General features: G+C 62.7%; 58 protein-coding genes (1 of these 58 cut by a window edge). 44 read left to right on the top strand and 14 right to left on the bottom strand.

Annotation, left to right across the window (positions count from 1 at the left end; genetic code table 11):
- The 3 genes from ACXAHG_RS09595 to ACXAHG_RS09585 all read left to right on the top strand — a co-directional run.
- Positions 1–326, top strand: the end of a protein-coding gene (locus ACXAHG_RS09595; protein ID WP_475044099.1) for an HAD-IA family hydrolase. 337 nt of this gene lie to the left of the window's left edge; only the last 326 of its 663 coding nucleotides appear in the window; its start codon lies off the left edge, out of view; it ends in the stop codon at positions 324–326.
- 79 nt (positions 327–405) lie between these two features.
- Positions 406–1,599: a DegT/DnrJ/EryC1/StrS family aminotransferase gene (locus tag ACXAHG_RS09590; RefSeq protein ID WP_475057004.1), complete on the top strand. Its 1,194-nt coding sequence runs from the start codon at positions 406–408 to the stop codon at positions 1,597–1,599.
- 227 nt (positions 1,600–1,826) lie between these two features.
- Positions 1,827–2,987 carry an isovaleryl-CoA dehydrogenase gene (locus tag ACXAHG_RS09585; protein WP_475057003.1) on the top strand — a complete coding sequence of 387 codons (1,161 nt, stop codon included), beginning with the start codon at positions 1,827–1,829 and terminating at the stop codon, positions 2,985–2,987.
- 97 nt (positions 2,988–3,084) lie between these two features.
- On the opposite strand, the gene ACXAHG_RS09580 is transcribed toward ACXAHG_RS09585, so the two are convergent.
- Entirely contained in the window at positions 3,085–3,687 is a 603-nt protein-coding gene (locus tag ACXAHG_RS09580) for an OmpW/AlkL family protein (protein WP_475044093.1), read from the bottom strand.
- Between the two features lie 149 nt (positions 3,688–3,836).
- Here ACXAHG_RS09580 and ACXAHG_RS09575 point away from each other — a divergent pair, with 149 nt between their 5' ends.
- The 29 genes from ACXAHG_RS09575 to ACXAHG_RS09435 all read left to right on the top strand — a co-directional run bounded on the left by ACXAHG_RS09575 (position 3,837) and on the right by ACXAHG_RS09435 (position 31,891).
- Positions 3,837–5,363, top strand: a complete 1,527-nt coding sequence (locus ACXAHG_RS09575; protein WP_475057002.1) for an AMP-binding protein — start codon at positions 3,837–3,839, stop codon at positions 5,361–5,363.
- Positions 5,363–5,866, top strand: a complete 504-nt coding sequence (locus tag ACXAHG_RS09570; RefSeq protein WP_475044090.1) for a hypothetical protein — start codon at positions 5,363–5,365, stop codon at positions 5,864–5,866. The genes ACXAHG_RS09575 and ACXAHG_RS09570 overlap by 1 nt, the downstream gene beginning before the upstream one ends.
- Positions 5,867–5,966: 100 nt before the next feature.
- Positions 5,967–7,571: a carboxyl transferase domain-containing protein gene (locus ACXAHG_RS09565; protein ID WP_475057000.1), complete on the top strand. Its 1,605-nt coding sequence runs from the start codon at positions 5,967–5,969 to the stop codon at positions 7,569–7,571.
- Between the two features lie 9 nt (positions 7,572–7,580).
- On the top strand, positions 7,581–9,518 hold the full coding sequence (locus ACXAHG_RS09560; RefSeq protein WP_475056999.1) for an ATP-binding protein: 1,938 nt from the start codon (positions 7,581–7,583) through the stop codon (positions 9,516–9,518).
- Positions 9,519–9,584: 66 nt separating this feature from the next.
- Positions 9,585–10,442: a hydroxymethylglutaryl-CoA lyase gene (locus tag ACXAHG_RS09555; protein ID WP_475056998.1), complete on the top strand. Its 858-nt coding sequence runs from the start codon at positions 9,585–9,587 to the stop codon at positions 10,440–10,442.
- 20 nt (positions 10,443–10,462) lie between these two features.
- The gene (locus ACXAHG_RS09550) at positions 10,463–11,245 is read left to right on the top strand and encodes a crotonase/enoyl-CoA hydratase family protein (RefSeq protein WP_475056997.1); all 783 of its coding nucleotides are present in this window, start codon (positions 10,463–10,465) and stop codon (positions 11,243–11,245) included.
- A 235-nt stretch (positions 11,246–11,480) separates the two neighbouring features.
- Positions 11,481–11,846, top strand: a complete 366-nt coding sequence (locus ACXAHG_RS09545; protein WP_019295998.1) for an NADH-quinone oxidoreductase subunit A — start codon at positions 11,481–11,483, stop codon at positions 11,844–11,846.
- Complete coding sequence (locus ACXAHG_RS09540; protein WP_475044082.1) at positions 11,837–12,370, top strand: NuoB/complex I 20 kDa subunit family protein; 534 nt, start codon at positions 11,837–11,839, stop codon at positions 12,368–12,370. Before ACXAHG_RS09545 ends, ACXAHG_RS09540 begins: the two co-directional genes overlap by 10 nt.
- A 17-nt stretch (positions 12,371–12,387) precedes the next feature.
- Positions 12,388–12,993, top strand: a complete 606-nt coding sequence (locus ACXAHG_RS09535; protein ID WP_475056996.1) for an NADH-quinone oxidoreductase subunit C — start codon at positions 12,388–12,390, stop codon at positions 12,991–12,993.
- Positions 12,993–14,228 (top strand): NADH-quinone oxidoreductase subunit D, encoded by a 1,236-nt coding sequence (locus tag ACXAHG_RS09530; protein ID WP_475057062.1) that lies wholly within the window; start codon positions 12,993–12,995, stop codon positions 14,226–14,228. The genes ACXAHG_RS09535 and ACXAHG_RS09530 overlap by 1 nt, the downstream gene beginning before the upstream one ends.
- Positions 14,228–15,352: an NADH-quinone oxidoreductase subunit NuoE gene (gene nuoE / locus ACXAHG_RS09525; protein WP_475056995.1), complete on the top strand. Its 1,125-nt coding sequence runs from the start codon at positions 14,228–14,230 to the stop codon at positions 15,350–15,352. The genes ACXAHG_RS09530 and nuoE overlap by 1 nt, the downstream gene beginning before the upstream one ends.
- A gap of 44 nt (positions 15,353–15,396) precedes the next feature.
- Positions 15,397–15,624, top strand: a complete 228-nt coding sequence (locus ACXAHG_RS09520; RefSeq protein WP_475044077.1) for a DUF5337 domain-containing protein — start codon at positions 15,397–15,399, stop codon at positions 15,622–15,624.
- Between the two features lie 6 nt (positions 15,625–15,630).
- On the top strand, positions 15,631–16,929 hold the full coding sequence (nuoF, locus tag ACXAHG_RS09515) for an NADH-quinone oxidoreductase subunit NuoF (RefSeq protein ID WP_475044075.1): 1,299 nt from the start codon (positions 15,631–15,633) through the stop codon (positions 16,927–16,929).
- Between the two features lie 3 nt (positions 16,930–16,932).
- On the top strand, positions 16,933–17,349 hold the full coding sequence (locus tag ACXAHG_RS09510) for an MAPEG family protein (protein ID WP_475044073.1): 417 nt from the start codon (positions 16,933–16,935) through the stop codon (positions 17,347–17,349).
- A gap of 26 nt (positions 17,350–17,375) precedes the next feature.
- The gene (locus tag ACXAHG_RS09505) at positions 17,376–17,705 is read left to right on the top strand and encodes a hypothetical protein (protein ID WP_475056993.1); all 330 of its coding nucleotides are present in this window, start codon (positions 17,376–17,378) and stop codon (positions 17,703–17,705) included.
- A 101-nt stretch (positions 17,706–17,806) separates the two neighbouring features.
- The gene (locus ACXAHG_RS09500) at positions 17,807–18,211 is read left to right on the top strand and encodes a DUF5333 domain-containing protein (protein WP_475045308.1); all 405 of its coding nucleotides are present in this window, start codon (positions 17,807–17,809) and stop codon (positions 18,209–18,211) included.
- Positions 18,212–18,214: 3 nt separating this feature from the next.
- Positions 18,215–20,239 (top strand): NADH-quinone oxidoreductase subunit NuoG, encoded by a 2,025-nt coding sequence (gene nuoG, locus ACXAHG_RS09495; protein ID WP_475056991.1) that lies wholly within the window; start codon positions 18,215–18,217, stop codon positions 20,237–20,239.
- Positions 20,236–20,622: a hypothetical protein gene (locus ACXAHG_RS09490; RefSeq protein ID WP_475056990.1), complete on the top strand. Its 387-nt coding sequence runs from the start codon at positions 20,236–20,238 to the stop codon at positions 20,620–20,622. Before nuoG ends, ACXAHG_RS09490 begins: the two co-directional genes overlap by 4 nt.
- Before the next feature lie 6 nt (positions 20,623–20,628).
- Positions 20,629–21,666 (top strand): NADH-quinone oxidoreductase subunit NuoH, encoded by a 1,038-nt coding sequence (gene nuoH / locus ACXAHG_RS09485; protein WP_039145417.1) that lies wholly within the window; start codon positions 20,629–20,631, stop codon positions 21,664–21,666.
- A 3-nt stretch (positions 21,667–21,669) separates the two neighbouring features.
- On the top strand, positions 21,670–22,164 hold the full coding sequence (gene nuoI / locus ACXAHG_RS09480) for an NADH-quinone oxidoreductase subunit NuoI (protein ID WP_019295985.1): 495 nt from the start codon (positions 21,670–21,672) through the stop codon (positions 22,162–22,164).
- Positions 22,161–22,592, top strand: coding sequence for a carboxymuconolactone decarboxylase family protein (locus tag ACXAHG_RS09475; protein ID WP_475056989.1), 432 nt, complete (start codon positions 22,161–22,163; stop codon positions 22,590–22,592). Before nuoI ends, ACXAHG_RS09475 begins: the two co-directional genes overlap by 4 nt.
- Complete coding sequence (locus tag ACXAHG_RS09470; RefSeq protein ID WP_039145419.1) at positions 22,589–23,191, top strand: NADH-quinone oxidoreductase subunit J; 603 nt, start codon at positions 22,589–22,591, stop codon at positions 23,189–23,191. Before ACXAHG_RS09475 ends, ACXAHG_RS09470 begins: the two co-directional genes overlap by 4 nt.
- Before the next feature lie 4 nt (positions 23,192–23,195).
- The gene (nuoK, locus tag ACXAHG_RS09465; RefSeq protein WP_008553673.1) at positions 23,196–23,501 is read left to right on the top strand and encodes an NADH-quinone oxidoreductase subunit NuoK; all 306 of its coding nucleotides are present in this window, start codon (positions 23,196–23,198) and stop codon (positions 23,499–23,501) included.
- Positions 23,502–23,507: 6 nt separating this feature from the next.
- Positions 23,508–25,610 (top strand): NADH-quinone oxidoreductase subunit L, encoded by a 2,103-nt coding sequence (gene nuoL, locus ACXAHG_RS09460; protein ID WP_475056987.1) that lies wholly within the window; start codon positions 23,508–23,510, stop codon positions 25,608–25,610.
- Positions 25,610–27,160 (top strand): NADH-quinone oxidoreductase subunit M, encoded by a 1,551-nt coding sequence (locus ACXAHG_RS09455; protein ID WP_475056986.1) that lies wholly within the window; start codon positions 25,610–25,612, stop codon positions 27,158–27,160. Before nuoL ends, ACXAHG_RS09455 begins: the two co-directional genes overlap by 1 nt.
- 15 nt (positions 27,161–27,175) lie before the next feature.
- Positions 27,176–28,615, top strand: coding sequence for an NADH-quinone oxidoreductase subunit NuoN (gene nuoN, locus ACXAHG_RS09450; protein WP_475056985.1), 1,440 nt, complete (start codon positions 27,176–27,178; stop codon positions 28,613–28,615).
- 70 nt (positions 28,616–28,685) lie between these two features.
- Complete coding sequence (locus ACXAHG_RS09445; protein ID WP_475056984.1) at positions 28,686–29,432, top strand: biotin--[acetyl-CoA-carboxylase] ligase; 747 nt, start codon at positions 28,686–28,688, stop codon at positions 29,430–29,432.
- Positions 29,433–29,444: 12 nt separating this feature from the next.
- Positions 29,445–30,227: a type III pantothenate kinase gene (locus ACXAHG_RS09440; protein WP_475044054.1), complete on the top strand. Its 783-nt coding sequence runs from the start codon at positions 29,445–29,447 to the stop codon at positions 30,225–30,227.
- Positions 30,224–31,891 carry a ribonuclease J gene (locus tag ACXAHG_RS09435; protein ID WP_475056982.1) on the top strand — a complete coding sequence of 556 codons (1,668 nt, stop codon included), beginning with the start codon at positions 30,224–30,226 and terminating at the stop codon, positions 31,889–31,891. The genes ACXAHG_RS09440 and ACXAHG_RS09435 overlap by 4 nt, the downstream gene beginning before the upstream one ends.
- A gap of 211 nt (positions 31,892–32,102) precedes the next feature.
- On the opposite strand, the gene ACXAHG_RS09430 is transcribed toward ACXAHG_RS09435, so the two are convergent.
- The 5 genes from ACXAHG_RS09430 to ACXAHG_RS09410 form a co-directional block, all read right to left on the bottom strand.
- Positions 32,103–32,294 (bottom strand): RSP_7527 family protein, encoded by a 192-nt coding sequence (locus ACXAHG_RS09430; protein ID WP_475056981.1) that lies wholly within the window; start codon positions 32,292–32,294, stop codon positions 32,103–32,105.
- Between the two features lie 199 nt (positions 32,295–32,493).
- On the bottom strand, positions 32,494–33,885 hold the full coding sequence (locus tag ACXAHG_RS09425; protein WP_475056980.1) for a DEAD/DEAH box helicase: 1,392 nt from the start codon (positions 33,883–33,885) through the stop codon (positions 32,494–32,496).
- A gap of 182 nt (positions 33,886–34,067) precedes the next feature.
- Positions 34,068–35,015: a glycosyltransferase family 2 protein gene (locus ACXAHG_RS09420; RefSeq protein WP_475056978.1), complete on the bottom strand. Its 948-nt coding sequence runs from the start codon at positions 35,013–35,015 to the stop codon at positions 34,068–34,070.
- Entirely contained in the window at positions 34,960–35,853 is an 894-nt protein-coding gene (locus tag ACXAHG_RS09415; RefSeq protein WP_475056977.1) for a hypothetical protein, read from the bottom strand. Before ACXAHG_RS09415 ends, ACXAHG_RS09420 begins: the two co-directional genes overlap by 56 nt.
- Before the next feature lie 103 nt (positions 35,854–35,956).
- Positions 35,957–37,564, bottom strand: a complete 1,608-nt coding sequence (locus ACXAHG_RS09410) for a peptide chain release factor 3 (RefSeq protein WP_475056976.1) — start codon at positions 37,562–37,564, stop codon at positions 35,957–35,959.
- A gap of 265 nt (positions 37,565–37,829) precedes the next feature.
- Between ACXAHG_RS09410 and ACXAHG_RS09405 the strand changes: the two genes are divergently transcribed.
- Together ACXAHG_RS09405 and ACXAHG_RS09400 are read left to right on the top strand one after the other, a co-directional pair.
- Positions 37,830–38,195, top strand: coding sequence for a BrnA antitoxin family protein (locus ACXAHG_RS09405; protein ID WP_475056975.1), 366 nt, complete (start codon positions 37,830–37,832; stop codon positions 38,193–38,195).
- The gene (locus ACXAHG_RS09400; RefSeq protein WP_475056973.1) at positions 38,192–38,404 is read left to right on the top strand and encodes a hypothetical protein; all 213 of its coding nucleotides are present in this window, start codon (positions 38,192–38,194) and stop codon (positions 38,402–38,404) included. Before ACXAHG_RS09405 ends, ACXAHG_RS09400 begins: the two co-directional genes overlap by 4 nt.
- 19 nt (positions 38,405–38,423) lie before the next feature.
- On the opposite strand, the gene ACXAHG_RS09395 is transcribed toward ACXAHG_RS09400, so the two are convergent.
- The 3 genes from ACXAHG_RS09395 to ACXAHG_RS09385 form a co-directional block, all read right to left on the bottom strand.
- Entirely contained in the window at positions 38,424–38,930 is a 507-nt protein-coding gene (locus tag ACXAHG_RS09395) for a hypothetical protein (protein ID WP_475056972.1), read from the bottom strand.
- Positions 38,927–39,859: a hypothetical protein gene (locus tag ACXAHG_RS09390; protein WP_475056971.1), complete on the bottom strand. Its 933-nt coding sequence runs from the start codon at positions 39,857–39,859 to the stop codon at positions 38,927–38,929. Before ACXAHG_RS09390 ends, ACXAHG_RS09395 begins: the two co-directional genes overlap by 4 nt.
- A 99-nt stretch (positions 39,860–39,958) precedes the next feature.
- Positions 39,959–40,984: a Hint domain-containing protein gene (locus ACXAHG_RS09385; protein WP_475056970.1), complete on the bottom strand. Its 1,026-nt coding sequence runs from the start codon at positions 40,982–40,984 to the stop codon at positions 39,959–39,961.
- A gap of 202 nt (positions 40,985–41,186) precedes the next feature.
- On the opposite strand from ACXAHG_RS09385, the gene ACXAHG_RS09380 reads away from it, so the two are divergent.
- From ACXAHG_RS09380 to ACXAHG_RS09360, 5 genes are all read left to right on the top strand, one after another.
- Positions 41,187–41,966 (top strand): SDR family oxidoreductase, encoded by a 780-nt coding sequence (locus tag ACXAHG_RS09380; RefSeq protein ID WP_475056969.1) that lies wholly within the window; start codon positions 41,187–41,189, stop codon positions 41,964–41,966.
- A 10-nt stretch (positions 41,967–41,976) separates the two neighbouring features.
- Positions 41,977–43,098 (top strand): hypothetical protein, encoded by a 1,122-nt coding sequence (locus ACXAHG_RS09375; protein ID WP_475056968.1) that lies wholly within the window; start codon positions 41,977–41,979, stop codon positions 43,096–43,098.
- Between the two features lie 252 nt (positions 43,099–43,350).
- The gene (locus tag ACXAHG_RS09370; RefSeq protein ID WP_475056967.1) at positions 43,351–44,400 is read left to right on the top strand and encodes a methyltransferase domain-containing protein; all 1,050 of its coding nucleotides are present in this window, start codon (positions 43,351–43,353) and stop codon (positions 44,398–44,400) included.
- Positions 44,401–44,609: 209 nt separating this feature from the next.
- Positions 44,610–45,716 carry an ABC transporter ATP-binding protein gene (locus ACXAHG_RS09365; RefSeq protein WP_475056966.1) on the top strand — a complete coding sequence of 369 codons (1,107 nt, stop codon included), beginning with the start codon at positions 44,610–44,612 and terminating at the stop codon, positions 45,714–45,716.
- A gap of 42 nt (positions 45,717–45,758) precedes the next feature.
- The gene (locus ACXAHG_RS09360; RefSeq protein WP_475056964.1) at positions 45,759–46,610 is read left to right on the top strand and encodes a GNAT family N-acetyltransferase; all 852 of its coding nucleotides are present in this window, start codon (positions 45,759–45,761) and stop codon (positions 46,608–46,610) included.
- Positions 46,611–46,673: 63 nt separating this feature from the next.
- On the opposite strand, the gene ACXAHG_RS09355 is transcribed toward ACXAHG_RS09360, so the two are convergent.
- Entirely contained in the window at positions 46,674–47,348 is a 675-nt protein-coding gene (locus ACXAHG_RS09355) for a helix-turn-helix transcriptional regulator (protein WP_475056963.1), read from the bottom strand.
- 81 nt (positions 47,349–47,429) lie between these two features.
- Entirely contained in the window at positions 47,430–47,738 is a 309-nt protein-coding gene (locus ACXAHG_RS09350; RefSeq protein ID WP_475056962.1) for a hypothetical protein, read from the bottom strand.
- Between the two features lie 225 nt (positions 47,739–47,963).
- Between ACXAHG_RS09350 and ACXAHG_RS09345 the strand changes: the two genes are divergently transcribed.
- From ACXAHG_RS09345 to ACXAHG_RS09325, 5 genes are all read left to right on the top strand, one after another.
- A complete protein-coding gene (locus ACXAHG_RS09345; RefSeq protein ID WP_475044025.1) occupies positions 47,964–48,179 on the top strand; it encodes a twin-arginine translocase TatA/TatE family subunit in 216 nt (71 codons plus the stop codon).
- Positions 48,180–48,185: 6 nt separating this feature from the next.
- A complete protein-coding gene (gene tatB, locus ACXAHG_RS09340) occupies positions 48,186–48,665 on the top strand; it encodes a Sec-independent protein translocase protein TatB (RefSeq protein WP_475056960.1) in 480 nt (159 codons plus the stop codon).
- The gene (gene tatC, locus ACXAHG_RS09335; RefSeq protein ID WP_475056959.1) at positions 48,662–49,564 is read left to right on the top strand and encodes a twin-arginine translocase subunit TatC; all 903 of its coding nucleotides are present in this window, start codon (positions 48,662–48,664) and stop codon (positions 49,562–49,564) included. The genes tatB and tatC overlap by 4 nt, the downstream gene beginning before the upstream one ends.
- 113 nt (positions 49,565–49,677) lie before the next feature.
- Entirely contained in the window at positions 49,678–51,054 is a 1,377-nt protein-coding gene (locus tag ACXAHG_RS09330; RefSeq protein WP_475056958.1) for a HEPN domain-containing protein, read from the top strand.
- A 90-nt stretch (positions 51,055–51,144) separates the two neighbouring features.
- A complete protein-coding gene (locus ACXAHG_RS09325; RefSeq protein ID WP_475056957.1) occupies positions 51,145–51,987 on the top strand; it encodes an ATP-binding protein in 843 nt (280 codons plus the stop codon).
- A gap of 199 nt (positions 51,988–52,186) precedes the next feature.
- Here ACXAHG_RS09325 and ACXAHG_RS09320 read toward each other — a convergent pair whose 3' ends face one another.
- The 3 genes from ACXAHG_RS09320 to surE all read right to left on the bottom strand — a co-directional run bounded on the left by ACXAHG_RS09320 (position 52,187) and on the right by surE (position 55,035).
- Positions 52,187–53,437, bottom strand: coding sequence for a peptidoglycan DD-metalloendopeptidase family protein (locus ACXAHG_RS09320; protein WP_475056955.1), 1,251 nt, complete (start codon positions 53,435–53,437; stop codon positions 52,187–52,189).
- 159 nt (positions 53,438–53,596) lie between these two features.
- A complete protein-coding gene (locus ACXAHG_RS09315) occupies positions 53,597–54,244 on the bottom strand; it encodes a protein-L-isoaspartate(D-aspartate) O-methyltransferase (protein ID WP_475056954.1) in 648 nt (215 codons plus the stop codon).
- On the bottom strand, positions 54,241–55,035 hold the full coding sequence (surE, locus tag ACXAHG_RS09310) for a 5'/3'-nucleotidase SurE (protein WP_475044013.1): 795 nt from the start codon (positions 55,033–55,035) through the stop codon (positions 54,241–54,243). Before surE ends, ACXAHG_RS09315 begins: the two co-directional genes overlap by 4 nt.
- Positions 55,036–55,387: the final 352 nt, after the last annotated feature.

Raw genomic sequence — 55,387 nt, 5'->3', positions numbered from 1 at the left:
AGCCGGAGGCGCTGGCAGAGCAGCTGATGCGCAGCCTTGGCGTGCGCGACGCTTTTGCCTCGCTGGTCGGCGCCGACACGCTGCCGGTGCGCAAACCCGACCCGGAGCCGTTGTTCGAAGCCGCGCGCCGCGCCGGCGGCGACCCGGCGCGCACCCTGCTGGTCGGCGACAGCGACACCGACCGCAATACTTCGGCAAATGCCGGGGTGCCGTCAGTGCTGGTGACCTTCGGCCCCTCCGGTGAGGACATGGCAGCGTTGAAACCCGAGGCGCTGCTGCAGTGTTTCGAAGATCTGGTCGAGGTGGCGGAGCGGCTGATTGCGTAAAACCGCAACCCGGTTCCGGGTTTTCCAGCCGGTCAGCTTCCCCCTTGACCGCTGACCGCCCGCGGCTCACAAACGCCGCATGAGCGAGATATTTTCCGGGTCATTCACCCAGCAGGAACCAATCCCCGAAGACGCCATTGAGGCTGCGCTTGCAGTGCTTCGCCACGGGCGGCTGCACCGCTACAACGTGGCGGATGGCGAAGACGGTGAAACCGCGCTGCTGGAGCAGGAGTTCGCAGCGCAGATGGGGGCGAAATACTGCCTGGCTGCAGCCTCTGGCGGCTATGCGCTGGCGACCTCGCTGCGCGCAGTCGGGGTGAAGCCTGGCGACAAGGTGCTGACCAACGCCTTCACCCTGGCGCCGGTGCCGGGGTCGATTGCTTCCGTCGGGGCGGAGCCGGTGTTTGTCGAGGTGACCGAAGACCTGACCATTGATCTGGATGATCTGGCGGCCAAGGCCGATCAGGCCAAGGTGCTGATGCTGTCCCACATGCGCGGGCATCTGTGCGACATGGACCGGCTGATGGAGATTTGCGATGGCGCCGGCATCACCGTGATCGAGGATTGCGCCCACACCATGGGGGCCTCCTGGAACGGGGTGCTGTCGGGCCGCCATGGCGCGGTTGGCTGCTACTCCTGCCAGACCTACAAGCATGTGAACTCGGGCGAGGGCGGGCTGCTCATTACCGACGACGAGGAAATTGCCGCCCGTGCCATCATGATGTCCGGTTCCTACATGCTCTATGGCCGCCATTTGGCGGGGCCTGGGCCGGAAGTGTTTGAGCGGGTGAAGTATGAGACCCCCAACATCTCGGGCCGGATGGACAACTTGCGCGCCGCGATCCTGCGGCCGCAGTTGCGCGACCTGGAAGCGCAGGCAGAGCGCTGGAACGAGCGCTACCGCGCTGTAGAGGAGGGCTTGCGCAGCACGCCGGGCCTCACTGTGGTGGAGCGCCCGGAGCAGGAGGTCTATGTGGGCTCCTCCATCCAGTTCCTCTTGCTGGACTGGTCCGAGGATGCGGTGCAAGAGGCGGTCCGCCGCTGTGCCGCCCGCGGGGTGGAGCTGAAATGGTTCGGCACGCCGGAGCCTGTTGCCTTCACCTCCCGCTATGACAGCTGGCGGTATGCGGACACACCGCGCCTGCCGCAGAGCGACCGGGTTCTGGCGGGCATCATCGACATGCGGGTGCCGCTGACGTTCAGCCTGGAAGACTGTGCGCAGATCGCCCGCATTATCCGGGCCGAGGTCTCCGCCGTCTATCAAGGCGCTTAGGCTCCATCCTTCAGCCAGCCGGAATTCTATGAGAATTCCGGCCTGGAGAACATATGTTTTCCGTCCCGTTTTCCGCACCGGAAAACGGGTTTTCCTTGTTTTGGGCGCTCTGCAGAAATCGACGCTGCGTTGCTGGCAGCTGGAGCGCCATTGACCCGAATCGCGGGCTCCTCTATTGAATTGAACAACTGTTCATATAATCAGCTCTGCCCTGGAGGATCCGCGGAATGTTCAACGCAAGCATGACTTTCGATCTTGGTGAGGACGTGAACGCGCTGCGCGATGTGGTTCACCGCTGGGCGCAAGAACGCGTCAAGCCGATGGCGCAGGAGATCGACCAGAAGAACGAATTCCCGGCAGAGCTGTGGCAGGAGATGGGTGAGCTGGGCCTGCTGGGCATCACCGTGCCGGAAGAGTTCGGCGGCGCGGGCATGTCCTACCTGGCCCATACCGTGGCGGTCGAGGAAATCGCCCGGGCCAGCGCCTCTGTGTCGTTGTCCTACGGCGCGCATTCCAACCTCTGCGTCAACCAGATCAAGCTGAACGGCAACGCCGAGCAGAAGGCGAAATACCTGCCGCGGCTGCTCTCTGGTGAGCATGTCGGTGCGTTGGCAATGTCCGAAGCAGGCGCCGGCTCTGACGTAGTGTCGATGAGCCTGCGCGCGGAAAAGCGCAACGACCACTTCCGCCTGAACGGCAACAAGTACTGGATCACCAACGGCCCCGACGCCGATACCCTGGTGGTCTATGCCAAAACCGATCCGGAAGCGGGCTCCAAGGGCATCACCGCCTTCCTGATCGAGAAGGAAATGAAAGGCTTCTCTACCTCCAAGCATTTCGACAAGCTGGGGATGCGCGGCTCCAACACCGCTGAGCTGGTGTTCGAGGACGTCGAGGTGCCGTTCGAGAACATCCTGGGCGAAGAAGGCAAGGGCGTGCGCGTACTGATGTCTGGCCTGGATTATGAACGTGTAGTGCTGGCAGGTATCGGCACCGGCATCATGGCGTCCTGCATGGACGAGATGATGCCCTACATGGCGGAGCGCAAGCAATTCGGCCAGCCGATCGGGAATTTCCAGCTGATGCAGGCCAAGATCGCCGATATGTACACGGCGATGAACTCGGCGCGGGCCTATGTCTATGAGGTTGCCAAATCCTGCGACAAAGGCACCGTGACCCGTCAGGACGCAGCCGCCTGCTGTCTTTATGCCTCCGAGGTCGCGATGACCCAGGCGCATCAGGCGGTGCAGGCCTTTGGCGGTGCCGGTTACCTGTCCGACAATCCGGTGGGCCGCATTTTCCGCGATGCCAAGCTGATGGAAATCGGCGCCGGCACCAGCGAAATCCGCCGGATGCTGATCGGGCGCGAGCTGATGGGCACCATGTAACAGCAAGAACCCCGCGCATCCCAAGGGGGGCGCGGGATCTGAAAAAGGCCGGGCGGCACGAGGCCAGCCGCCAGGCCAGAACCGGACCCTCGAAGGATCAGAAGCGGTGCACGTAAGCGAAGTTCACGACAACCGGATCAATCTCTGCAGTGCCGATGGCGGCGCCGTTCAGGGTTGCATCGGAGTCGATGTCCATCCAGCGGACGTTGAAACGCAGCGCACCGTTGTCGGAGATCTGGTAGTCGGCACCGGCGTTCACCGCGATACCAAAGCTGTCATCCAGTTTGAGCGTGCCAAGTGCGGTCTCTTCCTCAAAGAAGGTGGTGTAGTTCAGACCCAGGCCGAGGAACGGTTTGATCACGCCCTGGGTGGGGAAGTGGTAGTTGACCGACAGGGTTGGCGGCAGCTGCTTGGCCGAGGCCGCAAAGGCACCGTTCAGTTTGACGTCGTGCTCAAACGGGGAGGCGGCCAGCAGCTCGACACCCCAATTGTCGCGGAAGAAGTATTCGACGGTCAGCGACAGCGCGGTGCCATCGTCAATGTCCGCCGCCGCACCGGCCAGGGTGCCGTTGCCGGATTTCGGGTTCACGTTGGCAATGCCGACGCCAACAGTCCAGTCGCCCTGCTGCTGGGCAAAGGCAGGAGCGGCCAGCGCGGCCAGGGCGGAGGTCAGCGCAAGCGCGGAAACCATGCGTTTCATGGGGTGCGTCCCTTTTCTTGTGTTCACCTGGATGTGATGCGTCTGAAAAGGCGCGAAAACCCTGATCTGAGTCAAAGTGATGCGTTGCTACCCGTTGAAAATGCAGTGAAAAATTGCATACCCGTCATGCGTTTCGGGAATATCTAAATATGTCTGAAGGATGTAACATTTCAGGGCTTCGCGCAGATGGCAGCTGGGATCTGCCAGCGCAGCTCAATATGGCGGCGCAATGCCTGGCACAGCCGGACGATGCGGTGGCGCTGATCGACATGACTGCTCCTGCACGCCGGGACATTACCTATGGCGAGCTGGCAGCGATGGCTGACGGGCTGGCACGCTACCTGCTGACCCGCATCCAGCCCGGTGACCGGGTCGGAGTGCTGCTCAGCCAGTCGCCCTGGTGCGCGGCGGCGCATCTGGCGGTCTGGAAGGCGGGCGGCATTTCGGTGCCGCTGTTCAAGCTGTTCAAACGCGACGCTCTGGCCTCCCGGGCCGGGGATGCCGGCGTGCGCTTTGTCTTCACAGATTCCGAAGGCGCCGGACTGCTGGGCGATCTTGCCGAAGCGGTTATGGTGGAGAGCGCTGGTATTGAAGGCGGCCCGGTGCCTTTTGCCGATACCTCCCCGGATACCCCCGCCGTTCTGATCTACACCTCCGGCACCACCGGCAGCCCCAAGGGCGCACTGCACGGACACCGGGTGCTGACCGGCCACCTGCCGGGTGTTGTCATCAGCCACGACCACCTTGGCCAGCCGGGCGATGTCCTCTGGACCCCGGCGGACTGGGCCTGGATCGGCGGGCTGTTCGACGTGCTGATGCCGGGCCTGGCGCTGGGCGTGCCGGTGGTGGCCGCGCGGCTGGAGAAATTCACCCCCGAAGCCTGTGCCGATCTGATCGAGCAGGCCGGCGTGCGCAACATCTTCTTCCCGCCGACCGCGCTGCGGATGCTGAAGGCAGCGGGGCAGGGGCTCGACGGTCTGCGCTCTGTTGCCAGCGGCGGAGAGCCCCTGGGCGCGGAGATGCTCGCCTGGGGCCGGCGTAAGCTGGGGGTGACCATCAACGAGTTCTACGGCCAGACCGAATGCAACATGGTGGCCTCCTCCTGCGCTGCGGATTTCGAGCCGCGCCCGGGCTGCATCGGCAAGGCGGTGCCGGGGCATGAGCTGGCTGTGATCGACGAAGCGGGCGTGCCCACGGAGGGCGAAGGCGACGTCGCCATCCGCCGTGGCTCCGCCGCGATGCTGCTGGAATACTGGAACCGGCCCGAAGAAACTGCCGCCAAGTTCCGCGGGGACTGGCTGGTGACCGGCGACCGCGGTATCTGGGAGGGCGATTACCTGCGCTTTGTCGGCCGCGAGGATGATGTGATCACCTCGGGCGGCTACCGCATCGGCCCGGCTGAGATCGAGGATTGCCTGCTGACCCATCCGGCGGTGGCGACCGTGGGTGTGGTGGGCAAGCCGGATGAGCTGCGCACCGAGATCGTCAAGGCCTATGTGGTGCTGAAAACGGGAGCCGCGGCCTCCGAGAAAGAACTGCAGGATTACGTGAAGGACCGCCTCGCACATTATTCCTACCCGCGCGAAGTGGAGTTCCTCGATGCCCTTCCGATGACCGTGACCGGAAAGGTGATCCGCAAGGAGCTGAAGGCGCAGGCGGCGGGGGAGGTGAACTGATGAAACAGCCGGTCCTTTCCGTTGTTGCAGCCTGTGCTTGCGCTTTGGGCGCGTCCTTTCCTCTTACTGCGGCAGGTGAGGAGGCCCCCGTTTTTGATACAGCTGGTTTTCTTCGCGCTTGCACTAGCTTTGTCCCCGATGTCGGCGTTGCGGTTCCCATGGACACTCAATGCGTCTCGCAGGCCGTCCGCATGTGTAACATGAGCCAAGAAAACAAGGCTTTACAGTACTGTGTTGACAGCGCCGCGGCGTGGTTGGAGGCGGATGGAGCGCGCATCGTTAGCCAGATGCCCGGCTTCGACAAAAGTGTTCTTGATGGCAACGGGCCTGCAGGTCTGTCCCTGCCCATGCCTGCTTTGGGTGGCGCTCCCGATTGTAGCAAGATTTCGGACCCCAATTTGCCTTCCGAATTAGTGTGCCGCTATTCGGAGGCACTTTCAGAATGGCTCAAACTAAGAGTTCTGATGCGCAGTGAGGATATGACCGGGGAGGCAAGCCAATGACCCAAGGTGTTGCATACCCGGCGTACGCTGCCCCAACCGGAATGAAAGACATTTCCCGTAAAACGGGACCCTGCCTAACCCCTATAACGGGAGAGTGGACATGAAACTCACATCCAAGGCGATGCCCTCCTCGGACGGCTTCAAGCAGAACCGCGCGGCGCATCTGGACGCGCTGGCGCAGATCAGCGAGGCGGCAGAGGCCGCGCGCATGGGCGGCGGCGAGAAGTCCCGGACCCGGCACGAAAGCCGCGGCAAGATGCTGCCGCGCCGCCGGGTGGCGAACCTGCTGGACCCCGGCTCTCCGTTTCTGGAGATCGGGGCCACCGCGGCGCACGCGATGTATGACGGCGCCGCACCCTCGGCGGGCGTGATTGCGGGCATCGGCCGGGTGCACGGGCAGGAGGTCATGGTTGTCTGCAACGACGCCACCGTGAAGGGCGGCACCTATTATCCGATGACGGTGAAGAAGCACCTGCGTGCGCAGGAAATCGCAGAGGAGAACCATCTTCCCTGCATCTATCTGGTGGACTCCGGCGGGGCTAACCTGCCCAACCAGGATGAGGTCTTCCCCGACCGCGACCACTTCGGGCGGATCTTCTACAACCAGGCGCGGATGTCGGCCAAGGGCATCCCGCAGATCGCAGTCGTCATGGGCTCCTGCACCGCGGGCGGCGCCTATGTGCCGGCGATGTCGGATGTCACCATCATCGTGAAGGAGCAGGGCACGATCTTCCTGGCCGGTCCGCCGCTGGTGAAGGCTGCCACGGGCGAGGTTGTCAGCGCCGAGGACCTGGGCGGGGGCGACGTGCACACGCGGCTTTCGGGCGTGGCCGACTACCTGGCCGAGGATGACGCCCACGCGCTGGCGCTGGCGCGGCGTGCGGTGCAGTCGCTGAACATCACAAAACCGCTGACGGTGAACTGGGCCAGCCCGGAAGAGCCGGCTTACGACCCGGAGGAAATCCTCGGCGTGGTACCCGGCGACCTGCGCACGCCCTATGACATCCGCGAAGTGATCGCGCGTCTGGTCGACGGTTCCCGCTTTGACGAATTCAAACCGCGTTTTGGCGAGACCCTGGTGACCGGCTTTGCCCACCTCAAGGGCTGCCCGATCGGCATCATAGCCAATAACGGCGTCTTGTTCTCCGAAGCCGCCCAGAAAGGCGCGCATTTCGTGGAGCTGTGCAGCCAGCGCAAGATCCCGCTGGTGTTCCTGCAGAACATCACCGGCTTCATGGTGGGCCGGAAATACGAAAACGAGGGCATCGCCCGCCACGGCGCCAAGATGGTGACCGCCGTCGCCACCACCAATGTCCCCAAGATCACCATGCTCGTCGGCGGCTCCTTTGGTGCCGGCAACTACGGCATGTCGGGGCGCGCTTACTCGCCGCGCTTCCTGTGGACCTGGCCGAACTCCCGCATCTCGGTGATGGGCGGCGAGCAGGCCGCGGGCGTGCTGGCCACCGTCAAGCGCGACGCCATCGAGCGCCAGGGCGGCAGCTGGAGCACGGAAGAAGAGGCGGAGTTCAAGCGCCCCACCATCGACATGTTCGAGGAGCAGAGCCACCCGCTCTATGCCTCCGCGCGTCTTTGGGACGATGGCATCATCGACCCGCGCAAATCCCGCGACGTGCTGTCGCTCTCGCTGAGCGCCGCGCTGAATGCCCCGATCGAAGACACGCGCTTCGGCCTCTTCCGGATGTGAGGATCTCCCATGTTTGACAAAATCCTGATTGCCAACCGCGGAGAGATTGCCTGCCGCGTGATGGAAACCGCCCGTGCCATGGGGGTGCGGACCGTGGCTGTTTACTCCGACGCCGATGCGGCTTCGAAACATGTGGCGCTGGCGGATGAGGCCGTGCATATCGGCGGCCCGGCCCCGGCGGACAGCTACCTGAAGGGCGATGAGATAATACGGGTGGCGCAGGAAACCGGCGCCCAGGCGATCCACCCGGGCTACGGCTTCCTGTCGGAAAACCCGAAGTTCGTCGAGGCGGTGGAGGCTGCGGGCCTCACCTTTATCGGGCCGTCTGCGGATGCGATCCGCAAGATGGGCCTCAAGGACGCCGCCAAGGCGCTGATGGAAGAGGCCGGCGTGCCGGTGGTGCCGGGCTATCACGGCAGCAATCAGGACCCGGAATTCCTGGCCGCCGAGGCGGGAAAAATCGGCTACCCGGTGCTGATCAAGGCGGTTGCGGGCGGCGGCGGTAAGGGGATGCGGCTGGTTGAGAAGCCGGAAGAGTTCTCCGACGCCCTGAAAAGCGCGCAGGGCGAGGCAACCACCGCCTTTGGCAATCCTGACGTTCTGATTGAGAAATACATCCAGCAGCCCCGCCATATCGAGGTTCAGGTCTTTGGCGACGGCGAGAAGGCCGTGCATCTGTTCGAGCGGGACTGCTCGCTGCAGCGCCGCCACCAGAAGGTGATCGAGGAGGCGCCTGCGCCAGGCATGACTGCGGAAATGCGCGAGGCGATGGGGCAGGCCGGCGTGCGCGCGGCAAAGGCCATCGGCTACAAGGGCGCTGGCACCGTGGAGTTCATCGTCGACGGTTCTGACGGGCTGCGCCCGGACGGGTTCTGGTTCATGGAAATGAACACACGCCTGCAGGTGGAGCATCCGGTCACGGAACTGATCACTGGCGTTGATCTGGTCGAGTGGCAGCTGCGGGTGGCCTCAGGCGAGAGCCTGCCAGCCAAGCAGGAAGACCTCACCATCACTGGCCACGCATTTGAGGCGCGGCTTTATGCGGAGGACGTGCCCAAAGGCTTCCTGCCTGCAACCGGCACGCTGACCCACCTGTCCTTCCCGGATGAGGCCCGCGCCGACAGCGGCGTCAGGGCGGGGGACACCATCAGCCCCTGGTATGATCCGATGATCGCCAAGGTGATCGTGCATGGCTCCACCCGCAAGGTGGCGCTGTCGCGGCTGGCCCGCGCGCTGGAGGAAACGCAAGTTGGCGGCACCGTCACCAACCTGGCCTTCCTCGGCGCATTGGCGGCGCATGAGGGGTTTGCGGGTGGCGACGTCGACACCGGCCTGATCGCCCGCGATCTGGACGCGCTGACCGCGGCGCCGGTGGTGGAGCTGCGCCATAAGGCGGCGGCTGGTATGGTGGCGCTGGATCTGGTGGAGGCTGCACCGGACACTGGCTTCACCCTTTGGGCGCCTTTGCACCGGGCTGTCACCCTGTCCCTTGCGGGCGAGGAGTTCACGGCGGATGTGCAGGTGGACGGGCCTGACCGGCAGCTTTGGACCATTGAAGGCGAAACCGTCGTGGCGGAGCGCAGCCAGGGCCAGTGGCGCATTGATGAGCGCCGGATGCCTGCAGTGTCTCAGTCGGGATCCTTGATTACCGTGCATGATGCCTATGGGCTGGAGTTCACGGCGATTGACCCTCTGGACCGCGATGCGGCGGCAGGCGGCGACAGCAATGTGATCGAGGCACCGATGCCGGGTCTGGTCAAGGCGGTCTTTGCCGAAGCCGGCCAAGAGGTGAAGGAGGGTGACCGGCTCGCCATTCTGGAGGCGATGAAGATGGAGCACTCGCTGCTAGCCGCCCGTGACGGCGTGGTGGCAGAGGTTCTGGCCTCTGCCGGGGACCAGGTCGAGGCGGGTGCTGCGCTGGTGCGGCTGGAGGAGGACGGCAGCTGACCGCGCGCCTGCGGCGGCTGCTGGGATGTAAGTATTTGAGACCAGAAAGAAGCAGGAGGCCCGGACATGGGTGAACGTGCCGAGATTTTCGAAGTCGGCCCACGCGACGGGCTGCAGAATGAAAAACGGGAGATTCCGGTTGCGGAAAAGGTTGCGCTGACGGATTGCCTGAGCCGGGCCGGGTTCAAGCGGATCGAAGTGGCCAGCTTTGTTTCGCCCAAATGGGTGCCGCAGATGGCGGGCAGCGCGGAGGTGCTGGCTGCCATCACCCGGGCACCCGGGGTCCGCTATGCGGCGCTGACCCCTAACATGCGCGGTTACGAGGACGCGGTCGCTGCCAAGGCGGATGAGATCGCGGTCTTTGCGTCTGCCTCCGAAGGGTTTTCCAAAGCCAATATCAACGCCAGTATCGAGGAAAGCATCAACCGCTTCCTGCCCATTCTTGACGCGGCCAAAGAGATCAGCCTGCCGGTCCGCGGCTATGTCTCCTGTGTGACCGACTGCCCCTATGACGGGGCCACGCCGCCAGAAAAGGTGGCCGAGGTGGCCGAACGGCTGCACGCGCTCGGCTGTTACGAGATCTCGCTGGGCGACACCATCGGACGGGGCACCCCGGAAGCGATCAACGCGATGCTGAGGGCTGTCACCGCACGGGTGCCTGCCGCAAAGCTGGCGGGGCATTACCACGACACGGCGGGCCGGGCGCTGGACAATATCGAGGCCTCGCTGGCGCAGGGCGTACGGGTGTTCGATGCGGCCGTGGGCGGGCTTGGCGGCTGCCCCTATGCGCCAGGGGCAGCAGGCAATGTGGCAACGGAGGCGGTGCATAAGCGCTTGACGGAGCTGGGCTATGATACCGGCCTGAATGCGGATGTGCTGGAAGAAGCCGCGGCCCTGGCCCGGGCCATGCGCGGCCTGCAGTAAGATTTCAGCGGAGCTACAAGATGTTTGAGACAATCACCCTGGAGACCGACGCCCGCGGCGTCTGCACCCTGACCTTGAACCGGGCGGAGAAGCACAACGCCATGTCCGGCCAGATGCTGAAGGAGCTGACCCTGGCTGCGAAACGCCTGGCCGAGGACGAGACCGTCCGTGTGGTGGTGCTGACCGGTGCCGGCAAGAGTTTCTGCGCGGGTGGCGACCTTGCCTGGATGCGCGCGCAGATGGATGCAGACGCGGAAACCCGCGCGCGTGAGGCGCGGGTGCTGGCGGAGATGCTGATGGCGCTCAACACCCTGCCCAAACCGCTGATCGGCGCGGTGCAGGGCAACGCCTTTGGCGGCGGTGTCGGAATGGCGTCGGTTTGCGACGTGGCCATAGGTGCAGATCATCTGAAGATGGGGCTGACCGAGACCAAGCTGGGACTGATTCCCGCCACCATCGGCCCCTATGTCATCGCCCGCATGGGTGAAGCCAAGGCGCGCCGCGTGTTCATGTCGGCCCGCCTGTTTGGTGCGGCGGAAGCGGTGGAGCTCGGGTTGCTGGCAAAAGCCGTGCCCGCCGACCAACTGGCCGAGGCGGTCGAGGCGGAGGTTGCGCCCTACCTGAGCTGCGCCCCCGGTGCTGTCGCCGCCGCCAAGAAGCTGGCCCGCGATCTGGGGCCGCGGCTGGACGGCGGCGTGATTGACCATACAATCAAGGCGCTTGTGGAGCGCTGGGAGGGGCCGGAAGCCGGCGAAGGGATTGCCGCGTTCTTTGAAAAGCGCAAACCGGTCTGGCAAGACTGAAAACCGGCATATTTGACTCCTGTTTTAAGCGTGGCTGCAGTTTACCCTGCGGCCGCTTTTCTTATGAATTTGCTAGGGAATTACAGGCATGTTGCGGCAGTGCTTTTTCCTGTCACAAACCCTTGTTGATTAACCTTGCCTTAGTTGACGCTGTGGGGGCGTGGGGGTATGCACAGTCCAAATCAACACGCCAATTGACGCCGCGCGGAAATCCGCCCGGGGAAAGGAGCTGCTCTTGGAAGAGATGTTGAGGGAATACCTGCCGATCCTGGTCTTCCTGGCCGTTGCGGCAGGTTTGGGGATTGTCCTGATCCTGGCAGCCGTGGTGCTGGCGGTCCGCAACCCGGACCCGGAAAAGGTCAGCGCCTATGAATGCGGTTTCAATGCCTTTGACGATGCCCGCATGAAATTCGATGTCCGGTTCTATCTGGTCTCGATTCTCTTCATCATTTTCGACCTGGAAATTGCCTTCCTGTTCCCCTGGGCCGTCGGGTTCAAGGACATCAGCGACCTCGGTTTTTGGTCGATGATGGTATTCCTGGGTGTGCTGACCATCGGCTTTGCCTATGAGTGGAAGAAAGGGGCCCTGGAATGGCAGTGATGACCGGACCCAACTCGGCGGGCGTGGACAAGGAAGTTGTCACCCGGGCCATCAATGCCGAACTGCAGGACAAGGGTTTCCTGCTCACCTCGGCAGAAGATATTATCAACTGGGCCCGCACCGGTTCGCTGCACTGGATGACCTTTGGCCTGGCCTGCTGCGCGGTGGAGATGATGCACACCTCGATGCCGCGCTATGACGCGGAGCGTTTTGGCATCGCGCCGCGCGCCTCCCCGCGCCAGTCGGACGTGATGATCGTGGCGGGTACCCTCACCAACAAGATGGCGCCGGCCCTGCGCAAGGTCTACGACCAGATGCCCGAGCCACGCTATGTGATCTCGATGGGCTCTTGCGCCAATGGCGGCGGCTATTACCACTACAGCTATTCCGTGGTGCGCGGCTGCGACCGGGTTGTGCCGGTCGACGTCTATGTGCCGGGCTGCCCGCCGACGGCTGAGGCGCTGCTCTATGGCCTGATGCAGCTGCAGCGCAAGATCCGCCGCACCGGCACCCTGGTGCGCTAAGGAGGGGCGGAGAAGATATGACTGAAGCACTGCAAGAGCTTGGCGCCCAGATCGAAGCCAAACGCCCCGATTGCGTTGTGGCCTGGGACGTGTCCTTTGACGAACTGAACATCGACGTCACACCCTCGAATATCGCCGGTTTAGTGGAGTTCCTGAAATCGGACCCGAACTGCAAGTTTTCGACCCTGGTGGACATCACCGCGGTGGATTATCCGGAGCGCGGCAAGCGGTTCGACGTGGTCTACCACTTCCTGTCGATGTACCGGAACCAGCGCATCCGCCTGCGCGCCGCCGTGCGCGAGGATGAGATGGTGCCCTCGATCGTGAACGTTCACCCCTCTGCCAACTGGTTCGAGCGGGAAGTCTACGACATGTTCGGCATCCTGTTCTCCGGCCATCCGGACCTGCGCCGTCTGCTGACCGACTACGGCTTCCGCGGCTATCCGCTGCGCAAGGATTTTCCGACCACCGGTTACACCGAAGTCCGTTATGACGAGGCACAAAAGCGCGTGGTCTACGAGCCGGTGAAGCTGGTGCAGGAATACCGCCAGTTTGATTTCATGTCCCCGTGGGAAGGTGCCGAATACATCCTGCCCGGCGACGAGAAGGAGGGGGCGCAATGATGGACGGCTCCAAATTTGACGCCAAGTATGACGACGGCAGCGTCGACGCGCTGAGCGGCGAGCAGAAGATCCGCAACTTCAACATCAACTTCGGCCCGCAGCACCCCGCGGCGCACGGCGTTTTGCGTCTAGTGCTCGAACTCGACGGCGAGATCGTCGAGCGTTGCGACCCGCATATCGGCCTCTTGCACCGTGGCACCGAAAAGTTGATGGAAAGCCGCACCTACCTGCAGAACCTGCCGTATTTCGACCGCCTCGACTATGTGGCGCCGATGAACCAGGAACACGCCTGGTGCCTCGCCATCGAAAAGCTGACCGGCACCGAGGTGCCGCGCCGCGGGCAGCTGATCCGGGTGCTCTACTCGGAAATCGGCCGGGTGCTGAACCACCTCCTCAACGTCACCACGCAGGCAATGGACGTCGGCGCGCTGACCCCGCCGCTGTGGGGCTTTGAAGAGCGCGAAAAGCTGATGATCTTCTACGAGCGGGCCTGCGGCGCACGCCTGCACGCGGCCTACTTCCGCCCCGGCGGCGTGCATCAGGACCTGCCGGACGATCTGCTGGATGATATCGACCTCTGGGCGATGGAATTTCCCAAGGTGCTGGACGATATCGACGGTCTCCTGACCGAAAACCGCATTTTCAAGCAGCGCAACTGCGACATTGGTGTGGTGACGGAGAAGGACATCCAGGAATACGGCTTCTCCGGCGTCATGGTGCGCGGCTCCGGCCTTGCCTGGGACCTGCGCCGCGCGCAGCCCTATGAATGCTATGACGAGTTCGAATTCCAGGTCCCCGTCGGCAAAAACGGCGACTGCTACGACCGCTATCTCTGCCGCATGGAAGAGATGCGCCAGTCGACCTCGATCATCCGTCAGGCGATTGCCAAGCTGCGCGAAGCCACCGGCGACGTGCTGGCCCGCGGCAAGCTGACACCGCCCAAGCGCGGCGACATGAAGACCTCGATGGAAAGCCTGATCCACCATTTCAAGCTCTACACCGAAGGTTTCCACGTCCCGGCAGGCGAGGTTTACGCCGCCGTCGAGGCGCCCAAGGGCGAGTTCGGCGTCTATCTGGTGGCGGACGGGTCCAACAAGCCCTACCGCTCCAAGATCCGCGCGCCGGGCTTCCTGCACCTGCAGGCGATGGACCACGTTGCCAAGGGCCACCAGCTGGCCGACGTCGCCGCCATCATCGGCACCATGGACGTCGTATTTGGAGAGATTGACCGCTAATGCTCCGCCGTTTGCACTCTGAACAACCCGACAGCTTTGCCTTCACCCCGGCCAACCAGGCCTGGGCCGAGGCGCAGATCACTAAATACCCTGAGGGCCGCCAGGCCTCGGCGGTCATTCCGCTTTTGTGGCGGGCGCAGGAGCAGGAGGGCTGGGTCACCAAACCCGCGATCGAGCACATCGCCGATATGCTCGGCATGGCCTATATCCGGGTGCTGGAGGTTTGCTCCTTCTACTTCATGTTCCAGATGCAACCGACCGGTTCCGTTGCCAATATCCAGATCTGCGGCACCACGTCCTGCATGATCTGCGGAGCAGAGGACCTGGTGGCGGTCTGCAAGGAAAAGATCAACGAGAAGCCGCATACCCTGTCGGCGGACGGCAAGTTCACCTGGGAAGAGGTCGAATGCCTGGGCGCCTGCACCAACGCCCCGATGGCGCAGATCGGCAAGGACTACTACGAGGACCTGACCGTTGAGAGCTTCACGAAGCTGCTTGACGATTTGGCGGCGGGCAAGGACGTCACGCCCGGCCCGCAGAACGGCCGTTATGCGGCTGAGCCGAAATCCGGCCTCACCTCTTTGACCGAATTTGACAGCGGCAAGACGCAGTACAACGCATCTGTGCAGCTGGCGGTGGACGTCAAGGACGGCGTCAAGCGCATCCAGGGCGACGAGGTTCCGCTGCTGACCCCTTGGGTTGGCAAGGACGGCGTTGTTGCCGGCCGCGCAGCCGCGGGCGCGCCGCCCAAGGCGCCCGAAGCAGCCAAGCCTGCGGTGAAACAGGCCGCCGAAGCCAAGAAGGACGACGCGCCTGCCGCTGATGAGCAAGAGCCGGAACTGCTGAAGGAAGCCCGCGGCGGCCTACCGGACGACCTGAAGCTCTTGAAGGGGGTAGGCCCCAAGCTGGAAGAAAAGCTGAACGAACTGGGGTTCTTCCACTTTGACCAGATCGCTGAATGGACTGAGGCAGAGGTCGCCTGGGTTGATGCGCGGCTCAAGTTCAAGGGGCGGATCGCCCGCGACGGCTGGATCGAACAGGCCAAACGCCTTGCCGTCGGGGATGAGACCGAATTCGCCAAACGTGCCAAGGAAGAGCACATCTACGACGACAAGGAAGACTGATCGGGAGGCGGCCCCCAGGGGCCGCGCCCGGGTGTAGGGAACAGATGAGCAAGGAACAGGACCAAGCTATAGCAGCAAAGGGCCGGCACATCGCGCTTGTGATTGCCGGGACCATTTCGCTGTGGGTCGTGCTGTCGCTGTTCATCGGCCCCATGCTGGGGCTGCCGGGGCGCTATGCTCTGCTGTTCGACTTCGCCGCGCTGGCGGGCATGATCTATGCCCTGGTCAACATATTTCAACTCTGGCGCATGCGCCGGGACAGCCAAAGGTAGGCAAACATGCTGAAGGATCAGGACCGGATCTTTACCAACCTTTACGGGATGCACGACCGTAACCTGGCGGGCGCCAAGGCGCGCGGCCATTGGGACGGCACGGCGGGCATCATCGAAAAGGGCCGCGACTGGATCATTCAGACGATGAAGGACAGCGGCCTGCGCGGCCGCGGCGGCGCGGGCTTCCCCACGGGTCTGAAATGGTCCTTCATGCCCAAGGAAAGCGACGGCCGCCCGGCGTATCTGGTTATCAACGCAGATGAATCCGAGCCCGGCACCTGCAAAGACCGGGAAATCATGCGCCACGATCCGCACACGCTGATCGAGGGCGCGCTGATCGCCTCCTTCGCGATGAACGCGCATACCTGCTACATCTACCTGCGCGGCGAATACATCCGCGAGCGCGAGGCGCTGCAGGCCGCGATCGACGAATGCTATGACAAGGGCTTGCTTGGCAAGAACGCGGCCGGCTCCGGCTGGGATTTCGACGTCTTCCTGCACCACGGGGCAGGGGCCTATATCTGCGGCGAGGAAACCGCCCTGATCGAAAGCCTGGAGGGCAAGAAGGGCATGCCCCGGATGAAGCCGCCGTTCCCGGCAGGTGCTGGTCTTTACGGCTGCCCGACCACTGTGAACAACGTGGAATCCATCGCGGTGGTGCCCACCATCCTGCGCCGCGGCGCCGACTGGTTCGCGGGCTTTGGCCGCCAGAACAACGCGGGCACCAAGCTGTTTGCGATCTCGGGCCATGTCAACAACCCGTGTGTCGTTGAAGAAGCGATGTCGATCTCCTTTGAGGAACTGATCGAGAAACATTGCGGCGGCATCCGCGGCGGCTGGGACAACCTGCTGGCGGTGATCCCTGGCGGCTCCTCTGTTCCTTGCGTGCGCGGCGAGAACATGCGTGACGCGATCATGGACTTCGACTACCTGCGCGGCGAGCTTGGCTCCGGCCTTGGCACCGCGGCGGTGATCGTGATGGACAAGCAAACCGACATCATCAAGGCGATCTGGCGGCTGTCCAAGTTCTACAAACACGAAAGCTGCGGCCAGTGCACCCCGTGCCGCGAAGGCACCGGCTGGATGATGCGCGTCATGGACCGCCTGGTGAAGGGCGAGGCCGAGCTGGAAGAGATCGATATGCTGTGGGACGTGACCAAGCAGGTCGAAGGCCACACCATCTGCGCCCTTGGCGACGCGGCGGCCTGGCCGATCCAAGGCCTGATCAAGAACTTCCGCGAGGAAATCGAAGACCGCATCAAGGCTCAGAAATCGGGCCGCATGGGCGCGATGGCGGCGGAGTAACCAATGGAAGCCTTCGCCGCATACTCCCATGCCCTGGCCGCGCTGGTGATCTTTACCCTGATCATCCTGGCGCTGTCGCCGTTTTCGGCGCTGGCCAAGCAAAAGGCGGGTCTTGCTCCCGGGGCCACGCCGGATGAGGATTATGCGGAAAAGGCTTACCGGCTGAACCGGGCCTATCTGAATGGATGCGAAACGCTGCCGGCATTCCTGACCGTGACACTGGCGGCAATTCTCGCGGGCGCTGCGCCGTTCTGGGTGAATTTGCTGGCCTCGCTGGTGCTATTGTCGCGGGTGATCATGATCCTCGTCCATCTGCGCGGCAGTGGCAAACCGCATGGGGGCTTGCGCTCCATCTTCTACGTGATCGGCTGGTCCTGTATGGGCGGCCTGGCAATTTTTACTTTGGCGGCAGTATTTTGAGCATTCTGAAAACATACCGGCTGGCCTTGCCTGCAGCCCTTCTGGCAGCCGCAGCGCTGGTGTCGGCCTGCGGGTCCTCCACCAGTAACCGGCCTCTTTACGACGGCGTTCAATTCAAGGCCAAGGCCAAGCCGGTTGACAAGAAAGTCAACCGGGCCCTGTTCCAGATCGAAATCAAGGGTGCCGAGCGCTCTGTCAAAGGCGCGCGGGAGGCTGCGGCCCATGCCGGCACGACCTACTGCGTGGTGAATTACGGTTCTTCCAAAATCGACTGGGTGAACGACCCTAACGACGATGCGGCACAGGTGACGCTGGCTGACGGCAAGGCCCTGTTCCAGGGAACCTGCAACCCGTGAGCGGAATTCCGGCATATCAGGGCCTGACGGCCCGGCTGCTATTGAATAGCAGCCGCGCAAGCCTGCGCATGGGGGCTTCGAAACTGAAGGAGTCCCATCCCATGCGTGCCCTGATAGCCGTTGCCCTGTCCACTGTTGTAGCCCTGCCTGCCGCAGCGCTGGCGAAACCGTCGCTGCGCGATGTGCAGGAAATTGAAGACCCGTTGTTTGCCGTCGCCATGGCCAAGGAAGTCGCCGATTATTGCGACGATATTTCCCCGCGGTATCTGAAAGGCCTGGGCGAGTTGCGCCGGCTCAAATCGCGGGCCAACGCGCTGGGGTACACGGACGCGGAAATCCGCGATTACATCGAATCTGATGCCGAAAAAGCCCGGATGCGCGCCAAGGGAGAGAAGCTCCTGGCGCAGAACGGCGTCGACTACGGCGAACCCGAAACATTCTGCGCCTATGGCCGTGCAGAGATTGAGAAAAACAGCGCGATCGGCGTGTTACTGAGGGCGAAATAGACCATGTCTGACCTCCGCAAGATCAACATTGACGGAACCGAGATCGAGGTGGAAGGGGCAATGACCCTGATCCAGGCCTGTGAGGAGGCTGGTGTCGAGATCCCGCGCTTCTGCTACCATGAGCGTCTGTCGATTGCCGGCAACTGCCGCATGTGCCTGGTTGAGGTTGTCGGCGGCCCGCCGAAACCCGCTGCCTCCTGCGCGATGCAGGTGCGCGACCTGCGCCCCGGCCCTGAAGGCCAGGCGCCGCAGGTGAAAACCAACTCGCCGATGGTCAAGAAGGCCCGCGAAGGCGTGATGGAATTCATGCTGATCAACCACCCGCTGGATTGCCCGATCTGCGACCAGGGCGGCGAATGCGACCTGCAGGACCAGGCGATGGCCTATGGCCTGTCGGGCAGCCGCTTCAAGGAAGCCAAGCGCGCGGTGGACGATCTGGACCTCGGCCCGCTGGTTGCCACCACCATGACCCGCTGCATCTCCTGCACCCGCTGCGTGCGCTTCACCACCGAGGTCGCGGGCATCACCCAGATGGGCCAGACCGGGCGCGGCGAGGATGCGGAGATCACCTCCTACCTGAACCAGACGCTGCAATCGAACCTGCAGGGCAACATCATCGACCTGTGCCCGGTGGGCGCGCTGACGTCGAAGCCCTACGCGTTTACTGCCCGTCCGTGGGAGCTGACCAAGACCGAAACCATCGACGTGATGGACGCGCTTGGCTCGAACATCCGCGTGGATACCAAGGGCCGCGAAGTGATGCGCATCCTGCCGCGCAACCACGACGGCGTGAACGAAGAGTGGATCAGCGACAAGACCCGCTTTGTCTGGGACGGGTTGCGCCGCCAGCGCCTTGACCGCCCTTATGTTCGCGTTGACGGCAAGCTGAAGCCCGCCAGCTGGTCGGAGGCGCTGTCTGCCGCAGCCGGCGCCATGAAAGGCAAAAAAATTGCTGGCCTGATCGGCGATCTGGCGTCCGTTGAGGCAGCCTTTGCGCTGAAGCAGCTGGTCGAGGGGCTGGGCGGCAAGGTTGAATGCCGCACTGATAACGCCCGTCTGCCTATCGGCAACCGCGCCGGTTATGCAGGCACCGCCACTGTCGAAGACCTTGATGACGCGGAAATGATCCTGCTGATCGGCACCAACCCGCGTGACGAGGCACCGGTGCTGAATGCCCGCATCCGCAAAGCCTGGGCCAAGGGTGCCGAAGTGGCACTGATCGGCCCGGCGGCGGATCTGACTTATGAGTACTACCACGCAGGCACCGGCCGCGACGCGCTCAGCGATATGATCGACAAGGGCGTTTCGGAGGAGACCCGCGACAACAAAAAAACCGTGATCATTGTGGGGCAGGGCGCCCTGCGCGAGGCCGACGGCCTGGCGGTCCTGGCAGCGGCCCAGAAGATGGCGGAACTGTCCGGTTCCAAGCTGATGGTGCTGCACACCGCGGCCTCCCGCGTGGGCGCGATGGACATCGGTGCGGTGTCTGAGGGCGGCATGGAAGCGGCTATTGACGGGGCAGAGGTGATCTACAACCTCGGCGCCGATGAAGTGGAAATCGACGCGGGCGCATTCGTGATCTATCAGGGCTCCCACGGCGACCGCGGCGCGCACCGCGCCGACGTGATCCTGCCAGGTGCCGCCTACACGGAAGAAAACGGCCTGTTCGTGAACACCGAAGGCCGTCCGCAGCTGGCGATGCGTGCGAGCTTTGCACCGGGTGAGGCCAAGGAAAACTGGGCCATCCTGCGCGCGCTCAGCGCCGAAGCAGATGCCAAGCTGGGCTATGACTCGCTGGCACAGCTGCGCCAGGCGCTGGTTGCAGAGGTTCCGCATCTGGCGCAGATCGACGAAGTGGCCGAAAAGGACGGCGCGCCGCTGGAGCAGGACAAACTCGGCAACGCCGATTTCCTGCCCGCGATCAAGGACTTCTACCTGACCAATCCGATTGCCCGCGCATCGCAACTGATGGCGGAACTGTCGGCAGGTGTGAAAGCCCGCGGAAACGAAGCAATGGCCGCCGAATGATCCGTTTCGCCCTCATATCGCCCTTCCTGCTGGCAGCCTGCGCAATGGCACCCGGCAGCGAAGGAGAGCGGCCCGCCCCGGTTTACGAAGGGGTGGAAACCAGCCTGCTGGAGGGCGATCTGGTGCAATTTCACGTCTCCATGCGCGGAGTGTTCGCGCAGGAAGACCTTGACGACTATGCGGAATGCGCCGCCGCGCAATACGCGCTGATCCGGGATTACGGGTTTGCGCGCCATGTGCGCACGACAACGAAACAGGCAGGGGGCAGCCGGGCCGCGGACGCGGTCTATCTGATTTCGCCCTCTCTGCCGCGCGGGCTGCGCACCATTGACGCCGAAGTCGTGGTCGCGGATTGCGCGGCGAACGGAATACCCACGGTGTGAGGACCTATGGCTGATTTCTTTAACACTCCAGGCGGCATCGCTGTTCTGATCCTGGCGCAAGTGCTTGCAGTTGTTGCCTTTGTGATGATCTCGCTCCTGTTCCTCGTCTACGGGGACCGCAAGATCTGGGCCGCGGTCCAGATGCGCCGGGGCCCGAATGTGGTGGGCGTCTACGGCCTGCTGCAATCGGTGGCCGACGCGTTGAAATATGTGGTCAAGGAAGTGGTGATCCCGGCCGGCGCCGACCGCACCGTCTTTATCCTGGCACCGATGACCTCCTTCGTGCTGGCGATGATTGCCTGGGCGGTGATCCCCTTCAACGACGGCTGGGTCCTCAGCGACATCAACGTCGCCATCCTCTATGTCTTCGCGGTGTCCTCGCTGGAGGTCTACGGCGTCATCATGGGCGGCTGGGCGTCGAACTCGAAATACCCGTTCCTGGGCTCGCTGCGGTCTGCGGCGCAGATGATCTCCTACGAGGTCTCCATCGGCCTCATCATCATTGGCGTGATCATCTCCACCGGCAGCATGAACTTCGGCGACATCGTGCGCGCGCAGGACGGCGATCTGGGCCTGCTGAACTGGTACTGGATCCCGCATTTTCCGATGGTCTTCCTGTTCTTCATCTCGGCGCTGGCGGAAACCAACCGCCCGCCGTTCGACCTGCCGGAAGCGGAATCGGAACTGGTTGCGGGCTACCAGGTGGAATACTCTGCGACCCCGTTCTTGCTGTTCATGGCCGGTGAATACATCGCCATCTTCCTGATGTGCGCGCTGACCACGCTGCTGTTCTTCGGCGGCTGGCTATCCCCGATCCCGGGCCTGCCCGATGGCGTGCTGTGGATGGTTGCCAAGATGGCGTTCTTCTTCTTCCTCTTCGCAATGGTAAAGGCGATCACCCCGCGCTACCGCTACGACCAGCTGATGCGACTGGGCTGGAAAGTGTTCCTGCCGTTCTCGCTGGCCTGGGTGGTCTTCGTGTCCTTTGCTGCAAAATTTGACTGGTTCTGGGGCATCTTCGCCCGCTGGACCGTGGGAGGCTAACTGATGGCGAACATCGACTACACCCGCGCCGCCAAATACTTCCTGCTGCAGGATTTCTGGGTCGGCTTCAAACTGGGGCTGAAGTACTTCTTCGCCCCCAAGGCCACCCTGAACTACCCGCACGAAAAGGGCCCGCTGTCGCCCCGCTTCCGCGGCGAGCACGCGCTGCGCCGCTACCCGAACGGCGAGGAGCGCTGCATCGCATGTAAACTGTGCGAGGCGGTCTGCCCGGCACAGGCGATCACCATCGACGCGGAACCGCGCGAGGACGGCAGCCGCCGCACCACGCGCTATGACATCGACATGACCAAATGCATCTACTGCGGTTTCTGCCAGGAAGCCTGCCCGGTGGATGCGATTGTCGAAGGCCCGAACTTCGAGTTCGCCACTGAGACCCGCGAGGAGCTTTTCTATGACAAGGAGAAGCTGCTCTCGAACGGGGAACGCTGGGAAGCAGAGATTGCCCGAAACCTGGAAATCGACGCGCCGTACCGATGACAGATCCCAAGAACCCTTTCGAGGCCATGATGGCCCAGATGCAGACCCAGGCGCAGGAGATGGCCAAGGCCTTCAATCCAGCGCTGGAAAACTTCTCGCCGACCGAGGCTTTCAAGGAGTTCGAGGCGCTGTGGCCCACCATGCCCAAAGAGGTCATGGAAATGATGTTCGGCAACACCGTCAACAAGGACGGGCTGGATGCCAAGACCCGGCTGCTGCTGACACTGGCCGGTCTGACAATGCAGGGCGCGCAGGCTGACAGTGCCGTGCGCCAGACCGTGCGCCACGCCCTCGCGGCCGGCGCCAAGAAACAAGAGATCGTGGAAACGATCGGACAGATGTCGGTGTTTGCCGGCATTCCGGCCATGAACCGGGCGCTGGATCTGGCGCAGGCGGTCATGGACGAAAAAAGGGACGATGAGACATGAGCGTTTTTGCCTTCTACCTCTTCGCCATCAGCGCCATTACCGGCGGGCTGTTCACCGTGATCAGCCGCCAGCCGGTGCATTCGGTGCTGTGGCTGATCCTGGCCTTCCTTTCCTCGGCCGGGCTGTTTGTGCTGCTGGGGGCGGAGTTCGTCGCCATGCTGCTGGTCATCGTCTACGTGGGCGCGGTCGCGGTGCTGTTCCTGTTTGTGGTGATGATGCTGGACGTGGACTTTGCCGAGCTGAAGGCGGAGATGGCGCGCTACATGCCGTTGGCGCTGCTCATTGGCCTGGTGATCCTGATGCAGTTCGTGATGGCCTTCGGCGTCTGGGAAACCGCGCACAAGGCGCCTGAGCTGCTGGCCAATCCGGTGCCTGCCGACCGCCACAACACCGAGGCGCTCGGCCTCATCATCTATGATCAATATTTCCTTCTGTTCCAGCTGGCGGGCCTGATCCTGCTGGTGGCGATGATCGGCGCAATCGTGCTGACCCTGCGCCACCGCACCGACGTCAAGCGCCAGGACGTGGTTGCCCAGATGATGCGCGATCCGGCAGCGGCGATGGAGCTCAAGGACGTGAAACCGGGGCAGGGGCTGTGATCCAATGATCGGACTTGAACATTATCTGACCGTCGCGGCGACGTTGTTCGTCATCGGCATCTTCGGGCTCTTCCTGAACCGCAAGAACGTGATCATCCTCCTGATGAGCATCGAACTGATGCTCTTGGCGGTGAACATCAACCTGGTCGCATTCTCCAGCTTCCTGGGCGATCTGGTGGGGCAGGTATTCACCCTGTTCGTGCTGACCGTGGCCGCAGCTGAGGCGGCCATCGGCCTGGCGATCCTGGTCTGTTTCTTCCGCAACCGCGGCACCATCGCCGTCGAAGACGTCAACGTGATGAAGGGCTAAAGAAACATGGAAACCATCCTCCTCTTCGCCCCGCTGGTTGGCGCGATTATCTGCGGCTTCGGCCACAAGATGATCGGCGAGAAAGCCGCCACCGTGACCGCCACGGCGCTGTTGTTCCTGGCGGCGCTGCTCAGCTGGATCACCTTCCTGTCGTTTGACGGGGTGACCCAGAACATCGAGATCTTCCGCTGGATCGAAAGCGGCTCGCTGTCGACCTCCTGGGCGATCCGCCTGGACCGGCTGACCGCGATCATGCTGATCGTGATCACCACGGTGTCCTCGCTGGTGCACCTCTATTCCTTCGGCTACATGGACCATGATCCGCAGTGGAAAGAGGGCGAAAGCTACAAGCCGCGCTTCTTTGCCTATCTGTCGTTCTTCACCTTCGCGATGCTGATGCTGGTGACCTCCGACAACCTGGTGCAGATGTTCTTTGGCTGGGAAGGCGTCGGTGTCGCCTCCTACCTGCTGATCGGCTTCTACTACCGCAAACCTTCGGCGAATGCAGCGGCGATGAAGGCCTTCATCGTCAACCGCGTCGGCGATTTCGGCTTTGCGCTGGGGATCTTCGGGCTGTTCTTCCTGACCGACAGTATCAACCTGTCTGACATCTTTGCGTCGGCCCCGACGCTGGCGGAAACCCAGGTGTCCTTCCTGTGGACCGAATGGAACGCGGCGAACCTGCTGGCCTTCCTGCTGTTTGTCGGCGCGATGGGCAAATCGGCACAGCTGATCCTGCACACCTGGCTGCCGGACGCGATGGAGGGTCCGACCCCGGTGTCGGCGCTGATCCACGCGGCGACCATGGTGACCGCGGGCGTGTTCCTGGTCTGCCGCATGTCGCCGCTGATCGAGTTCGCGCCTGAGGCCGCGGCCTTCATCACTGCCCTTGGCGCCTGTACCGCGTTCTTCGCGGCCACTGTTGGCCTGGTGCAGAATGACATCAAGCGCGTGATTGCTTACTCGACCTGTTCGCAGCTGGGCTACATGTTCGTGGCGGCTGGCGTCGGCATGTACTCGGCGGCGATGTTCCACCTGTTCACTCACGCTTTCTTCAAGGCGATGCTGTTCCTTGGCGCCGGTTCGGTGATCCACGCGATGCATCACGAGCAGGACATGCGGAACTACGGCGCGCTGCGTAAGAAGATCCCCTATACCTTCTGGGCGATGATGATCGGCACCCTGGCAATCACAGGTGTCGGCATTCCGCTCAGCGGCTGGGTTGGCTTTGCCGGCTTTGTCTCCAAGGACGCGATCATCGAAAGCGCTTATGCGGGCGGCTCGATGTTCGGCTTCTGGGCGCTGGTGATCGCGGCCTTCATGACCTCCTTCTATTCCTGGCGCCTGATCTTCATGACCTTCTATGGCGAGGCACGCGGCGACAAGCACACACACGACCACGCGCATGAAAGCCCCTGGACCATGCTGGTGCCGCTGGGCGTACTGGCTCTGGGCGCGATCTTCTCGGGCATGCTGTGGTACAGCAGCTTCTTCGGCCACGCCGATCAGGTCGGCAAGTTCTACGGCATCCCGGTGGCTGAAGCCGCAGCGGAAGCGCATGGCGAAGACACAAGCCACGGAGACGAAGCCTCGCACGGCGAAGAAGCCGCCCATGGTGGCGAAGGCGAGCACCACTATGTGTTTGCCGGCAAGCCGGGCGAGGGCGCGCTTTACATCGCGCCGGACAACCACATTCTGGAGGATGCCCACGCGGCGCCGAAATGGGTGAAACTGTCCCCGTTCATGGCAATGATTGGCGGCCTGGTGCTGGCGCTGTGGTTCTATATCTGGAACCCGTCGCTGCCCGCCCACCTGGCCAAGCAGCAGCGCCCGCTGTACCTGTTCCTGCTGAACAAGTGGTACTTTGACGAGATCTACAACGTGATCTTCGTTAAACCGGCCGTTGCACTCGGCCGCTTCTTCTGGAAACGCGGCGATGGGAACACCATCGACGGTTTCCTGAACGGTCTGGCCATGGGCGTTGTGCCCTTCTTCACCCGTCTCGCTGGACGCGCACAGTCCGGTTACATCTTCACTTATGCCTTCTGGATGGTGCTGGGCATTGCAGCCCTGGTCACCTGGATGTCGATCGGCGGAGGAGCGCACTGATGGACAATCTCCTTTCTATTGTCACCTTCATCCCGGCGCTCGCGGCGGCCATTCTGGCCCTGTTCCTGCGCGGCGAGGATAAGGCGGCGCAGCGCAACGCCAAGTTTGTTGCGCTCTTTGCCACCACCATCACCTTCCTGGTGAGCCTGGGCATCTATTCCCAGTTCGACCCGGCCAACACCGGCTTCCAGTTCGTCGAGGACCGGGAGTGGATCTTTGGCCTGAAATACAAGATGGGCGTTGACGGCATCTCGGTTCTGTTTGTGATGCTGACCACCTTCATCATGCCGCTGACCATCCTGGCCAGCTGGTCGGTCACTGACCGGGTCAAGGAATACATGATCGCCTTCCTGCTCCTGGAGACCCTGATGCTGGGTGTCTTCATGGCGCTGGACTTGGTGCTGTTCTACCTGTTCTTCGAGGCGGGCCTCATCCCGATGTTCCTGATCATCGGCATCTGGGGCGGCAAGGAGCGGATCTACGCCTCCTTCAAGTTTTTCCTCTACACCTTCTTCGGCTCGGTGCTGATGCTGGTGGCGATGGTCTTCATGTATGTGGATGCCGGCACCACCGATATTGAGACCCTCTTGACCCACAGCTTCTCGGCGGCGTCGTTTGACGTGCTGGGTGTTCACATCGTGGGCGGTGCGCAGACACTGATGTTCCTGGCCTTCTTTGCCTCCTTCGCGGTGAAGATGCCGATGTGGCCGGTGCACACCTGGCTGCCGGACGCGCACGTGCAGGCGCCAACTGCAGGCTCCGTGGTGCTGGCGGCGATCCTCTTGAAGATGGGTGGCTACGGCTTCCTGCGCTTCTCCCTGCCGATGTTTCCGGTGGGCGCGGATGTGATGACCGATGTGGTCCTGTGGATGTCGGCCATCGCCGTGGTCTACACCTCGCTGGTGGCGATGGTGCAGGAGGACATGAAGAAGCTGATCGCCTATTCCTCGGTTGCGCACATGGGTTTTGTCACCATGGGCATCTTTGCCGCCAACCAGCAGGGCATCGACGGCGCCATCTTCCAGATGCTGTCACACGGCTTCATCTCCGCCGCGCTCTTCCTTTGCGTGGGCGTGATCTATGACCGCATGCACACCCGCGACATCGACGCCTACGGCGGTTTGGTGATCCGGATGCCCGCCTATGCGCTGGTCTTCATGTTCTTCACCATGGGCAATGTAGGCCTGCCGGGCACCTCCGGTTTTGTCGGCGAATTCCTGACCCTGATGGGCGCCTTCCAGAAAAACACCTGGGTGACCGCAGTGGCGGCAACCGGCGTGATCTTCTCGGCCGGCTATGCGCTGTGGCTGTACCGCCGCGTGGTGTTCGGCGACCTGATCAAGGGCAGCCTGATGGGCATCAGGGACATGTCTGCGCGTGAGCGCTTTGTCTTTGCGCCGCTGGTCGTCATGACCCTGCTGCTGGGTGTCTACCCGTCGCTGGTCACCGACATCATCAGCCCCTCGACTGAGGCGCTGATTGCAAACTTCAACCAGTCTCTGGCTGCTGCGGACACTGCGCCCGCCGCGACCCAGATTGCGTCGCACTAAGGGAGCATCAGGCAGATGATCCAAGCTGATCTTACCGTAATCCTGCCAGAGATCGTTCTGGCGCTTTACGCCATGGCGGCGCTGATTGGCGCCGTCTACACCGGCAAGGACAAGCTGGCGGTGCCGCTGGTCTGGAGCACGGCAGCGCTGCTGGCGCTGGTCGCCTTCTGGATCGCTTCCAGCCCGGCCGGCACTCAGACGGCGTTCAATGGCATGTTCATCGACGACGGCTTCTCCCGCTTTGCCAAGGTGGCATTGCTGCTGGGTGCCTCGGCTGTGCTACTGATCGGCCAGGACTACATGGCGCGCCGCGGCATCCTGCGGTTTGAATACCCGGTCCTAGTGGCGCTGGCCGCTGTCGGCATGATGATGATGGTTTCCGCTGGCGACCTGATGTCACTCTACATGGGGCTGGAGCTGCAGTCGCTGTCGCTTTATGTCGTCGCCGCGATGCGCCGCGACAGCGTCAAGTCGACCGAGGCGGGCCTCAAATACTTTGTGCTGGGCGCGCTGTCCTCCGGCCTGCTGCTTTACGGTGCGTCGCTGGTCTACGGCTTTGCGGGCACCACACAGTTCGCGGGCATCATCCAGGTGGCGGAGCAGGGCCATATGTCTATCGGCATGCTGTTCGGCCTGGTCTTCATGATCTCGGGCATGGCGTTCAAGGTCTCGGCGGTTCCGTTCCACATGTGGACCCCGGACGTCTATGAGGGCTCGCCGACGCCTGTGACCGCCTTCTTTGCCACCGCACCCAAGGTTGCGGCCATGGGCCTGTTTGCCCGTGTGCTGTTTGACGCCTTCGGCGGCGCAATCGCTGACTGGCAGCAGATCATCGTGGTGCTGTCGGTGCTGTCGATGTTCCTGGGCGCCATCGCGGCAATCGGCCAGCGCGACATCAAACGGCTGATGGCGTTCTCCTCCATCGCCCACATGGGCTATGCGATGATCGGCCTGGCGGCTGGCACCGAGCAGGGCATCACCGCGATGCTGGTGTACCTGGCGATCTACGTCACCATGAACATCGGCACCTTCTCCTTCATCCTGATGCTGGAGAAGGACGGCAAGCCCGTGACCGACATCCTGGCCCTGAACCAGTTCGCCGCGCGCGAGCCGGGCAAGGCGCTGGCGGTGCTGATCCTGATGTTCTCGCTGGCTGGCGTGCCGCCGATGCTGGGCTTCTTTGCCAAGTTCGGGGTGTGGCAGGCGGGTGTCGATGCTGGCCTGATGACGCTGGTCATTGCCTCTGCCGTAGCCTCGGTCATCGGTGCGTTTTATTACCTGCGGATTGTCTTCTACATGTACTTCGGCACCGGCGAGGACGATGTGGAGGCCAAGGGCTCGCCGGTTCTGGGCGTGGCTCTGATGGCCTCTGCGGCGCTGATGCTGGTGGGCGTGGTCTACCAGTTCGGCATCGACGGCGCTGCCGCCGCTGCCGCGGCAACCCTTGTAAATTGATCTGCTTTTCAGGCAGGCTGGACAGGCCCGGTCTTGTGACCGGGCCTTTCGCACTTTTTAAGGAATGCAGATGAGCTGGCCAGCAGGATATGGGAAACGGGTGCTCGCCGAGGTGGACAGCACACTGAGCGAAGCCGCCCGCATTGCCGGGGAACTGTCGGGTCCCGAGTGGATCCTGGCGCTGCGCCAGACCCAGGGGCGCGGCCGCCGCGGGCGTGATTGGAAAGACCCCAAGGGCAACTTCGCCGCCACCCTGGTGATGCGCCCCGAAGGCGCGCCGGACCAGGCGGCACTGCGCAGTTTTGTGGCTGCACTGGCCGTTTATGATGCTTGTGTCGCGGTCACCGGCCGCAGCGAGGGCCTGTCGCTGAAATGGCCTAACGACGTGCTGCTGAAGGGCGGCAAGCTGGCTGGCATCCTTTTGGAAAGCGCAGGCAACGGGCAGGGCGTCAATCACCTGTTTGTCGGCGTCGGCGTTAACCTGGTGGAAACGCCGATGAAGGAATGGCTGGAGCCCGGCGCGGTCTGGCCGGTGTCTCTGTTGTCGGAAACCGGTGTACAGGTCACGCCGGAGGAATTCCTGGAAGCAGTGGCAGAGGCTTTTGCGCGCTACGAGCAGCAGTTCGCAACCTACGGGTTCGAGCCGATCCGCACCGAATGGCTGTCGCGTGCCGCCAAGCTGGGCGAGGTGATCACCGCCCGTACCGCCAGTTCCGAGACCGAAGGCACCTTTGAAACGGTGGACGCCAGCGGCAACCTTGTCCTAAACACCGCCAAGGGCCGCGTCAGCATTCCCGCGGCCGACATCTATTTCTAGGAAGGGGCAGCAATGCTTCTGGCAGTTGATTGCGGCAATACCAATACGGTCTTCTCGATCTATGACGGCGAGAAGTTCATCGGCATGTGGCGCACCGCCACTGAATGGCAGCGCACCGCCGATCAGTATTACGTCTGGCTCAACACGCTGATGCGGCTGCAGGGGATCGAAGCGGATATCACCGATATGATCATCTCCTCCACCGTGCCGCGGGTGGTGTTCAACCTGCGTGTGCTGGCGGACCGCTATTTCAACACGCGGCCTTTGGTGGTTGGCAAACCCGAATGCCTGCTGCCCGTCGCGGTGAGGGTGGACGAAGGCACCGCCGTCGGCCCCGACCGGCTGGTCAACACGGTTTCGGGGTTTGACACCTATGGCGGCAATCTGATCGTGGTGGATTTTGGCACCGCCACAACATTCGACGTGGTGGCAGAGGACGGTGCCTATGTCGGCGGGGTGATCGCGCCCGGCGTGAACCTCAGCTTGGAAGCCCTGCATCAGGCCGCTGCCGCGCTGCCCCATGTGGACATTTCCAAGCCGCAGAACGTGATCGGCACCAATACCGTCGCCTGTATGCAATCCGGCGTGTTCTGGGGCTATGTCGGCCTCGTGCGCGAGATTTGCGACCGCATCAAGGCGGAACGCGCGGTGCCGATGAAAGTAATCTCAACCGGCGGGCTGGCGCCATTGTTCCAGCAATCTGCCGATCTGTTTGACGCATATGAGGATGATCTCACCATGCATGGGCTGCAGATCATCCATAAATACAACAAGGAAAACGGTACTGACGCATGAGCAGTGATAGATTGATCTACCTGCCCCTGGGCGGGGCGGGTGAAATTGGCATGAACGCCTATGTCTACGGCTATGGCCCGCAGGGCAAGGAACGGCTGGTCCTGGTGGATCTGGGCGTGACCTTCCCGGACATGGACACCACCCCGGGTGTAGACCTGATCATGCCCGACATCACCTGGCTGAAGGAGCGCGCCGACCGGTTGGAAGGCATCTTCATCACCCACGGGCATGAGGACCACATCGGCGCCATTGCCCACCTTTACGCGTATCTGAACGTGCCGGTCTACGCCCGCGCCTTCACCGCCAACCTGGCGCGCCGCAAGATGGAGGAGGCCGGCCACAATCCGGCCAATGTGCACACCGTCGCAGCCTGGCCGGAAACAACCAAGCTCGGGCCCTTCACCATCGGTGTTGCCCCGATGAGCCACTCGATCCCCGAAAGCGGCGCGCTGGTGATCGACAGCCCGGCTGGCCGCGTTGTGCACACCGGCGACTTCAAGCTGGACGCAAACCCCCTGGTCGGTGAACCCTTCGACCCGGAAATGTGGGCGGAGATCGCAAAGGACGGAATTCAGGCGCTGGTCTGCGATTCCACCAATGTGTTCTCGCAGCATCCGGGCCGCTCGGAATCCGAGCTGCCGGAGGAGATCACCAAGCTGTTCTCCGAGGCCAAGGGCCTGGTCGCTGCCACCACATTTGCCTCCAACGTCGCACGGGTGAAAACCCTGGCAGAGGCCGGTGTGAAGGCCGGCCGCTCCGTGGTCCTTTTGGGCCGCGCCATGCGCCGGATGATCGAGGCGGCAGTGGAAACTGGCGTGCTGGTGGACTTCCCCAAGGTGATCAGCCCGGAAGACGCCAATAATGTGCCGCGCGACAACCTGATGCTGATCACCACCGGCAGCCAGGGCGAGCGCCGCGCCGCCACCGCGCAGCTGGCGCGCGGCAAGTACCGCGGTCTGGAGCTGAAGGAGGGCGATCTGTTCCTGTTCTCCTCCAAGACCATCCCGGGTAACGAAAAGGGCGTCATCCGCATCATCAACCAGTTTTCCGAAATGGGCGTTGATGTGGTCGATGACAGCTCCGGCCTCTACCATGTCTCTGGCCACGCTAACGGCCCGGACCTGGAGGTTGTTCACAACCTGCTGAAGCCCAAGATGCTGATTCCGATGCACGGTGAGCACCGCCACCTGCGCCAGCACGCCCGCCTGGGCGAGGAAAAGGGCATCGCCAGCGCAGTTGTGGTGAACGGCATGATGATGGACCTGACCGGCGACGCGCCCAAGGTGACCGAATGGATTGAGACCGGCCGCACCTATCTGGACGGCTCAGTCAAATACGGCGCGCTGGACGGCATCGTGCGCGACCGCATCCGCATGGCGCTGAACGGCCATGTGCTGGTGACGGTGATCCTGGACGAGGAAGACGAGCCGCTGGGTGAGCCTTGGTGCGATCTTAAAGGCCTGGCCGAGACCGGGACCTCCAATGCCGCGCTGGTCGAGGTGCTGGAGGAGGACCTGAATCAGTTCCTGATGCGGGCAGGCGCGAAAACCTTGCGCGACGATGACAAGCTGGAACAGGAACTGCGCCGCATCACCCGCCAGACCGCGCAGGCCGAAATCGGCAAGAAGCCCGAAGTGACGGTGGTGGTCAGCCGTATGCGCTGATCCTGCCGCGGGGAAAGGGCAGGGCGGTTCTCCCGCCCGGCCCAAGCCGCCTCAGAGATGCGGCAGGCCCCATTGTGCCTTGCGCCATGGTGCCTGACGGACCCGCGGTACGGGCACGGCCCCCCCTGTCTGAAAATTGAAAACGCCGCGGCCCGTTCGGGCGCGCGGCGTTTTCAATTCAATGGCGGCTCCACCAGGCGCGGTGGATGTTTCAGCCGTGCAGCGGGCGGGCGCAGCTGGGGCAGGAAACCACTTTGCGCGGGGCGCTGAACAGGGCGCGGAACAGGCGGCGCATGACATTGGCAAAGGCTTCCGCGCGCAGCTCATGGGCGCGGGCCTCAATGGCCTGGAATTGGGAGATGCTCAGGGTCTTGGTGTCGGTGGTGTTCATGGCGTGGCCCATCTTCAATGGCGCGTTTCAGTGTTGAAGATGCATTACGCCGCTTTTCGCAGAATTACGCCGGCCAAGATCGAAGACCCGATATGCTGCAGCTGCAAAGGTCGCCATGCTGCAGGTGCAAGGGCTGGCAACGGCCTGGCCGCTGTGGCAATGAAAAAGGCCGCCCCGGCGGGAGCGGCCTTGTATGCTAAGTTCTGCAGGATCAGCTTGCGCGGCGTTCGGCGAAGCTGAGCGCGATGAAGCTGGGCAGATGATCGCCCATGCCGACCACAACCTTGTCGTCGCGCTTGCCGTATTTCCCGCGGCCGCCGGAGGAGCGCTCGCGCTCCGGCTTTTGCGCCGGCTTTTCGTCCCGGCGGCTGCTGCGGGGCTCGTCCTTGCGCGGCTCGCGGGCTTCGACTTCCGGCTTGGCCGAACGGGTCGGCTTTTCTTTCTTGGGCTCCGGCTTGACCGGGTTTTCCAGCCGCGGAATTTCCTTCTGGATCAGGCCTTCCACTGCGGCCAGCGCCTTGTCGTCGCGCGGGATGCAGATGGTGATTGCCTTGCCTTCGCGGCCTGCTCGGCCGGTGCGGCCGATACGGTGGACGTAGTCCTCGGCGTGGCCAGGCACGTCGAAGTTGAACACATGGCTGACGCTGGGGACGTCCAGGCCGCGCGCAGCAACGTCGGAGGCCACCAGGATGCGCAAGGATCCCTCGCGGAAGGCATCCAGCGTTTTGGTGCGCTGGCTCTGGTCCAGATCACCATGGATTGCTGCCGCGTCATAGCCGTATTTCTTGAGCGATTTCGCGCAAATATCCACATCCGTCTTGCGGTTGCAGAAGATGATGCCGTTGGTCAGCTTGTCGCCCTCAGCGTCGATCAGCGCCCGCAGAACCTTGCGCTTTTCGCTGCCCTCGCGGTCGCGGCGCGAGGCCTTGAACTGCACCACGGCCTGCTCGATGGTCTCCGACGCGGTGGCCTGGCGGGCCACTTCGATGCGGGCCGGACCCGACAGGAAGGTGTTGGTGATCCGCTCGATCTCAGGCGCCATGGTGGCAGAGAAGAACAGGGTCTGGCGGGTGAACGGCGTCAGCGAGAAGATGCGTTCGATATCCGGGATGAAACCCATGTCGAGCATCCGGTCGGCCTCGTCCACCACCATGATCTGCACGCCGGTGAGCAACAGCTTGCCGCGCTCGAAATGGTCCAGAAGGCGGCCGGGCGTTGCGATCAGAACGTCGACGCCCTTGTCGATCAGCGCGTCCTGCTCCTTAAACGAGACGCCGCCGATCAGCAGCGCCTTGGTGAGCTTCACGTGCTTGGCATAGGTGTCGAAGTTTTCCGCTACCTGGGCGGCCAGCTCGCGGGTGGGGCACAGCACCAGGCTGCGCGGCATCCGGGCGCGGGCACGGCCGCGCGCCAGAAGCGTGATCATCGGCAGCGTGAACGACGCGGTCTTGCCGGTGCCTGTCTGGGCGATTCCCAAGACGTCACGCCCTTCCAGCGCGGGCGGAATAGCCCCTGCCTGAATCGGGGTGGGGCTTTCATAGCCGGCTTCATCAACTGCTTTGAGGACCTTGGGATTAAGGTTCAGATCGGTGAATTTTGTCATATGCATCCGTCATTGCGGACACTGACCTGGCCCGCGCGTGTATGTTGCAGCCGGTTCCGCAAAGGTCATGCGGCGTGGCAGCTTCCGGCTCGAGGCGGGGCATAGCAAAATACCTTGCGAAGGTCAATTAACGCCGGATTTTGCAGGATTTTCGTTGCTAGGATCGGCAAAATGGAAACAATTCAGCCGAAACCGGGGAAGTGTTTTCTCCGTTTCTCCTCCAGGCCGAGGGGGCGAATCCTCAAAAGCCCCTCCTGCTGCAAATTCCGGTAGACATCCGGATCCCTGGCGCTCACCTCATCAAAGAAGGCGCGCAGGCCCTGGGGGCCATGCTCCTCTTCGATCATGGAGATCAGCTCATGGGCGCTGAGCCCGCCTGCAAGCCTGGCAAAGCCCGGGGCCAGGCCGGGCCGGTAGGAGCCGCGTTCAAGGCGGAACCTGTAAACCGATTGCCAGTGATCCCAGCTGAAGGCGTGGCAATGGCACAGGTCCGCTTGCTTCAGCTCGCAGGCGGCTGAGACTTTCTGGCCGTTCTGGTACATGTTGTGGATGCGCAGCTGAACGTTTTCCTGGCCTGTGCGGGCGAAAATCTTGCCTGCGGTATGGCTCAGGAAGCCGCCTTTGAGGAAAACCCCATAGGCCGGATAGATATTGCGCACCGCTGCTTCGCGTTCGCTGGTGTCGGGCAGCATCGCCTTGAATTCCCCGTCCCGTCCGGCCAGGGCCTCAACCGGGCGGATCCGGGCGCTCAGGGTTTCCTGGGGCAGTTCCGCCAGCAATCGGGGCAGGGGCGCAAGCGGCCAAAGAAACTCATCGACGTCGATATGGGCAATCCAGTCCGTCTGGATCCGTTCATAGGCGTGGGTCGCGTTTTGCGTCTGCCGGACCTGATGCTTGACCGGGCGCTTCAATTTGCGCCGCTTCCAATAGGTTGCGTCACAGACCGTGACCCGCACCTTGGGGTGCGGTTTCAGATGCGCATAGGCGTCCGGGTTCGGCTCATCCAGATAGATGTGCAGCCGGTGCGCGCCCAGGTCCAGATGGTAGGCGGCAAAATTCAAGATGTCCTTGGCGTCAGCCTTGATTGTGCTGACGATGCCCCAAGCCGGATCTGATTTTGCCGTTTCCAACGGGCTGGACCTTCCTTGGGTGTTTGAGCTTTTGCGTTCTGGCAAAGATTGATCGGTGATCGCAGATGAGCCTGGACAGCAGCTGCGCGCCCAATGGTTCAATCACAGGATCGGAATTTGCAAGTTTGTTCAGCCGTGAAAGAATTGAAAAGTCCAAATCCCCATACTCGAAGGAGTAAGGAGACAGATCAAATGCCAAAGGATAGCGGTCCTCCATCGCATTAAAGCGGAAGGCAACCGAATTCGGGCATCCAGACAGGCGCCGTTCACTGTCGTGAAGTTTGATCAGGTCAAAGACCAGCGCAAAGGCTTGCCCTGCCAGCCGTTGCTCAACTGTCTCGCCAGCATCGGAAAAACTGGTCGCGGCAGAGATCAGCCATCTGGTCTCCAGCTGCGAAGCAAGGAAGCGGCCTTCTTCCCGCCACATCCGCAGAAACAGCCGCCGGTATCTTGGCGGGCAGCCGCGGCGCCGGAGCAGGGCGCACACCAGCGCGTGCAGGGCAAGCAGCTCTGATTTGCCGCCGAACTCGGCGCAGAGTTCCTTGTATTTCTTGCGGGCATCGTTGGTATGCCCCGGTTTCGGAGGCATTTCCGGGCCGGGCAGCTGGCGGGCTTTCACCTTTTGCAGGTTCAGCCTGATGTCGGGGATCACTTTTTTCGCGTGGCGGTAAGGATTTTCCCGGCGATCGAAATAAGCATCAATCTGCGCCAGCCCGCCGGGGACAATTGGCTCTCCCGGCACGACCGGGTCGAACCGTCCGAACAGGAGTTTCTGTCTAAGACTTTGAACGGCAGAATTTCGAATAAGACGGCGCAACGGCCGCAAAAGGCTTGGCATCAAACGTCACCTGGTCAAACAAAAGTAAAGCAAATTCAACTTCACCCTTAAAATCACCGGGGAAGCTGGAACGGCCCGGCAGAACTGCCGCCGGGCCGGATCGTCAGACCATCATTTCCTTGGTCGCGGTCAAGTTCAAGCCCGGATAATCCCGCACCACACGGTCGATGTCCCACTGCAGGCGGGTCAGATAGACGATGTCGCCGTCGTGGTCATGGGCGATGTGCTGCTTGTTGGCATTGATGAACTTGTCCACCGCCGGCTTGTCGCCGCTGACCCAGCGTGCGCTGGTGAACTGGCTGGCCTCAAACCGCACCGGCAGGCCGTATTCCATCTCGATCCGGCTGGCCAGAACCTCGAACTGCAGCTGGCCGACCACACCGACAATGAAGCCGGAGCCGATCGAGGGTTTGAACACCTTGGCGGCACCTTCCTCGGCAAACTGCATCAGCGCCTTTTCCAGGTGCTTGGCCTTCATCGGGTCGCCTGCGCGCACGCCCTGCAGCAGTTCCGGCGCAAAGGACGGGATGCCGGTCACGCGGATCGCCTCGCCCTCGGTCAGCGTATCGCCGATGCGCAGCTGGCCGTGGTTGGGGATGCCGATGATATCCCCGGCCCAGGCTTCCTCTGCCAGCTCCCGGTCGGAGGCCAGGAACAGCACCGGGTTCGAGACCGCCATCGGCTTCTTGGTGCGCACATGGGTCAGCTTCATGCCGCGCTTGAAATGGCCCGAGGCCATGCGCACAAAAGCCACCCGGTCGCGGTGCTTGGGGTCCATGTTGGCCTGCACCTTGAAAACGAAACCGGCGACCTTCTTTTCCTCCGGGCTGACCTGGCGCGGCTCTGCCGACTGGGGCTGCGGCTCGGGGCCGTATGCGCCGATACCGTCCATCAGTTCCTTGACGCCGAAGGAGTTGATCGCCGAGCCGAACCAGATCGGGGTCATGTGGCCCTCAAGCACCGACTGAGGGTCCAGGGCGGGCAGCAGCTCGCGCGCCATCTCGACCTCTTCCAAGAGCTTCTCCAGCAGGTGTTCCGGCACGTGTTCGGCCAGCTTGGGGTCGTCCAAGCCGTTGATTTCAATGCTTTCCGCCACTTTGTTGCGGTCGGCGCGGTCCATCAGTTCCAGCCGGTCGCGCAGCATGTCGTAGCAGCCGATGAAATCGCGGCCCACCCCGATGGGCCAGCTGGCGGGCGTCACGTCAATCGCCAGCATCTCCTGAATTTCGTCAATGATTTCAAAGGTGTCGCGGCTCTCACGGTCCATCTTGTTACAGAAGGTCAAGATCGGCAGATCGCGCAACCGGCAGACCTCGAACAGCTTCTGGGTCTGGCTTTCGACACCTTTGGCGCCGTCGATCACCATCACCGCCGCATCCACCGCCGTCAGCGTGCGGTAGGTGTCCTCGGAGAAATCCGAGTGGCCCGGCGTGTCCACCAGATTAAACCGGAAGCCGCTGAAATCAAACGACATTGCCGAGGCCGAGACAGAGATCCCGCGGTCCTTTTCCATCTGCATGAAGTCCGACCGCGTGCGCCGCGCCTCGCCCTTGGCGCGCACCTGTCCGGCCATCTGAATCGCGCCGCCGTACAGCAGGAACTTTTCAGTCAGCGTGGTCTTGCCGGCGTCCGGGTGCGAGATGATCGCAAAGGTCCGGCGGCGGGCAATTTCGGGCGGCAGTTCGGGGCGGTTGGTGACGGTATCGAGCATGAGCGCGCGTATAGCAGGAATGCCGCAAGAGGCAAGAAAAACGCATGGTGACATGCGTGCACCCCCCGTACACCTCCCGTACACCCCCCCCCCCGTACTCCCCCTGTGCACCCAGGCCCGGGCGCGGCCCTCTGCGGAGGTGTTGCGCGGGCAGCGTACGCACCGCTGGCGCGGAATTAACCGGATTGGGGCAGGCTGGGGATCAGCGCGGGAGTGCCGCCCCGCCCCGCAACCGCCGCAACCGCCGCCGCCAAGGGAGAGGGCAATGCCCAGCAAGCGATATTATGACAATGAAATGCAGCTGGAGCTGGATGGGCTGCAGGAGAACCTGCGCCGCGACTGGCTGGACAAGAGTATTCCGCGCGAATGGGACGGCATGGACAGCTGGGAGCGGCTGGAGAAGCCCAAGACCCGGGTGACGATCCGGCTGGACGCGGACATGGTGAAATGGTTCCGCAAGCTGGGCCCGAACTACAGCCGCCGCATCAACTCGGTGCTGCGGACCTATTGGATGGCGCTGATGGCCGGCTATATCCAGGCCCATGACAAGGACAACACCATCCTGCGCCTCAGCCTCGCCGCGCGCTATCTGGCGGAGGGGAAGAACATGGACGGGACGGAGAAGGAGTGAGGGGAGGGGCCGGATGCGGACATGGGAAAACGGGGCCGCAAGCTGGTCCGGACCATCGCCGCCGCGCCAACGCGGTCCTGTGGATCTACTGGCTGGCGCTGCTGGCGGGGCATATCCAGGCCCATGATAAAGACGACACAATTGCCCGCATCGCCTTGCGCGCCCGGGAGATGCAGCAGGACTTGCGGGAGCGCGGGGTGGGGGAGTGAGGGAGCAGTGGCAACCGGTCTATTGCGGATCCTTCGATGCGCTTCGTTCTTGAAAATACAAGTTGCGTTTTGCAAGTGCTGTCAAGAGGTTGGGAAGGTGCAAGGTGAATAGCAAAGCTACAGATGCTGTGCCCGTAAACACTGCTGCGATTGCGCGCGTAATGTCAGCGCTTGGTGCCTTTTTGAAAGCAACAAGAAACACCAACCCAAGGATGACTGCGAGAAGTGCTGTCCAGGTAAGAAGTTTTTGACGAGCCAGTGTTCTATGATTGTCTGAAGCAAGCTTGTCAGCGATACGTTTTGCGACGATTGGATCGCTGGAAGCTTTTGAAGCAGTGCTGGGGGAAGGTGCTGCCAAAGATGAAACGGCAATTGATAGGCCAAAAATAATACTGAGAGCAGCAATCGTCGCGTTGGCAGCATGTTCGATTGCTTCAGGGTAAGAATACGCAAAGTGCCCAGCCGCTAATGCTAAGGCAGTAACGGTCAGCGAGACAACAAAGTTGGCAATTGTGCCCAGCTTCATTGTAAGTGGCCATTGCGCTTAAGGTGGTCAAAATACTCAAGCATTTGCGCCAGTGCATCCTCTACTTGATAACTTGAGCCACCGTCTTTGAGGACGTCAATTGATTTGGTGAGTTTCAGCTTCCCTTCAGGCCATACTGTGTCGTCATCCAGTACAATGGTGTAGCTATCAACCTGCTCGTCCTCCAAGGTCTTCTCCGCTGAGGTGCTCAGCCACTGGTTTTTATGCTGAATGTCGTAACCGATAGTGGTTTTCCTTGCCTTTCTTGGGTGAATGCTAAGTTGGGCGACCATATCTTCTCGTTCAAAATCCGAAACTTGGGCATTCCGTCCAAAAATGTGTCCTAGCAGGCTATCTGTTTTTGTTTCCAAGCTACCTAAAAGGTTTCCTGCGTCAAATTGAATGGACTTGACGCCACGTTGACGGATTTCTTCAATAGTTAAGCTGTTCGGGGTTTCAACAAATGCTATAGTGCCTGGCGGAACTTTGACCCCACACTTTTCTGCAAATCTACTGATGGTGTCGATCAGCGTTGCTTGCCTTTTTCCCAAGCCACAGGCGATCAAATAGTTGCCCTCTGCAAGGAGGGCGACTTGGTGGTCTAGGAAATCGCTATCCTCGGGGGCGGACACTGGTTTTGTTGAGTAAGCTTCCGATGATGAAGTGTCCTTGATCGTACTCTTCTTTGCACCCTCTTCATATAGACCAAATTGAGCTGCCACGGCCTCGTTTGTACGCGGAAAAGATGGGAACTTGACGGCGATTCTGCCCCAGAAGCCCCGGTCAATCGTATAGTCGCCTGGCTTAAGTCCCTCTCTGATCATGGAAAGAAGCTCAGCAATGTTCCAGCCTAGCGTTTCGTCAATAACCGCGCGATGAACGGATAGTGTGACGCTCTTCTTACTTCTTGCCACTTCAATCTCCAGCAAATGTTCAAGTGCAGGAAAACTGGTACAAAAAAATCCTGAATGCAATCTATAGATGATGCATGGCGCTCTTCAATCTGCCAGGGGGAGCGGCAAACTGCCCTACCGCAGCGACGCCCGCTTCAGCAGCCCCACGGCATCCGGCCGGTCCAGCAGCGACCGGCTCACGTCCAGCCCGTGGGCGCCGGTTTTGTGCGATGCGGGCAGGGGGCCTTGCGGGCCGCCTGGGCGGGCGGTCCAGAAATCCTCGGGCAGCACGGGGCGTGTGACCGGATCGAGGAAAGTGCTCTCAGCTGCGATGCCTTCGGCGTAGATGATGTGGTGGCGGTCGAACAGGATCTGGAAGTAATCGGCAAAGCCGCCGTCCAGCACCACCACGGTGTCGCCGTTCACCAGGTCGCGGGCGCGGACCAGGATCTCGGGGGCGCCGGCGCCGATCTCATCCTTGCGCTGATAGACCATCAGACGGTGGCCGGGGCTGACGATCAGGTCATTGGAATTGTTCAGCGCGCCCTTGCGGATCAGGATCGGGGCCAGGTCGCCAACGGCGCGCAGGGTCGACTGGCCGACCCAGCGCACCTCCTGGATGCCGTCGTCGCGGGTCAGGACGCGGTCGCCCGGGCGCATGTCCTCAATCAAACGCTGGGCGCCGGTGGAGAGCGTGATGCGGGTGCCGCGGGTGAAGGAGACGCAGGCCGATTGCGCCAGCTTGCGCCGGGCGGGCTCGCGCTCAGCCTTGACCAATGTGTAGGGCATCTGCGGCTGCAGGGGCGCCAGCGGCACCAGAAACACGGCGGCGATATAGCCCTCGGTGTCGGCCTCGACCATCACCAGGATTTCGGTGTTGGGGCCGCTGTCGGGCATCAGGGTCAGCAGGCAGTCCAGATGCAGCGCGGCGCCGGCGGTGCCGAGCGCGGTGTCATGGGCGATGCTGAAGCTGCCGTCATGATGGGCGGCGATGCCCAGGCGGCGCGGCGGCTCAGCCACGGCCAGCATGTAGATGTCATCCAGCACCAGGTCTTCGAGCACCCCCAGCGGGTCGCCCATATTGGCGCCGTATTCGACGCGGAACTGCTCGGCCCGGAAGGCCTGAACGGAGGCATGGCTGGCGGTCAATGTCTGGTCCATAGCTGGCGGCGGTCGATTCCATATGTGGGCCAGCGGGGCGGCCCGTCCAATAGAATTGCCGTGAGAATGTGGCGGAAAGGCGGTCGGAAGGCGCTGTTTTTCCGGCGGCTTAACGTTTCGGGCCGGGGGCGGGGGGCTGGCTATCCGGGGCTGGCCGGTGCAAGCTCCGCGCGGACGACAAGATTCCCGAGGGAGGACGACGATGGATCTGGGTATTTCGGGCAAGCGCGCGCTGGTCTGTGCCAGCAGCAAGGGGCTGGGTCTTGGCTGTGCCGAGGCGCTGGCGGAGGCCGGGGTGAACCTGGTGATGAATGCGCGCGGAGCGGAGGCACTGGAGGCGTCTGCGCAGGCGATCCGCGACGCCTATGGTGTCGATGTTGTGACGGTGGCTGCGGATGTGACCAATGAGGAGGGCCAGCAAAAGGTGCTGGATGCGGCTGAGGGCGTGGACATCCTGGTCAACAATGCAGGCGGGCCGCCGCCGGGCATGTGGACCGACTGGGACCGCGCCGATTTCATCAAGGCGCTGGATGCCAACATGCTGACCCCGATTGCGCTGATCAAGGCGCTGGTGCCGGGCATGATGGAGCGCGGCTGGGGCCGGGTGGTCAACATCACCTCGCAATCGGTGAAGGCGCCGATCCCGGTGCTGGGCCTGTCGAACTCGGCGCGTGCGGGCCTCACCGGTTATGTGGCGGGCACCGCGCGGCAGGTGGCGGGCAAGGGCGTGACCATCAACAACATCCTGCCGGGCATTCATGCCACCGACCGGGCCGTCTCGCTGGACACCGGGGTGAGCCAGGCGCAGGGGATCTCGATGGAAGAGGCCAAGGCGCAGCGCTGTGCCAGTATTCCTGCGGGCCGTTACGGCACCCGGGCTGAGTTTGGCGCGACCTGTGCTTTCCTCTGCTCGCAGCACGCAGGCTTTATTGTCGGCCAGAACATCCTGCTGGATGGCGGCGGCGTCAATTCGACGATGTAAGGGGGGCGGCATGGCTTCGGGATTTTCCCTGAAAGATCAGTTGTTCAACCGCGATAAGGTCCGCTATCTGGCGGGCCTTTTTGCTGCGGCTGAGGCTGGATTTGATGCTTCGGAATTTGAAGAACAGGTGATGGCGGAGCTGCCGGCGCTGGAGCTGAAGCAGCGGATCACGCTGATTGCGCAAGTGCTGGCGCGTCATCTGCCGGAGGCTTTGCCGGACGCGGCCCCGGTGCTGCTGAGGGCGCTGCCGCCGCCGCTGGATCCGGGCAGGACGGATGATGATTTCGGTGATTTCATCTTTGCGCCGCTGGGCGAGTATGTCGCCGCGCGGGGCGTTGAGGCGCATTGCGATCTGGCGCTGGACCTGCTGGAGGAGATCACCCAGCGGTTTTCGATGGAATGGGCCATCCGCCCGTTTCTGAACCGCTGGCCGGACGAGGTGCTGGCGCGGATGCAGGACTGGGCCGGGCATTCGAGCTATCACGTGCGCCGCCTGGTCAGCGAGGGCACACGGCCAAGGCTGCCCTGGGGCGAGGCGGTGGGGCTGTCGCTGGATCAACCGCTGCCGCTTTTGGACCGGCTGCACGGTGATGGCACCCGCTATGTCACCCGTTCGGTCGCCAACCATCTGAACGACATTGCCAAGAAGGACCCGGATCTGGTGATGGACCGGCTGGACGGCTGGCACGCCGCCGGGAAACAGCAGCGCAAGGAGCTGGATTGGATAACCTCCCACGCTTTGCGCGGGCTGGTGAAGGCGGGGCATCCGCGGGCGATGGCGATGCTGGGCTATGACCCGGAGCTGGCGCTGGAGGCGCGGATCGAGGTGCCGAAGGCGGTGCGGATCGGCGACGCGCTGGAGCTGTTTTGCAGCCTGGAAGGGGCAGCCGGTGCGCCGGTGCTGGTGGATTATATCCTGCATTTCCAGCGCCCTGGCGGCAAGACTTCGGCCAAGGTGTTCAAGCTGAAACAGGCGAAGATCACCGGCGGCAAGCTGGAGCTGGGCAAGAAGCACAAGCTGAAGGGGGATGCGACCACCTTTAAGCTGGTGCCGGGACCGCACCGGATCGAGCTGATGGTGAACGGCAAGGTGCGGGCCGAGGCGGCGTTTGAGCTGCTGGCTGAGGGGTAGTTCCCAAGCAGTGCAATCTTGCCGGCGCGGAGCAATGAGCTGAGGGCAGCGCCCGACCCTGGGCGGGTGCGAAGCGCCCTCCCGTGGGGAGGGTCGGGCGCTGCCCGGCGTTCCGCCGGGCGGGAGGCCATAGTGTTTCGATGGTTCCCCCACACTCCTTCACAGTTGCGTCAGACCGCCTGCTGCCCCGATTGCCGCACCACCTGCACGCCGCTATCCCATTGGTCCGGAACCACAGGAAAGGCGGCTCTCATGAAACATGAAAACGTGCAGAACTATTACGGCGAGGTGCTGCAGGGCAGCGGCGACCTCCAGACCAACGCCTGCTGCACGCCGGACGACATGCCGGATCATGTGAAGGCGGTGCTGTCGAAAATCCATGACGAGGTGCTGACCCGTTATTACGGCTGCGGCCTGATTGCGCCGGAAGCGCTGGAGGGCGCGCGCATTCTTGATTTGGGCTGCGGTGCGGGGCGCGATGTCTATGCGCTGTCGGCGCTGGTGGGTGAGCATGGCAGGGTCGTGGGGGTCGACATGACTCCGGCGCAGCTGGAAGTGGCGCGGCGCCATCAGGATTATCACGCGGAGGCGTTTGGCTATGCCAAGTCCAACGTGGAATTCCACCACGGCTATATCGAAACGCTGGAGGAGTTGGACCTGGAGCCGGGGTCATTCGACATCATCGTTTCCAACTGCGTGATCAACCTGGCCACCGACAAGGGCGCGGTGCTGCGCGGGGCGCATCATCTGCTGAAAGAGGGCGGGGAGATGTATTTCTCCGACGTCTATGCCGATCGGCGGGTGCCGCAGATGATGGCGGAGGATGAGGTGCTGTACGGCGAATGCCTGTCCGGGGCGCTTTATTGGAACGACTTTTTGTCGATTGCCAAAGAGTTCGGTTTCAAGGACCCGCGGATGGTGACCTCGCGGCTTTTGACCATCGAGAACCCGGTGCTGGAGAAACGTGTGCAGCCGCTGAAGTTCCTGTCGGCCACCTACCGGCTGTTCAAGCTGCCCGCTTTGGAGCCGGCCTGCGAGGATTACGGCCAGGCGGTGATCTACAAGGGCACCATCGAACACGCGCCGCATGTGTTTGCGCTGGATGACCATCATATCATCGAGGCGGGCAAGGTGTTTCCGGTCTGCGGCAACACCTGGATGATGCTGCAGGACAGCCGCCTGGCGCCGCATTTCGAGTTCATCGGCAACTTCGAAACCCACTATGGCATCTTTGCAGGCTGCGGCGGCAATTCTCCCTTCAACGGGCTGGAGCAGGACGGCGCGGCTGCGGGCTGCTGCTGAGGCTGGATTAATGTCCCGCCCGGCCGAGAGGCCGGGCAACGCCCGGGCCTCCTCACGGGAGGGCGCTATCGCTTCCGCCCGCGGACAGGCGCTGCCCAGCCGAGGTTCCCGAGCTGTGCCCTGCAATTCAGACCGCTTGCGGCCCCGCCGCAGGGTTGCTATCCCGGCGTGAACCTAAGCGTTTTCATCGGAAACAGCCCCGAGGCCTCATGAATACTGCCCCAGCCGACATGCTCAGCACCATGGCCCCGCCGCGGTTGGAGATCCGCAACATCAAGCGGTTCTTCGAGGGCCGTGCGGTGGTGGATGATGTCTCCTTGCAGATCCAGGCGGGGCAGGTGACCTGCCTGCTGGGCCCCTCGGGCTGCGGCAAGTCCACCACGCTGCGGATGATTGCCGGGGTGGAGATGCAGGATTCGGGCGAGATCTATGTTGATGGCAAGCTGATCTGCGACACCGTGTTCCGGGTGCCGCCGGAGCGGCGGGAGATCGGGCTGATGTTCCAGGACTTTGCCCTGTTTCCGCATTTGAGCGTGGCGGACAACGTCGGCTTTGGTCTGAAGGGCAGCAGGGACGAGAAACGCGCGCGGGTCGAGGAGCTGCTGAACCGGGTGTCGCTGAAGCGGTTCATCGACGGCTATCCGCATCAGCTGTCGGGCGGCGAGCAGCAGCGGGTGGCGCTGGCGCGTGCGATTGCGCCCAGGCCGCGCATCATGCTGATGGATGAGCCGTTTTCGGGCCTGGATAACCGGCTGCGCGACGGCATCCGCGACGAGACGCTGAGCCTTCTGAAAGAGGAAGACACGGCTGTTCTGCTGGTCACGCATGAGCCGGAAGAGGCGATGCGGATGGCCGATGAGATTGCGCTGATGCGCGGCGGCAGGATCGTGCAGCAGGGGGCGCCCTACAACGTCTATACCCACCCGGTGGACAAGGCGGCGGTTTCCTTCTTCAGCGATGTGAACGTGCTGAAGGCCGAGGTGAACGGCGCCTTGGCGCGGACCGCCTTTGGCGAGTTCCTGGCGCCGGGGAATGCGGACGGCACTGCGGTGGAGATCGTGTTCCGCCCGCAGCATCTGCGCATCGACTTTGACCGCGGCGGCCAGGGGCCGCTGCCGACCCCCAGCGACGGCGTGCCGGCCCGCGCGACTGTTGAGCGCGCGCGCTTTCTGGGCAGCGAGAGCCTGGTGGAATTCCGGATGGATTTTGACGGTTCGGTGCTGAAGGCGACGGTGCCCAATGTGTTCCTGCCGGAAAAGGGCCGGGTGATGTGGCTGACAGTGCGCCGCAACCGCTGTTTTGTCTTTCCTGCCTAGGCGTTAGCGGGCATTCTGCACCCAAGTGAACAGGAGGTGCAGATGCAGGGCAGCTATCAGATCAGGCCGCTGGCAAGCGCGGAAATCCAGACTGCGGCGGACTGGGCCGCGCGCGAGGGCTGGAACCCGGGCCATCAGGATGCCGCCTGCTTTGCCTCTGTTGACAGCCAAGGGTTCTGGGGCGGGTTCCTGGACGGGCAGATGATCGCCTGTATCTCGGTGGTGAACTACGGCAGCAGCTTTGCCTTCCTCGGCTTTTACATCGTGGCGCCGGAGCATCGGGGGCAGGGCTATGGCTATGCGCTGTGGCAAAACGCGCTGGAGCATGCGGGGGGGCGTGTGGTGGGGCTGGACGGTGTGGCGGACCAGCAGGAGAATTACCGCCGCTCGGGCTTTGAGCTGGCGTACCGCAACATCCGATTTGGCGGGGTGCCGTCCGGCGGCCCGGCGGGGGCAGCGGATTTCGAAATTCAGGTTCTGACAGCCCCCACGGCGGAGATGGAAGCGCTGGACGCCCGCGTTTTTCCCGCACCGCGCCGGGCGTTCTGGCAGCAGTGGCTGGGGGCAGAGGGGCATCACTCCTTTGCGGCGTACCGGGACGGAGGCCTGGCAGGGTTTGCCACCCTGCGTCCCTGCGGCAACGGGTATAAAATCGGGCCGCTGGTTGCGCTGTCCTGTCCGGCGGCACAGGCAGTGCTGGCGCGGCTGCTGCAGGAAGTTCCAGAAGGGCAGGAGGTTTTCCTGGATGTGTCAGAACCCCATGCGGAGGCAGTGGAACTGGCGCGGTCCCTGGGGCTGGAGCCGGTGTTTGAGACCGCCCGGATGTACCGCGGGCCGGCGCCGCAGCTGGAGCTGGAGCTGATTTACGGCGTGACCAGTTTCGAGCTGGGGTAGGGGCGCTGCCCCCGCCGCCGCTGGCGGCTCCCCCGGGGTATTTGCAACCAGAAAGAAGCGGTTTCAGGAGCCGTTAGGATCATAGTCCTGCAGGCGCCTGCCGGGTTCGTCCACGAACAATTCGGGCAGGGCTTGCGCGTCTTCGATCAGGTCCACCCGGAACACCCGGAAATCCCCGCGCGTTTCGCACCAGGCCGTGAGGGTCCAGACGCGGCCCCAGTATTCCATGTGCAAGGGGCGGATCCTGCGTTCCGTCAGGGTGCCGTCGATGCGGCGGTAGCTGAGCTGCAGTTTCTGCCGGGCTTTGATGGCGGCCCGCAGCGTGGGCATATGGGCAAGCGCGCGGGCGGCGTCCGAGAACGTGTAGACCGCAAATTTCCAGGCGTCGGCCTCGGCAATGGTCTGCTCTGGCAGCACCGCGTCCACCTTGGCGGCCAGCGACAGGGCGGCGGCCTTCAGATCCGGATCAGCAGCTTCGGCGACGATGGCCATGCCGAGGTTCAGCGCCTCCAGCTCCTCTGGCGTCAGGGTCAGCGGCGGCAGGCTGATCTGTTCGCGCACCATGTAGCCGACGCCGCGCTCGCCCTCCACCGGCACGCCGGAGGCCGCCAGCGTGTCCATGTCGCGGTAAATGGTGCGGGTGGAGACCTCCAGCCGCTCGGCAATGTCCTGGGCGCGGTGCAGCTTGCCGTCGCGCAGGATCTGGATGATTTCGAAAAGGCGGTCGGTGCGGCGCATGGGCCTAGCCTTTGCGCGGGGGAGCGGGGAGGTCAAGGGCTGCGCCTGGCCCTGCTGACCTGAGGGCGCAGCCCGGGGGTGTTACGGCGCCATCTGCCACAGCACCTCTTCATGGCGCATGGCTGCGCTGTCCGGCGCCAGCGCCGCAACAACTTCGGGGGCAAAGTCCTGCTGCATGAAGGTCTGCGCCACTTTCTTGGCCGTTGCCATGTCCTTCCACACCACATAGTCAGTCCATTTGCCGTCTTCGCCCTGGCTCAGCTGGCGGGTGACAAAACCGTCCTGGGCGCGCACGAAGGCTTCGGTGCGCTGCATCAGGGCGGTGAAATCCGCGGGACTCACGCCGTCGGCCAGTTTGAAGGTCACGATTTCGGCGACATGTTTGCTCATCACGTTTCTCCTTTGTTCATGTGATGGGCTGAATTTACCGACCTCCAACTGACATAAACCTGTCAGTTGGATGCGGGCGGGCGGCAAAAACTTCGAAATCCCCCGCTGGCAGGCGCTTTCTGCGCGCGGAGTTGCTTTCGCTCAAAGCCGCGCCCGCGCTAAACCCGTAGCGAACAATGCCACCGGTGCTGCCAATCCGCGCCGGATTACTAAGGAGAGACTCTCATGCTCAACAATATCGGCCTGCCTGGCCTGCTGCTCATCGCCGTTGTGGTTCTGGTCCTGTTCGGCCGCGGCAAGATTTCCTCGCTGATGGGCGAGGTCGGCAAGGGCATCACCTCGTTCAAGAAAGGCATCAACGAAGGCACCAAGGAGCTGGAAGAAGACGCCTCTGCCGAGGCCAAGGACGTCACCCCCGAGACCGAAAAAGACAAGGCCTAAGCCCGGATGTTCGATCTTGGGTGGACCGAGCTGCTGGTCATCGGCGTTGTTGCGCTGATCGTCGTCGGCCCCAAGGACCTGCCGGTGCTGTTCCGCAATGTCGGGCGGTTCGTGGGCAAGGCCAGGGGCATGGCGCGCGAGTTCAGCCGGGCGATGCATGACGCGGCGGATGAGGCCGGGGTGAATGAGGTCGCCAAGGGGCTGAAGGCCGCCAGCAACCCTGTCGGCACCGCCATGGACGGGGTCAAACAGGCGGCGCAGGAGATGGCGACGTCGATCGACCCGACCAAATTCGATCCCGAAAGCGAGACCGGCAAGCTGGCGGCGCAGCGCGCGGCGGATGCCAAGAAGATCCAGGCGTCAACCGCCCGTGCCGCCGCAGAGCGCAAAGCGCGCGAGGCCGAAGAGGCACTGGCCAAGGCCGAGGAATATGAGGCCGCGCTGGCACCTGATGCGGCAAAGACGGAAGATGAGGCCAAGTCATGAGCAAGACGGAAGAGATCGACGACTCAACCGCGCCGCTGATTGAGCATCTGGCCGAGCTGCGGTCGCGGCTCATTCATTCGGTGGTGGCCTTTATCGTCGGCATGGTGATCTGTTTCACCGTGGCGACGCCGGTGTTCAACTTCCTCACCGCGCCCCTGTGCGAGGTGCTGGCCGAAGGCGGCCAGGACTGTGCGCTGATCTTCATCAGCCCGCAGGAAGGCTTCTTTGTCGCGATCAAGATCTCCTTCCTGGGCGGCTTTATCCTGGCGTTTCCCTATATCGGGTTCCAGATGTGGCGGTTTGTGGCGCCGGGGCTGTATAAGAGCGAGAAGGGGGCGTTTCTGCCGTTCCTGGTGGCCTCGCCCTTCATGTTTCTTTTGGGCGCCAGCTTTGCCTTCTATGTGGTCACCCCGCTGGCCTATGACTTCTTCCTGGGCTTCCAGCAGTTCGGGGCCGGCGGCGAGGCGGTCACCGGCGAAGAGGTGAACCAGGGCCTGAGCGTGGTGTTCCAGGGTTCAGCGCAGGAGTATCTGAACCTCACCATCAAGTTCATCGTGGCCTTTGGCCTGTGCTTTCAGCTGCCGGTGCTGCTGACGCTGATGGGCAAGGCCGGGCTGGTTAGCGCCGAGGGTCTGGGGTCGGTCCGCAAATACGCGGTGGTGGCGATCCTGGTGCTGGCGGCACTTGTGACCCCGCCGGATGTGATCACCCAGATTATCCTGTTTGTGGTAGTTTACGGGCTCTATGAAATCTCGATCTTCCTGGTCCGCAGGGTCGAAGCCAAGCGCGAGGCGAAGCTGCGTGCTGAGGGTTACTATGATGATGAAGACGAGATGGAGGCCCATCCCGACGATCCGCTGATGGCCGAGTTCGACGCTGAGGACGGCAAGGGCAAATAGGCCGGAGAGGGTTTGGAAAAGAAAAGCGCGCCCGGGAGGGCGCGTTTTTTTCTCAAAGAATGGGCTTCGGCCGACATCATTTGGTATTTTTTAAAAAATCTCAGGGAGTGGAAATGAGTGAAAAAAGTTCTGGCTCATATACATTGACCATTGATGAAAGCGAAGAAGTCCCATGCTCGTGGACGGGAGTTCTGACTTTCCCTGATGATAACTCAGAAAGTGTCAAGTTTCAGCTCTACAGCTACAACGAATTGTACTCTACGAAACCATTCCGAATGATAGGCGACCATTCAAAGTACGTGGTTCACGGCTGGCTTAACTCATGCCGTCCAGTTACTTTACTTGAGCCTTTCTCAAACTCAACTGGTGGGGGGCAGTTGGCGCAAGGGTATCGAGTTTCGGCGCGCCAATCTGGTTCGGTAAGCGACTTGATTGAAAATGAGCATATCGACGGTGACGACAAAGAAGCAATATTTAAGATTGGGTTTTGGTCTGAAACTCTTACCTTGATTGGTGAACAGCAGTCAAAAAATGAAGGGGCAACGAAGCCACAAGGCTACCCCTTTGAAACATCAATGCTTGAGTCTTCGAGGACTTTGCAGGGCTTGGGAAATTTGGAGTTCAAAATTTCCTACCGGACTGACGAGTTTTCTAGGGAAATTGTAGCCAGGGCTCACACTCGGCTAGTTTGCCCAAGTGGAATTGACGTTTGGGTCGCAAGAAGATGGGCGCGGTTTCATTTGGCATTTGTTGATTTTTTAGGGGGATGTGCCGCAGGGGAGTTCAAAGTTTCAGTGCGTGCAAAGCGGGAAATAGACTCCCCTATGAGAATGGGAGTACATGCAAGGAAGAAATCCGACTATTTGCATGACATATGCATAAAAGTGGGTGAGCCAATAGATGTAATTCCGGAACTGATGGAGCGCGCTTGGAAGAATGAAGACATCAAGAGGCGAATTTTCGTGGTGACAACATTATTGTCAGCCAACTTGGGTGTTATTGAAAGGTTTTCGAGAACAATAGGGTATATTGAAAAGTGGTTGCGCCAAAGGTACTCTGAGAAGGACCATAAAGCGAAGAGACAAAAGTACACGAATGGTATTCGTTCTTACAATGATTTTATGAAAAATGCACCAGAAAGCGTGCAGGATTTTGCTGAGGAGTTTGCATCTCCTAGGTATCCAAAAGAGTTAAGTTTGAAGGATCTGTTAGTGTTAGCCTTCGAAGAATGTGGCCCTCTTGGCCTTGATCGTGACGAAACGCACGCAAAGCAGATTGCAAGGCTTAGGAATCAAATCTCGCATGGAGATGAGCAGTCCGAGGCTGCATGGGTGCGAAGCCTATTGATTTCATCAGATGTTGGATTGGCTATCATCGAGCTTCTGACAGCCAAAGATCTTGGTTTGAACCCGCCGATGGAGTTCAAGCCGCGGATAGATCGTCTAGGGTATCAGGAAGGAATTTATAAATCCCAGCGTAGTGGATTGTGAGCTTGATGGTTTCCAAGCTCGGCCCAGCCCCCTTGCCGGCCTCTCCCGAACATGCTTTGAAATCCGTCAGCTAACCGACGGAGGCACCCTATGGACCAGATCGCATTGACCCGCATTGCCGAGGCGCTGGAGCGGATGTCTCCGGCGCCTTTGGAGACGCCCGATTTCGATGCGGCCTCTGCCTTTGTCTGGCATGTGGGGCCGGAGCGGCTGGAGCCGGTGGAGAGCGTCAACCGGGTTGATCTGGAGCTGCTGGTGGGCATCAACCGCGCGCGCGATACGCTGCTGGAGAACACCCGCCGTTTTGCGCAGGGCTTTGCCGCCAACAACGCGCTGTTGTGGGGCGCGCGGGGGATGGGGAAGTCGAGCCTGGTGAAGGCCGTGCATGGCGCGCTGGTTGGGGATCACCCGCAGCTGAAACTGGTGGAGCTGCAGCGCGAGGATCTGCCTTCGGTGGCGCGGCTGCTGGGGCACCTGCGCGGCTCGGCGCACCGCTTCATCCTGTTCTGCGACGACCTGTCGTTCAGCCATGATGACCAGCACTACAAGAGCCTAAAGGCGGTGCTGGACGGCGGGATCGAGGGGCGGCCGGAGAATGTGGTGTTCTATGCCACCTCCAACCGCCGCCACCTGATGCCGCGGGACATGATCGAGAACGAACGCTCCAGCGCCATTAACCCGTCGGAAGCGGTGGAGGAGAAAGTGTCTCTGTCCGACCGGTTCGGGCTGTGGCTGGGCTTCCACCCCTGCGATCAGGATGAGTATCTGGCGATGATCGAGGGCTATTGCGCGGCTTACGGCGTCGAGGTGGCGGCGGAGGATCTGCGCGCCGAAGCGGTTGAGTGGCAGGCGACACGCGGCGCGCGCTCAGGCCGGGTGGCCTGGCAGTTCTTCACCGATCTGGCCGGGCGGCACGGGGTGGCGTTGCGCTGAAATAGCAGCGCCGCCTGGCCGGGCTGCAGGTGGTGGCAGGGGGGGGCGCTGCCCCCGCCGCCTGCGGCGGCTCCCCCGGAGTGTTTCTGACCAGAAAGAAGCCCGAAGCACGGCACTGGGCAGCCGGGCCTGCAATGAAGCCCGGGGACGGGCGGCGGCTGCGGCCAGGGTTCAGCCTGCCAGCTGCCTGCTGCCGCCGTCAGTTCAAGTAGCTCAGCGGGTCGATGCTTTCGAAGCCGTCGCGCACTTCGAAATGCACATAGGCGTCGTCGCCCTCGCGCAGGGAGGCGATGCGCTGGCCGCGCACCACGCTTTCGCCCTTTTTCACGGTGATATTGCCGACGTTCTGATAGACGGTCAGCAATTTCTGGCTGTGGCGGATCACCACGATCGGCACATTGTTGGAATCCTTGGTGATCGCGGCCACGGTGCCCGCCTCGGCGGCATTGACCGGCGCGCCGGGCGCCGCGGCGATGTCGATGCCGTCGTTGCGCCCCTTGGCGTAGGTTTTGATGATCTTGCCTTGCACCGGATAGGCCATTGCCGCGCTGCTGGCGCGGGTTGGTTCCGGCAGCTCCGGCTTGGGCAGGGTCTCAGCCGCGGGCTTGACGGCTGCAGGTTCCACCTTCTCCTCCGGAAGCGGCTGGCTGGCGCTGGGCGGCACCGGCGTTGCGGTGCCTTCGCCCGGTTCCGTCACCTCTGCCGCAACGGCGGCCGGAGCCAGCTCTGCCGCCGGTTCCTCTTTCAGCGGGATCAGCAGGAACTGGCCTTCACGCACCGCAAAATCGCTGCCCAGCCCGTTCCATTCCGCCAGCGATTTCACCGGCACCTGGTAGAGCCTAGAGATGGTATAGGCGGTCTCGCCGCGCTTCACCTTGTGGCGCACCGGCTCCGGTCCGTCCTGCACCACCGCAGGTTTCGGCTTGGGCGCAGGCTGGATCGCGGTTGTGGTGACAGAGCCGGGATTCGGAGAGGTCAGCGGCGCGGTGTCGATGGCCTGGCCCGCCAGGGTGGCAATATCGACCGAACCCGGCGTGGCGGTGCCGGAACCCGGCAGGCTGTCAGGCGCCCGCCGCGGCAGCGCAAGAACTTCGCCCTGGCGCATCTTGTCGCCGGTCTCCATCCCGTTGAAGCGGGCGACCTCTTGCGGCGGCAGGCCGATGCGGGCGGCAACATCCGACACGGTATCGCCGCGCTGTGCCACGGCCACCTGGTAGGACGGGTAAGTGATCAGCCCGCGGCTGTCGGGGGAGGGGCGGCTGGATGTGGCCGACTGGGCCGCGCCGGCGGTGTTGAAGGCGCCCAGCTGGCCGCGCAGGTCATAATCCAGCGGGCCCTGGCAGGCGGCCAGCACCCCGGCCAGCGGCAGCAGGGCCAGCAGCCGGGCCCGGGGCAGGCTGAAGCGGGTCAGCCCGCGGGATGCGGTCCGGGCGGGGGGGATCCGGGTCATCTTGCTCTCCTCAAAACACAGTTCCCCTTTTTCGCGGGGATTCTCTCGCGTCAATCACTATAGCCGATGCCGCCGGGGCGGCGGCTGAAATCCGCCGGTAACTTAGTCCCGGCTGGCGCGGATTTCAAATGCCAGCGGCAGGTTCGCAGGCAAGCGGCCCTAGCTGTCCTTGCCCAGCCCCTCCAGCAGCGGCACGAAACGCACCGGGCGCAGTTCGTCATAGTCGAGCCCGTGCTCTGTCTTGCGGACCCGGATCAGGGTTTGCACATGGTCGGACTGGCCCACCGGCAGCACCATGATGCCGCCCACCTTGAGCTGCGCCAGGAGCGGTCCGGGCGGGTCTTCGGCGGCCGCCGTCACGATGATGCGGTCAAAGGGGGCCTGCTCGGTCAGCCCGTGGCTGCCGTCGCCCACCAGCGAGGTCACATTGGCCAGCTGCAGCTGCTCAAACACCGCCCGCGCCTCGCGCACCAGGCGGGCGTGGCGGTCGATGGTATAGACCCGGCGCGCCAGTTTCGACAGGATCGCAGCCTGGTAGCCGGAGCCGGTGCCGATCTCCAGCACCGTGTCGCGCGGGTTGACCTGCAGCGCCTGGGTCATCATGCCCACCACCGAGGGCTGGGAAATGGTCTGTCCGCAGGCAATCGGCAGCGGCACGTCCTCATAGGCGCGTTCCGCGAAGATGCCGCGCACGAACAGCCCGCGGTCGATCTCTTCGACCGCTTCCAGCACCTTTTGGTCCGTGACCCCGCGCGAGCGCACGGAGTAGACGAACTGCATCTTGGTTTCCGGATCGGGTCCGCTCATACGCCGGAGCTTTCAATCGCCTTCAATGCCTCCATCGCGTCCCGCGCGGTCAGATCGGCGCGCATCGGGGTGACGGAGATATAGCCATCCAGGTTGACCGCCGCGTCGGAGCCGGGGGCGGTTTCCACATGCTGGTTGCCGCCGCGGATCCACAGGTAGCGGCGCCCGGTGGGCGACAGCTGCTCCTCAGCCGAGAAATGGCTGCCGCGGCGGAAACCCTGCGGCGCAACCCGCGCACCCTTCACATCCGCGGCCGGCACCGGCGGGAAGTTGATGTTGTAAAACAGCCGGTAGTCCTGGCCGTCCTGCGGCTGCGCCGCCAGGATCTTTTTAACCAGGGCAGCGCCATGCACGGCGGAGGCCTCGAACGGATTATCTGTCTCGCGGTTGGCGGGGCCGTAATACTGCGATAGCGCCATTGCCGGGATGCCCTGCAGCGCCGCCTCCATCGCGCCGCCGAGGGTGCCGGAATAGAGCGCGTTTTCGGCAGAGTTGTTACCGCGGTTCACCCCTGACAGCACCAGATCCGGTTTTTGATCATGCATCGCCACATGGATGCCCGCCAGCACGCAGTCGGCAGGGGAGCCTTCGGCGGCAAAGCGGCGCGCGCCCAGCTGGCTGAGCATGGTGGGGCGGGTGTAGCTGATGCAATGGCCGACGCCGGATTGCTCAAACGCGGGCGCCACAGTCCAGACCTCGCCGTCCGGGCCTGCGACCTCATGGGCGATGGTCTCCAGAACCTTCAGCCCTTCGGCGCTGATGCCGTCGTCATTGGTGATCAGAATGCGCATGAAAAGCCTGCCTGCCGTGGTCAACCGGGTTTTCGATTGAATAGGACCTGTACCGGAATGGGGCAAGGGTTTCGCAGCCAGAAGCAGCATCCGCGGCAAAGCGGGGCAGGGAGGCAACAGGCAGGGCGGCCCGGGTAAGGGGGCCCGGGTAAGGGGGGCAGTCTCCCGCGCCTATGGCCTGCATCAAAGATGCCGTCCATAGCCTTGGGCCGGGGGGCGCGCGGGGGGGGGGGGCGGGAACGTGTTTTGGGGGTTGATCTGACAAGATCAGCGGAAGCAAGAATGCGGCCTCATCCTCGATCTGGGGCCACGCCCCCCGGGCCCCTCCCCGGTGGAAACAGGCACGCAAGGA

The organism is Leisingera sp. ABD4_442, assembly GCF_056160905.1.
This window is presented reverse-complemented; position numbering and strand designations above follow the sequence as displayed.

Bases quoted from the DNA above. Each gene is read 5' to 3' on its own strand.
- ACXAHG_RS09535 (WP_475056996.1), top strand. From the start codon at position 12,388: ATGACTGAAGCACTGCAAGAGCTTGGCGCCCAGATCGAAGCCAAACGC.
- ACXAHG_RS09365 (WP_475056966.1), top strand. From the start codon at position 44,610: ATGAATACTGCCCCAGCCGACATGCTCAGCACCATGGCCCCGCCGCGG.
- tatB (WP_475056960.1), top strand. From the start codon at position 48,186: ATGTTCGATCTTGGGTGGACCGAGCTGCTGGTCATCGGCGTTGTTGCG.
- ACXAHG_RS09560 (WP_475056999.1), top strand. From the start codon at position 7,581: ATGTTTGACAAAATCCTGATTGCCAACCGCGGAGAGATTGCCTGCCGC.
- ACXAHG_RS09520 (WP_475044077.1), top strand. From the start codon at position 15,397: ATGAGCAAGGAACAGGACCAAGCTATAGCAGCAAAGGGCCGGCACATC.
- ACXAHG_RS09445 (WP_475056984.1), top strand. From the start codon at position 28,686: ATGAGCTGGCCAGCAGGATATGGGAAACGGGTGCTCGCCGAGGTGGAC.
- ACXAHG_RS09435 (WP_475056982.1), top strand. From the start codon at position 30,224: ATGAGCAGTGATAGATTGATCTACCTGCCCCTGGGCGGGGCGGGTGAA.
- ACXAHG_RS09355 (WP_475056963.1), bottom strand. From the start codon at position 47,348: ATGCGCCGCACCGACCGCCTTTTCGAAATCATCCAGATCCTGCGCGAC.
- ACXAHG_RS09575 (WP_475057002.1), top strand. From the start codon at position 3,837: ATGTCTGAAGGATGTAACATTTCAGGGCTTCGCGCAGATGGCAGCTGG.
- ACXAHG_RS09540 (WP_475044082.1), top strand. From the start codon at position 11,837: ATGGCAGTGATGACCGGACCCAACTCGGCGGGCGTGGACAAGGAAGTT.
- surE (WP_475044013.1), bottom strand. From the start codon at position 55,035: ATGCGCATTCTGATCACCAATGACGACGGCATCAGCGCCGAAGGGCTG.
- ACXAHG_RS09325 (WP_475056957.1), top strand. From the start codon at position 51,145: ATGGACCAGATCGCATTGACCCGCATTGCCGAGGCGCTGGAGCGGATG.
- ACXAHG_RS09555 (WP_475056998.1), top strand. From the start codon at position 9,585: ATGGGTGAACGTGCCGAGATTTTCGAAGTCGGCCCACGCGACGGGCTG.
- nuoN (WP_475056985.1), top strand. From the start codon at position 27,176: ATGATCCAAGCTGATCTTACCGTAATCCTGCCAGAGATCGTTCTGGCG.
- ACXAHG_RS09385 (WP_475056970.1), bottom strand. From the start codon at position 40,984: ATGGACCAGACATTGACCGCCAGCCATGCCTCCGTTCAGGCCTTCCGG.
- ACXAHG_RS09405 (WP_475056975.1), top strand. From the start codon at position 37,830: ATGCCCAGCAAGCGATATTATGACAATGAAATGCAGCTGGAGCTGGAT.
- nuoH (WP_039145417.1), top strand. From the start codon at position 20,629: ATGGCTGATTTCTTTAACACTCCAGGCGGCATCGCTGTTCTGATCCTG.
- ACXAHG_RS09550 (WP_475056997.1), top strand. From the start codon at position 10,463: ATGTTTGAGACAATCACCCTGGAGACCGACGCCCGCGGCGTCTGCACC.
- nuoE (WP_475056995.1), top strand. From the start codon at position 14,228: ATGCTCCGCCGTTTGCACTCTGAACAACCCGACAGCTTTGCCTTCACC.
- ACXAHG_RS09580 (WP_475044093.1), bottom strand. From the start codon at position 3,687: ATGAAACGCATGGTTTCCGCGCTTGCGCTGACCTCCGCCCTGGCCGCG.
- ACXAHG_RS09370 (WP_475056967.1), top strand. From the start codon at position 43,351: ATGAAACATGAAAACGTGCAGAACTATTACGGCGAGGTGCTGCAGGGC.
- ACXAHG_RS09395 (WP_475056972.1), bottom strand. From the start codon at position 38,930: ATGAAGCTGGGCACAATTGCCAACTTTGTTGTCTCGCTGACCGTTACT.
- ACXAHG_RS09375 (WP_475056968.1), top strand. From the start codon at position 41,977: ATGGCTTCGGGATTTTCCCTGAAAGATCAGTTGTTCAACCGCGATAAG.
- nuoG (WP_475056991.1), top strand. From the start codon at position 18,215: ATGTCTGACCTCCGCAAGATCAACATTGACGGAACCGAGATCGAGGTG.
- ACXAHG_RS09350 (WP_475056962.1), bottom strand. From the start codon at position 47,738: ATGAGCAAACATGTCGCCGAAATCGTGACCTTCAAACTGGCCGACGGC.
- ACXAHG_RS09430 (WP_475056981.1), bottom strand. From the start codon at position 32,294: ATGGGCCACGCCATGAACACCACCGACACCAAGACCCTGAGCATCTCC.
- ACXAHG_RS09415 (WP_475056977.1), bottom strand. From the start codon at position 35,853: ATGCCAAGCCTTTTGCGGCCGTTGCGCCGTCTTATTCGAAATTCTGCC.
- ACXAHG_RS09470 (WP_039145419.1), top strand. From the start codon at position 22,589: ATGAGCGTTTTTGCCTTCTACCTCTTCGCCATCAGCGCCATTACCGGC.
- ACXAHG_RS09455 (WP_475056986.1), top strand. From the start codon at position 25,610: ATGGACAATCTCCTTTCTATTGTCACCTTCATCCCGGCGCTCGCGGCG.
- nuoK (WP_008553673.1), top strand. From the start codon at position 23,196: ATGATCGGACTTGAACATTATCTGACCGTCGCGGCGACGTTGTTCGTC.
- ACXAHG_RS09320 (WP_475056955.1), bottom strand. From the start codon at position 53,437: ATGACCCGGATCCCCCCCGCCCGGACCGCATCCCGCGGGCTGACCCGC.
- ACXAHG_RS09380 (WP_475056969.1), top strand. From the start codon at position 41,187: ATGGATCTGGGTATTTCGGGCAAGCGCGCGCTGGTCTGTGCCAGCAGC.
- ACXAHG_RS09585 (WP_475057003.1), top strand. From the start codon at position 1,827: ATGTTCAACGCAAGCATGACTTTCGATCTTGGTGAGGACGTGAACGCG.
- ACXAHG_RS09410 (WP_475056976.1), bottom strand. From the start codon at position 37,564: ATGCTCGATACCGTCACCAACCGCCCCGAACTGCCGCCCGAAATTGCC.
- ACXAHG_RS09315 (WP_475056954.1), bottom strand. From the start codon at position 54,244: ATGAGCGGACCCGATCCGGAAACCAAGATGCAGTTCGTCTACTCCGTG.
- ACXAHG_RS09570 (WP_475044090.1), top strand. From the start codon at position 5,363: ATGAAACAGCCGGTCCTTTCCGTTGTTGCAGCCTGTGCTTGCGCTTTG.
- ACXAHG_RS09360 (WP_475056964.1), top strand. From the start codon at position 45,759: ATGCAGGGCAGCTATCAGATCAGGCCGCTGGCAAGCGCGGAAATCCAG.
- nuoI (WP_019295985.1), top strand. From the start codon at position 21,670: ATGGCGAACATCGACTACACCCGCGCCGCCAAATACTTCCTGCTGCAG.
- ACXAHG_RS09500 (WP_475045308.1), top strand. From the start codon at position 17,807: ATGCGTGCCCTGATAGCCGTTGCCCTGTCCACTGTTGTAGCCCTGCCT.
- ACXAHG_RS09475 (WP_475056989.1), top strand. From the start codon at position 22,161: ATGACAGATCCCAAGAACCCTTTCGAGGCCATGATGGCCCAGATGCAG.
- ACXAHG_RS09345 (WP_475044025.1), top strand. From the start codon at position 47,964: ATGCTCAACAATATCGGCCTGCCTGGCCTGCTGCTCATCGCCGTTGTG.
- ACXAHG_RS09530 (WP_475057062.1), top strand. From the start codon at position 12,993: ATGGACGGCTCCAAATTTGACGCCAAGTATGACGACGGCAGCGTCGAC.
- ACXAHG_RS09510 (WP_475044073.1), top strand. From the start codon at position 16,933: ATGGAAGCCTTCGCCGCATACTCCCATGCCCTGGCCGCGCTGGTGATC.
- ACXAHG_RS09565 (WP_475057000.1), top strand. From the start codon at position 5,967: ATGAAACTCACATCCAAGGCGATGCCCTCCTCGGACGGCTTCAAGCAG.
- ACXAHG_RS09440 (WP_475044054.1), top strand. From the start codon at position 29,445: ATGCTTCTGGCAGTTGATTGCGGCAATACCAATACGGTCTTCTCGATC.
- ACXAHG_RS09490 (WP_475056990.1), top strand. From the start codon at position 20,236: ATGATCCGTTTCGCCCTCATATCGCCCTTCCTGCTGGCAGCCTGCGCA.
- tatC (WP_475056959.1), top strand. From the start codon at position 48,662: ATGAGCAAGACGGAAGAGATCGACGACTCAACCGCGCCGCTGATTGAG.
- ACXAHG_RS09590 (WP_475057004.1), top strand. From the start codon at position 406: ATGAGCGAGATATTTTCCGGGTCATTCACCCAGCAGGAACCAATCCCC.
- nuoL (WP_475056987.1), top strand. From the start codon at position 23,508: ATGGAAACCATCCTCCTCTTCGCCCCGCTGGTTGGCGCGATTATCTGC.
- nuoF (WP_475044075.1), top strand. From the start codon at position 15,631: ATGCTGAAGGATCAGGACCGGATCTTTACCAACCTTTACGGGATGCAC.
- ACXAHG_RS09425 (WP_475056980.1), bottom strand. From the start codon at position 33,885: ATGACAAAATTCACCGATCTGAACCTTAATCCCAAGGTCCTCAAAGCA.
- ACXAHG_RS09330 (WP_475056958.1), top strand. From the start codon at position 49,678: ATGAGTGAAAAAAGTTCTGGCTCATATACATTGACCATTGATGAAAGC.